Origin of the sequence: Emticicia agri, from assembly GCF_004168285.1 — a bacterium.
Taxonomy (GTDB): domain Bacteria; phylum Bacteroidota; class Bacteroidia; order Cytophagales; family Spirosomataceae; genus Emticicia; species Emticicia agri.
Map to the genome: position 1 here is coordinate 115,344 of NZ_SEWF01000006.1, position 57,671 is coordinate 173,014.

The window sequence follows — 57,671 nt, forward strand, 5'->3', positions numbered from 1 at the left end:
ATGTAATCTTAGATTTATGGCAAAAAGATACCAAAGACCTGTTGTACACGTTACCAATTACACAAACAGTTGGTTCAGCTACTGCTCCTTCAGTAAACGTGGGTACAATGGTAAACAAAGGTATTGATATTCAGGTAATTACAAGAGGTAAATTCGGCGCTGAGGTAGGCTATGAATTTGATGTTACCGGTAGTTTCCTTGATAACAAAATTACTCAAATCGGTGGGGGTCTTACTTACCTCTTAGATGTGAACCCTGGTTTCAGAGGTGTAAACCCTATCCGTAACCAATTGGGTTATTCATTATCATCTTTCTATGGTTATCAGGTAGTAGGTTTATTCCAGACTCAGGAAGAAGTGAATGAGGCTTTGAAACCAACAGCTACCCCTGGTGCTGCTATCCCAACACAAACAGGCGCAGGACTTGGCCGTTTCCGTTATGCTGACTTAAATGGTGATGGTACTATCACAGCAGATGACCGCACTTACTTAGGTAGCCCGGTTGCTAAATTTACAGGTGGATTAAACTTCAGATTGACGTACAAGAATTTTGATTTACTTGCTTATTTCTATACTTCAATTGGTAATAAAATCTATAATATCTCAAAAAGATTTACAGATTTCTATCCATTATTTGCCGGTTCTGCTATCTCTGAGCGCGTAAAAGATTCTTGGACCCCTGAAAACAGAGATACTAACATTCCACGTTTCGAACAAAATGATGGTTTCAGTACTGGTTCTCAATCAAGCAGTTTCTATGTAGAAGATGGTTCATACCTGAGATTCCAGAACCTTTCGATTGGTTACAATTTCCCAACCACTCTTGCTAATAAAATGAAACTGAGCAGACTTCGCGTGCATGCAGCGGTTAATAACTTATTAACAGTTACTAAATATGGTGGTCTTGACCCTCAGGTAGCAGGTGCAGCTGATACCAACTTTGGTGTAGATTTGGGTAACTTCCCGATGACTCGTCAGGTAACGTTTGGTTTAAATGTTGGATTCTAATTTCAGTTAAATTACAATTAAGACAATGAAAAAAATTAAAATATTAATTTCCAGCGCCGTCCTGTTTGCAGGAATGTATGCTTGTAGTGATAGCTTTCTGGAAGTTCCCCCAACAGGGACACTTTCTAAAGACCAGTTAACCGGCCTTCCCGGTTTGGAAGGGTCGTTAATCGCAGCCTATGCACAGTTAAGTGCCTTGAGCCAAACACACTCTGGTCCATCAAACTGGCTTATCGGTAGTATCAGAGGTGGAGATGCTAATAAAGGAACTGACCCAGGTGATGGTACTGAAATGATTCCTATCCAAAGATACGAGTATGTATCTACTGACCAGGTGGCCGGAAACGTTTATGCCAGCTATTTTGATGGCGTTGCCAGAGCCAATTCGGTTCTGTCTTTATTAAAAGAAGCGCAAGCAAGCGTGAAAGACGCCGATAAGGCCAGAATAAGCGCTGAAGCTCGTTTCATCAGAGCACACTTTTATTTCCAGTTAAAGCGTAACTTTAACATGGTTCCTTATGTTGATGAAAACATTGGCGTAGGTAACGGAATTGAGAAAGTAAAGAATGATACTGATTTATGGCCAAAAATTGAGGCTGACTTTAAAGCGGCTTACGACGTTTTACCTGAAACATCATCTTCGGTAGGTCGTGCCAATAAATGGGCAGCAGCATCTTATTTAGCAAAAACATATTTATATCAAAAGAAATATGCAGAGGCTAAAGCACTTTTTGACCTGATTATTGCCAATGGTAAAACAACTGGCGGTCGGAAATATGCCTTGTTACCTAAATATTCTGACTTATACAGAGTGGCTAATGATAACAATTCAGAATCAATTTTTGCAGTTCAGGCAACTGTGAAATCAGGTAGCGGAAACAACGCCAATGGTGATTTGCAATTAAACTTTATTCAAGGAGTTGACCCGGGTACTTGCTGCGGATTCTTTCAACCATCGTTTGAGTTTGTAAATTCATTCCGTACTGATGCTAATGGTTTACCATTATTGGATAATTCGTATAATGCCCCTGCAAATGCTGTTAAGACTGATATGGGTATAAAATCTGATCAGCCTTTCACATTAGATGCCGGCCCGTTAGATCCAAGATTAGACCACTCAATTGGTCGTAGAGGAATTCCTTTCTTAGATTGGGGCCCACATACTGGTGCAAGTATGATTCGTAACCAACCAAATGGTGGTCCTTACTCTCCTAAAAAGTATATATTTACCAAAGCAGAAAAAGCTGCTGGTTTGACAGAAACTGGCGGTTGGGGACACCAGACTTACAATGCTTATAACGTAACAATTATCAGATTTGCAGACGTTTTATTAATGGCTGCAGAAGCTGAAATTGAAGTTGGTTCTTTAGCAAAAGCCCTTGAATATACAAACATGGTAAGAGGTAGAGCTACTAATGCATCAGATTTCGTAATGTTGAATGGCGCACCTGCGGCTAACTATAAAATCGGATTGTATAGCTCTTTCCCTACAAAAGAATATGCCAGAGCAGCCGTTCGTTTTGAAAGAAGAATTGAATTAGGTATGGAAGGCTACCGTTTCTACGACTTAGTTCGTTGGGGCGAAGATGTTGAAGCCATCAACCGTTACCTGAAATACGATCAGGTTTTATTACCGGGCGCTTTGGGTGGTGCTGTATATACAGCTAATAAAGCTTTGTTCCCTTTACCACAGTCGCAAATCGACCTTATAGGCAAAGATATATTAAAACAAAATCCTGGTTATTAATAGTCAGTTTGCCTGATATTTTACCAAAAGAGATGGCTACCAAGCCATCTCTTTTTTATATCCCATTTTCCAAGTATGAAACAGTCTTTTGTTTATTTATCCCTACTCATTACCACTTCAATTTTAGTCGCTTGTCAGGAAGAACAGGAAAAAGTTTTTACATCACTACCTGTTGCGCAGACAGGCATCAGTTTCTCTAACAGAATCAAAGAAAATGATTCTTTGAACATTCTCACATTTGAATACATTTATAATGGTGGGGGTGTTGCTTTAGGTGATTTTAACAACGATAAACTCACCGACGTTTATTTTACCGGTAACACTACACCCAACAAATTGTATCTCAATAAAGGAGATATGAAGTTTGAAGATGTTACCCAACAGGCAGGTGTAGATGGAGCAGGACGCTGGACTTCAGGGGTGGCAATGATAGACATCAATAATGATGGTCTGTTAGATATTTATGTATGTGCCACAGCAAAAAAAACAGGAAGCCAAAGGGCTAATTTATTATATGTAAATCAGGGAGTAGCACGGAATGGGATTCCGTCGTTTAAGGAAATGGCAGTCGACTATGGTATTGCCGATACAACACATACTACCAATGCCGCCTTTTTTGATTACGACAATGACGGTGATTTAGATTTATATGTGCTGGTAAACGAAATGGACGATACCCGTTTCCCGAATCAGTACCATGAAAAAGTAACTGATGGTTCTTCAAAACGTAATGACCGTTTATACCGGAACGATTTTGATAAAACAAAGAACCATCCGGTTTTTACTGATGTAACTACACAAGCAAAGATTTTTGACGAAGGCTTTGGCTTGGGTATTAATATTACAGACATAAATCAGGATGGCTGGAAAGATATTTATATTACGAATGATTTCCTTACAAATGATTTACTGTATATCAATAACCATGACGGCACATTTACCGAACAGGCAGGTAAATATTTCAAACATACTTCCTACTCAGCTATGGGTAACGATGTGGCTGATATTAATAATGATGGTTTGGTAGATATAGTTGCATTAGATATGATGCCCGCTACCAACAATCGCAAAAAAATGATGACTCCTGCCAATAGCTATATTACTTATCAGAACAATGAAAAATATAATTACACTTTTCAGTATGCACGTAATACGTTACAGGTGAATCAGGGGAAAAATCCGGTAACAGGTGAACCCATGTTTAGTGAAATAGGCCTGTTGTCGGGCATAGCACAAACTGACTGGAGCTGGGCACCAATGGTAACCGATTTTGATAATGATGGACTACGGGATATTATCATTACCAATGGTTTTCCAAGAGATATTAACGACCACGATTTTCTGGCCTATCGTGAGCAGGTGTACAGTTTAATGGCAAAATCTATGCTGTTAGAATATGTTCCTGTCATAAAACTCAAAAACTATGCTTACCAGAATAAAGGAAACTTTCAGTTTGAAGATGTTACCGATAAATGGGGCATTACTGAGCTTACGACAGCTAACGGAGCCGCTTATGCCGATTTAGATAATGACGGAGACCTTGACTATATAGTGAACAATATCAATGATTCTGCCTCGGTTTACCGAAATAACTCAATACAGATAAAACCACAGGAGAGCAATTACCTACGCCTGCAATTGCAAGGCATAGGCAATAACCTGATGGGTATGGGTGCATGGATTGAAATTGAGTATGGCAACGGACAGAAACAGGTATATGAGCATACCCCATACAGAGGATATTTGTCGTCAATAGAGCCGATAGCGCATTTTGGTCTGGGAAAAGTACAAAAGATTGACCAGTTGAAGATAATCTGGCAAAGCGGAAAATCACAGGTACTGAAAAATGTAAAAGCCAATCAGGTAATGACACTCAAAGAAGTAGATGCTACCCTGCAACCGTCTATTACTAATACTACCGCCCCAACTCTATTTACTGACATAAGCAATCAGTTGAATGTACCTTACAAGCATGAAGAAATAGATTTTATTGATTTTAATGTGCAAAAATTGCTACCGCATAAGCTTTCACAGTTTGGCCCTGCCATTGCTGTGGGCGATGTAGATGGTGATGGACTCGAAGATATGTTTGTAGGTGGGGCAAACCAGCATAAGGGTAAGTTTTTGATACAGAGTAAAGATGGGAAGTTTGCTGTAAGGGATTTATTATCAGGAGAAGACGGCCCTGCCAAAATAACCGAAGACATGGGAGTATTGTTGTTTGATGCTGAAAATGATGGAGACTTAGACCTATATATCGTAAGTGGTAGTTATGAGTTTAATCCTGACTCTCCTTCGTTACAGGACAGGTTATATGTAAATGATGGAAAAGGACATTTTGAGCTGAACCAGCAAGCCATTCCGCAATTCCTGAAAAGCGGCTCATGTGTAAAGGCAGCCGATTTTGACCATGACGGAGATTTAGATTTATTTATAGGAGGTAGGGTAGAGCCTAATAAATACCCTGCTCCGGTTTCAAGTTATATTCTAAGAAACGATTCATCGAAAGACCAGCCAAAATTCACAGACGTTACTGCTCAGGTAGCTCCTGGCCTGCACAATATCGGCCTGATATGTGATGCCTTGTGGAGTGATTATGATAACGATGGCTGGCTTGATTTGGTAGTAGTAGGCGAATGGATGCCCATTACAATTCTGAAAAACAGTAAAGGCAAGTTAGCACCTATTGCACAATCGGGCGCACTGAGCGGAAAAGTGGGTTGGTGGACAAGCATTGTGGCAGGCGATTTTGATAATGACGGAGACATGGATTATATAGCCGGAAACCTGGGACTCAATACTCTTATGCAAGCTAATGATGGCCAACCTGTAAGTATATATGCCAAAGATTTCAACAATGATGGCTTCTTTGATGCTATTCCTGCAGTATATTTCCCTGATAAAGATGGCAACAGAAAAGAATTCCCATTCAATACCCGTGACGATCTGGCAAAACAGTTTATTCAGACACGCCAGCGTTTTCAGAACTATACCAAGTTTTCGGAGGCAACCATCAACGAGATATTGAAACCAGAAGAACTGAACGATGCGTTGATACTAAAGGCAAACTGGATGAAAAGCAGTTACATCGAAAACAAAGGGAAGGGTGTATTTGATGTGAAAGAACTTCCGATACAGGCACAATTTGCGCCTATTTTTGGCATGGTAATCGAAGACTTTGATCAGGATGGCAATTTGGATGTACTAATGGCCGGAAACGATTTTGGAACAGAAATATCAGTCGGGCGTCATGATGCTCTTAATGGCTTATTTTTAAAAGGCGACGGTAAAGGCAATTTTGCTGTGGTCTTGCCCGAAAGTAGTGGTTATTGTGTAGGAGGCGATGCCAAAAGCTTGGTAAGACTAACAAATGCCAAAGGAGAAATGCTGCTGGTAGCTTCACAAAATAGAAACGACCTGAAGTTTTTCTCTTACAAAAATCCTGCTAAACCCATTGCGCTGAACGCTGATGAAACCACCGTTTTAGTAAAGCTGAAAAATGGCAAAACACGTAAAGAAGAGATAGGCTATGGTACATCCTTTTTATCTCAATCTTCTCGTAGTGTTCTCTTACCAGCCCATATAGAACAGGCAGAGATTATGACTGCCACAGGAAAGAAGCGACAGGTAAAGCCTTAATAAAATGAAAGAATTGGGCGTAAAAAAAAGAAGAAGTGTATTTTAAACACTTCTTCTTTTTTACGTATATAGGGTTTGTAATATGAATTTTGAACCTGTTTTTTAAAAAAAATTATAAATACTTCTATAATTGATTAGAAAAATTAAACGGAGATTAAAATTGATAAAAAAAAAAGAAAAATTTGGAAAAATTAAAGAATAACTCTAATTTGTGTCGAATATAGTTATAAAGACAAAATTTATTGACTTTATGCTATAAACGTACTAAACCTATGAAATATATCTGCATTTTGCTCTTTGAGCAATAGTAATATAAAGATATAATTCAGGCTATATATACCTATTTACTAACTAAATACTAAAAAAGCCGATGAGAGAAATTTCCTTATAATGTTCTACTGCGTCTTAACAAATCCCTACACATCTTATTTCGGAATACTTTAGCTATTCTGTTAATATATAACCTAATTTTATAAAAAGCGTATGAAAGTTATTTTTTCGTCATTACTACGTACACACACTTTGCTCTGAAATAATTCAGAACAATCAAACGTGTATGCCTTTTTTGCTGTTTATCATTTTTTTAAAAGCGTATGAAAGATTAATCTCTTTCTCTATCATAACTCTATCATAACACTATTTTCTTGTGCGCACAAGGGCAAGATGATTGCGTATATTTTATAATTTATTTTGCTGTTACCCGATTTTTAAAAGCGTATGAAAGATTAATTTTTTTCCTTTCAGTCATGTACTTTCCTGTTCTGGCAAGTATAGGCTGATTCTGTGTAATTCATTATTTTTTTAACTAAATAAAACAAAGCGTATGAAAGAAAACTACTTTGTACCTATAAGGGGTACTCTGATTTGTGGCATACTTTGGCTGATGTCCATAGTAGCATTTGCACAAAAATCTGTTAGTGGTAAAGTAAGTGACCCAAAAGGTGAGGCTATTCCGGGGGCAAGTATTACCCTCAAAGGAACTACAACCGGAACAATCTCAGACGCAGACGGAAATTACAAAATTAATGTCCCAAATTCGGGTGGTGTTTTGGTAGTGAGTTCTATTGGTTATAAAAACCAGGAAATTGCTGTAGGCAATCAGACTACGCTGAACATAATTTTAGAGTCAGATGAAGAAACACTTGATGAAGTGGTTGTAACCGGCTATGGTACTCAGTCAAAAAGAGATATTACAGGAGCTGTAACAACCGTAAATGCAAAAGATTTACAATCTGTACCTGCTACTACTTTTGCGCAACAATTACAGGGACGTGCCTCTGGTTTGAGCATTGTAAACGATGCAACACCGGGTGGTAATGCCACTGTTCGTATCCGTGGTTTTGGTACAATCGGTAACAACGACCCGCTCTTTATTATTGACGGTGTACCTACAGAAAACCAAGGAAACCTCAACCCGAATGATATTGAAACCATTCAGATTCTGAAAGATGCTTCTGCTTCCTCTATTTATGGTTCTCGTGCGGCTAATGGGGTGGTAATTATCACCACCAGAAAAGGAAAAATCGGCCCTGCAAAAATCAGCTTCTCGGCATACTATGGCACGCAGAAAGTTTCAGAGAATGTACAGTCATTGAATGCAAAAGAATTAGGTGAATATCTTTATCTGGCAGATAAATATGCCGACAAAGCCCCACAACATGGTCAGTATACTTTTGGCGCTAATGGTGAAGTAACAATCCCTGCCTATGTATATCCAAGTGCAGGGAAAGAAGGTGCCGCCAATACAAACCCTGCCTTGTATTCACTAACACCAAGTAATATTTATCCGATTACCAAATCGGCCGATACTTACTGGTGGGGCGAAGTTACCCAAACAGCACCTATTCAGAACTATCAGCTAACAGCCAGTGGTGGTTCAGAAAATAGCCGTTATGCTTTATCGGTGGGTTATTTCTCACAAGATGGGGTTGTGAAATTTATCGGTTACGACCGTTATACTTTGCGTTCAAATACAGAGTTTTCGGCTATTAACAAGAAACTAAGAATAGGCGAGAACTTTACCGTATCATTTGATAACCGTAAAGGTGGTTTCGGTAATAACGATGAACAGAATGCGGTTTCGGGTTCTTACAAACACCATCCTTTGTTACCAATCTTTGATATTAACGGATTCTTTGCGGGTTCACGCGGGGCTAATTTAGGTAACAACTCAAACCCTTATGCTACGCTTGCCCGTCAGGCAGACAACAGAAGATACCGTCTTAGAGGTTTTGGTAATATCTATGGTGAGTATGATATTCTCCCATTCCTGACATTTAAAACCAGTTTAGGTATTGACATCACTACCGAAAACGGTAAATACATTGGTCGTGCCAACCCTGAGTATATTGAGGGTAGCTTTGTAAATAGTTCAGAATCAAATACTAACTACGACTACCAATGGGTATGGCAAAATACTTTATCGTTCAGCAAAATTTTTAATACTGTTCATAAAATTGATGCCTATATAGGTACTGAAGCTATCAAGCAATTTGGCGAATATTTTGGTGCTACCCGTCAAGGTTATGCGTTTGAAACTTTACCAATTATCAGCTATCTCGATTTAGGAGACCCTACCAAAGTAGGTAATTATGGTAGAGTAGGAAATGACTATTCACTATGGTCGCAGTTTGGTAAATTCAACTATGCTTACAACGATAAATATTTGTTTCAGGCTATTATCAGAAACGACGCCTCTTCTCGCTTCTTGTCGGCTTCACGTAATGCACTTTTCCCTGCTTTTAGTTTAGGCTGGCGTTTATCTGAAGAGAAATTTATTTCTACCAATCTGCCATTTGTAAGCGATTTGAAACTTCGTTTTGGTTGGGGTAAAACAGGTAACCAGAAAATAGGTAATTATAACGCATTTACTACTTATCGTTCTGACATCTGGCACGCAGGTTATCCGATTGATGGTAACCAGACTACACCAACCATCGGTTATGATACACAGGCATTTGGCAACCCTGATGCTAAATGGGAAGCTACTACCTCAACAAACTTCGGGATAGACGCCTCATTGTTCAAAGGTAAGTTAAGCTTCGAACTTGATTTCTGGAAACGTGTAACATCTGATATGTTATTTACCATTCCATTAACCTTTACAGTGGGCGACGCTGCCGCACCAGCTTATAATGTTGGCCAAATGACCAATAAAGGATTAGATGCAGGTATTAACTACAAGAGTAATATCAATAACTTCCGTTATAGTATATCTGCTAACTTATCAACTTATAGAAATAATGTTGATAAATTGGATGAAAGCCCTAATACACGTTACCTGGGTTATACTTCCCGTGTTCCAGCTATTACCGTAACCCAAGCGGGTATCCCTATTTCATCATTTTATGGTTATACTGTTTTAGGTATATTCCAGTCGCAATCTGAAGCAGATGCCTGGCCAAAATATGAAAGTTATAACAAACCGGGTAAGTTTAAAATGGCTGATATCAATGGCGATGGAGTAATTGACCCTAAAGACCAGGGTGTTATTGGTAATCCTCATCCTGACTTTGTTTATGGTTTAAGCTTAAACTTGGGCTACAAAGCATTTGATTTAACCATCTTTGCTAACGGAACACAAGGCAACGATGTATTTAACTATACCCGTTATTTCTCCGATTTCAATACTTTTCAGGGTAACCGTTCAAAACGTGCTTTATATGATGCCTGGCAGCCTTCCAATCCTTCAGGTACTGTACCTATCATGGATGCCAACGACCAGATTAGTAGTCGACCATCAAGTTACTTTATCGAAGATGGCTCTTATTTCCGTATCAAAAACGTACAGTTAACCTATAATCTGCCATCGAAAATTACAGGTAAGACCGCTTTAGACAATGCACAGATTTATGTACAAATGCAAAACCTGGCTACGTTTACGAAGTACACAGGCCTTAATCCTGAAATTCAGACAGGTGCCGATACTACTTTAGGGTTTGATGGTGGATATATGCCTGTATCAAGGACATTTATTGTAGGCGTTAATTTTGGTTTTTAATATTCATATCTGAAAACCAACGACTCAATTACTAATAAAAAAGATTATTCAAATATGAAAAGTAACAATATTGTTAAAATATTTCTGGCTACAGGACTTACAGTTGGATTTGCCATTGGGTGTAGTGACGAATTCCTGACCCGTGAGCCACAAGCCCAGTATAGCCCAACTGCCTTGAAAACTGCCAAAGGTGTGGAAGGGGTATTGCTGGGAGCCTACGCCATGATTGATGGGACAGGTCTGGACGGACAAGACCCGTGGATGAATGATATTCATAACTGGGTTTTTGGTGGAGTACCGTCTGACGATGCCTATAAAGGAACTGATGCAGGTGACCAGCCCGAAGAAACCTTTATCGAAAGGTGGGACTTTCAGGCTACCAATAACCATATAAAAAATAAATGGCGAGGCCTTTTCAAGGGTGTAGCTCGTACTAACGACGTGATTAATACCCTGAAAGATGTGAAGGATATAACCGAAGCCAGAAGAGCACAGATTTTGGCAGAGGCTAAATTCCTGAGGGGATTATTTCATTTTGAAGCAAAAAAATGTGGAAGAATATTCCTTACATTGATGATGCTACTTTTAATTTAGATGATTTGCAAAGCACAAAAATCCCTGTTGACCCACAGGCTTGGGCAAAAATTGAGAAAGATTTTGCCGATGCCGCAGCCGTATTGCCTGTTACACAAGCACAAGTAGGCCGCCCAACCAAATGGGCTGCTAAAGGTCTTCAGGCTAAAGCATTGATGTTTCAGGGGTTTGATGTAAACACCGGAGCAGCTAATGCAGCTAAATTAACTGCCGCTAAAGCAATTCTGGAAGAAATCATGAATAGCGGTAAATACCGATTGGTTGACCTTTACAGAGACAACTTTGATGCCAGCACTCGTAACAATGCCGAATCAATCTTTGAAGTGCAATTTGCCTCATCAAGTGCTACCGGCGATGCTGCTAATCAAGGGGTAGGTCTGGCTCACCCTTATGCTTCTCCCTGGGGATGTTGCGGTTTCTACCAGCCTTCACAAAACCTGGTAAATGCGTTTAAAACAGGTGCAGATGGCTTGCCATTAATTGATACTTTCAATGATTCTGACGTTAAAAACGACCAGGGTTTAAAACTGGAAGACCCCTATACCCCCTATGAAGGTATGTTAGACCCTCGCTTAGACCATACAGTTGGTCGTCGTGGTATTTTGTTTATCGACTACAAAATTCATAATGTAGACTTTATCCGTGACCAGACTTATGCAGGGCCTTATTCTCCAAGAAAACATATACCTTCTAAAGCATTTACAGGGGTTAATGGTTGGGGTAACCTAACCAGCAATAACTATCGTTTGTTGCGTTATGACATGATTCTGCTTTGGTTGGCTGAGTGTGAGGTTGAAATAGGAAGCCTTGAAAGAGCCAGAGAGTTAGTGAATATGATTCGTACCCGTGCGGCAAATCCGGCAGGTTTTGTGCAAAAAGCTACACAAGGGGCTACCCGTGATGCCTATACTTTAGTAGTTGATGCTCAGGGTAATCCGGTGCCTGCGGCCAATTATAATATTAAAAACTATACCGCTCCGTGGACAAACAAAGATGATGCCCGTAAAGCTGTACGCTTTGAAACCCGTTTAGAGTTTGGTATGGAAGGCCATCGCTTCTTCGACCTTTCAAGATGGGGCATAGCCGCCGATGTATTGAATAAATACAATGAGGTAGAATCAAACAAACGTGTATATAAAAAAGGTGCAAGGTTTGTAAAAGGTAAAAACGAATTTTATCCGATACCTCAGGAAGCCATAGACCGCTCAGAAAAAGATGGTAAAGCCACTTTAGAGCAAGATCCGGCTTATAAATAGTTTTACAGTGATTGTTTTAGAAAAAAAAGTTAATTTTACAGAGATGGTAGGTTTACCATCTCTGTTTTTTTAAGCATACTACCTGTTTTTTTACAATGAAACCCGTTTTTATGTACAACCTCATCCGTAAACTCTCATGTATCTTACTAATTCCTGCACTTTACTCCTGTAATAAGAAAACAGATACTGTTTTTACCAGATTACCTTCAGACGAAACAGGTATCCGGTTTTCTAACCGAATTACTGAAAACGATACCATGAATATTGTTGCCTTTGAGTATGTATATAATGGTGGTGGCGTAGCTATGGGTGATTTTAATAACGATAATAAAGTTGATGCTTATTTCACCGGAAATCAGGTTTCCAATAAACTGTATATGAATCAGGGAGTCGATAAAAATAATGAACTGAAATTTATAGATGTTACTGCCGAGGCGCATGTGGGTGGTGAGGGCAGATGGTGTAATGGCGTAGCTGTGGTAGATATTAATAATGATAATCTTTTAGATATTTATATATCGGCGTCGGTTAAAAAAGTAGCCAGCCAGAGAGCTAACTTACTCTATGTAAATCAGGGCGTAGGACGGAATGGCATTCCGTCGTTCAAGGAGATGGCGGCAGACTATGGTATTGCCGATACCACACATACCACTAACTCAGCATTTTTTGATTATGACAATGATGGTGATTTAGACCTTTATGTGTTGGTTAATCAGATGGAAGACGTAAATATTCCGAATATGTACCGTCAGACTCTAAAAGACGGATCTTCTAAGCGTACACACAGACTTTACCGCAATGATTGGGAGGAGTCCAAAAAACATCCATACTTTACTAATGTATCAAAAGAAGAAGGAATCCTGATAGAAGGCTTTGGATTAGGTGTAAATATTACAGACATTAATCAAGATGGCTGGAAGGACATCTATGTAACCAACGATTTCCTGACCAATGACTTATTATATATCAATCAGCACGCCAATGGCAAACATATTGGTTTTGTAGAACAAGCCAAAGATTATTTCAAACACACCTCTTACTCGGCTATGGGGAACGATGTGGCTGATATAAATAATGACGGTCTGGCTGATGTGATAGCAGTAGATATGATGCCATATACGAACAAGCGGAAAAAGATGATGACGATGGCTAACAATTATCAGACTTTCCAGAACAACGACCGTTTTAATTATACCTATCAGTACCCACGCAATACACTGCAAATTAATCAGGGTAAAAACCCATTGACAGGTAAACCAATTTTCAGTGAAATAGGGTTAGCCGCAGGAGTAGCACAAACCGACTGGAGTTGGGCACCTATGGTAGTTGATTTTGACAATGATGGGTTGCGGGATATTATTATTACCAATGGTTTCCCGAAAGATATTACTGACCTCGATTTTATGGCTTATCGGGCGGAGGTAAATAACCTGGCAACTTCTACTTATTTGTCAGAGAATATTCCATCAGTCAGAATCAAAAACTTTGCTTTTCATAACAAAGGCAACTTCCAGTTTGAAGACGTAACCGAAAAATGGGGCATGGCCGAACCCTCGTTCTCTAACGGTGCTGCCTATGCTGACCTTGATAATGATGGCGATTTAGATTATATAGTCAACAACATCAACGATTCTGCTTCGGTCTATCGCAATAATTCAATGCAGTTAAAACCACAGGAAAGTAATTATCTGCGAGTTAAATTTCAAGGTAATCTGCCTAACATTATGGGTTTAGGAGCGTTGGTAGAGATTCAATATAACAACGGTCAGAAACAAGTCTATGAGCATACACCTTATCGGGGCTATATATCATCGATTGAGCCTGTGGCACATTTTGGGTTAGGCAAAATTCGGCAAATTGACAGATTAAAGGTTATCTGGCAGAGTGGTAAAATACAGATACTAAAAAATATCAAAAGCAATCAGGTATTAAGTTTAAAAGAAAGTGAAGCAAACGGTGATGATAATCCCGGAATTTCAGTTCCCTCACCATTATTTACCGATATAAGTGAGCAACTAAAAGTGCCTTACGTGCATGAAGAAGACGATTATATTGATTTCAATGTGCAGAAACTCTTACCCCACAAACTATCTCAATATGGCCCCGCCATAGCTGTTGGAGATGTGAATGGTGATGGTATAGAAGATATGTTTATAGGTGGAGCCAGATACCGGAAAGGTAAATTTTTAATACAGAATAAAGAGGGTAAGTTCATTGTACAGGATTTACTATCAGGAGAAGACGGCTTCAAGAAACCTTCGGAGGATATGGGTATTTTGCTTTTTGATGCCGATAACGATAAGGATTTAGACCTCTATATTGTAAGTGGTAGCTATGAATATAAAGCTGATTCCCCAGATTTGCAGGATAGATTTTATGTGAACGATGGCAAAGGACATTTTACCCTGAATCAGCAAGCTATTCCAGCTTTTCTGAAAAGTGGTTCTTGTATAAAAGCTACCGATTATGACCACGATGGCGATTTAGACTTGTTTATAGGTGGCCGTGTAGAACCAAATGCTTATCCGAAGCCTGTATCGAGCTATATTCTAAGAAATGATACGGCTAATGGACAGATAAAATTTACAAACGTAACAGCTCAGGTAGCTCCAAAACTACAAAATATTGGTCTGGTATGTGATGCTATCTGGAGCGATTATGATAACGATGGCTGGCAGGATTTAGTGATGATAGGCGAGTGGATGCCTGTAACGATTTTAAAGAATAACAAAGGTAAGTTAGAACCAATGCCACAAAGCGGAGCATTAGCCGGTAAATTTGGTTGGTGGACAAGTATTACCTCCGGCGATTTTGATAATGATGGCGATATAGATTATGTAGCAGGTAATCTGGGACTGAATACATTGATGCAGGCCAGCGATACGCAGCCTGTAAGTGTTTATGCCAAAGATTTCAATAATGATGGATTCTATGATGCCATTCCAACGGTATATTTTCCTGACGATGAAGGTACAATGAAAGAGTTTCCGTACAATACCCGTGATGATCTGGCAAAGCAGTTTATTCAGACCCGTCAGCGTTTTCAGAATTATGCCAAGTTCTCCGAAGCAACAATTGACCAGATATTAAAGCCGGAAGAGCTAAAAGATGCCCTGATTCTGAAAGCCAACTGGATGAAAAGCAGCTATATCGAAAATAAAGGAAACGGGCAGTTTGAAGTAAAAGAACTACCTATACAAGCCCAGTTTGCCCCGATTTATGGAATGGTAACTTATGATTACGACCAGGATGGAAACTTGGATGTATTGATAACAGGAAATGATTTTGGTACAGAACTATTAGTAGGCAGGCATGATGCGTTCAATGGCCTGTTATTGGCAGGAGACGGTAAAGGTAACTTTACACCAACGCTTCCAGAAGGAAGTGGCTATTATGTTGCGGGTGATGCCAAGAGTCTGGTGCGACTAAAAGACGCAAAAGGTAATCAGCTTTTTGTAACATCTCAGAATCGAGGTGATTTAAGATTCTTCTTATACGAAAATCCATTTGAGAGGGGGGTATTAAGAATGGAAGCATTTGGTCATGGTGATGCGAAATTATCTCACCGAATAACCCCAGTCAAAACAGTTGAAGTATTGCCCAACGAAACAACTGCTATACTGAAACTCAAAGGAGGTAAAAGCAGAAAAGAAGAACTGACTTATGGTTCGTCATTCTTATCACAATCCTCACGTAGTCTGGCCTTACCTGCCGACGTAGAAAGTGTTGAGTTAATAGATAATCTGGGTAAAAAAAGAGTGGTAAAGCCATAAACCACAGCCTCAGCTCTCTATTGAGGAAAAAACTTCTATCTCATACAAAAACAGCCAGTGAATCAAGGTTTACTGGCTGTTTTTGTATCAAAACAGTACAGATAAGGGGCTTTGTGGGCACCACCTGTAATTTTTTTGTCTAATCTTTTCAGCATATGTAAACCCAATATTTTTCGCTGAAAGTTAGAGCGGGCAATTTTCTCTCCTAAAATTGTTTCATACAAATTCTGAAACTCGTTCATCGTAAAGGTTTCAGGCAAGAGATTAGGGCCAATCAGTTTTTCATCCAAGTTTTTTCTGAGTGTATGTAAAGCTTTCTCCAGAATAGAATCATGGTCGAAAATAAGCGAGGGTACAAGGTTTAAGTCATGCCACGTGCAAGAGTCCGAAAACACATCAGGCATCGGAGTAGCTTTAGAAAAATTAATCAGGGCATAATAACCAATAGAGATAAAGCGGTTTAGCAAAAAATGGTCAGCTTTAAGAATAATTCCACTGCCATTCATGAGTTTATGATGCGTGGCATCAAAGCGTCTATCCTTGTCTCCGAACACATAAAATTGTTCGAGATAAATGTCTTTGAGCCCTGTTCGTTCATTTAAAACTCTTGCAGCTGCGTCTTCTAAATTTTCGTCCTGGTTAATAAAGCCTCCCGGTAAAGCATAGCAATCAGTGTTTTTATACTTTAAGAGTAATATTTTCAATTGATTGTCGTAATAGCCAAAAATAACACAATCAATCGAAACACTCGGAAGCATCAAAGGTCTTGCCTCCCAAAACTCTTTCAAGTCGGGATTATCAGTCATACAAAAGGTTAATAGTAAATGTATAAAATTAGGTTTGTACAAATATAAAGAAAAGTTTGTATTAATTAAAGAATGTTTGTATCATTGTTACAAATTGATACAATGACTTTGTTTGTTATAATCAATTATTGAAAAATTTATAAAATATCCGCCCTCTTCATCGTAAAACTCGAAAAATCGCTACAAAAAAGCGATTGAGGGGCTAATTTATCCCATAAGTCGATTCTTAGAAAAGTTAATCCTATTGCTGTTTAGATTTAGAAATCATTCGTGTGATTTTGTTAGTTGAGGTAGCTTTGTTTATTCTCCTTACTGCTTTCAACTGCGCAACATCCGCTGAATCACTCAATTACCAGGTCTTTCAACCTTCTTAACATATATTTAGTATGAAATCTAACAGACGAAATTTTATTCAGACACTGGGCCTTGGTGCAGCTGGTGTAGGTATGAGTAGTGCCGTGCCTTTAACAGCCGATGCACATGCTTTTGGTTATAAAGAAAAGGACGATGAGCAGATCTTGTTTGTAGGAGATAATATTGCCGTAGCCAACACAGGTTACGGAAAAGTTCGTGGGTATATTCTGAGAGGTATCCATACTTTTCTGGGTATTCCGTATGGAGCAGATACAGGAGGGGCTAATCGTTTCATGCCTCCGCAAAAACCACAGACCTGGGAAGGCGTAAAACCAACAGTCTGGTGGGGAAACAGCGCACCTCAGATTATGGAGAAACGCTATTCCGACCAATATTCTTCGTTTGTTGACCACTGGAATTATGATGATGTAAGTGAAGATTGTCTGAGAATTAATGTCTGGACTCCGGCATTAGATGGTAAAAAAAGACCCGTAATTGTGTGGTTGCATGGTGGTGGTTTTGTGAACGGTAACGGTATTGAGCAAGATGGTTATAATGGCGAAAATATCAGCCGTTTAGGCGATGTGGTCTATTGTTCATTGAATCACCGTTTAGGTACTTTAGGGTTTACCAATCTGGCAGGTGCAGGTGGTGAGAAATTTGCCGCTTCGGGCAATGTAGGTATGCTTGATATTGTAGCTGCTCTGGAATGGGTAAAAGAAAATATTGCCAATTTTGGCGGTGATGCATCTAATGTAACCATTATCGGTCAATCGGGTGGAGGAGCTAAAGTTACTACACTTATGGCTATGCCATCAGCCAAAGGATTATTCCACAAAGCAGTGGCTTTAAGTGGTTCGTCTTTGTCTGGTGTGCCTAAAGAGTACTCTGAAAAACTGGGGGCGGCTGTACTGAAAGAAGCAGGTTTAGGCCCGAATGAGATTGATAAATTACAACAGATACCTTGGAGACAGTACATTGATATTGCTAACAAAGCAGTAGCATCAATGGCAGAAGAAGCCAAAAGAATGAACCTGCAAAGAGGTGGCTATGCTCCGGTGGCAGATGGTAAATTCTTAAGCGATAAACCATTTTTCTCTGATGCTAACCATTTTTCTGCTGATGTTCCGTTGATTGTCAGTACTACTTTTAATGAGTTTTCGCCAAGCCGCACAGATGCGAATGTAGAAAAAGTGTCGTTGGCCGATGTAAAAGAAAAACTGAAACCAAGATTTGGCGATAAATCAGGTGAAATCGCAGATGCTTATGCCAAGGTTTTCCCAAATAAGAAGCCAATTGAAATCTGGTCGATGATTATCTCAAATCGTAAAAATGCCATTGCCACGGCTGATGCCAAAGCTAAACAAAAAGCTCCGGTATATGTAGCCTGGTTTGGCTGGCAACCACCATTATTTGATGGTAGAATGCGGGCTTTCCACTGCGATGATATTTGCTTCTGGTTCTACAATACTGACCTGATGCTGACTCATACAGGTGGTGGCGCAAGACCCCGCCGCTTGTCTGAAAAAATGGCTAAATCATTCGTCAATTTCGCACGCACAGGTAATCCGAATGGCGGAGGGCTTCCGAACTGGGCACCCTATACAACTGCCAACGGTGAAACCATGATTTTAGATGATGTATGCGTCATGAAAAATGACCCTGACCGTGAAGCACGGAAGGCAATTGTGTAATGTAAAATGGCCTCATTCCAAGCCGCTCTCCAAGTGGAGAGCGGCTTAAAAGTATCTAATCTGAAGTCTTTAAATTTGGATTTAAAGACTTTATGATTGTATATTTACTACTTATTCATCTTTAACCTTTACATCTGCAATGAAACGCATTTCGTATGTGCTGTTTTTATTGGTAACATTTACTACATTTGGTCAGCAAGGCATTGTAAAAGAAAGTCTTACCATCAAAAGTGCTCTGATGGGCAAAGAAATTAAATACAATATTTACCTTCCTGCCGACTATAACTCATCTAATCGTTCTTATCCAATTCTCTACTTATTGCATGGTTTTGGCGATGATGAAACCGGCTGGGTACAATTCGGAGAAGCCAACGTTATCACAGATAAATTATCTAATAGTGGCGAAATAGCCCCGATGATTATTGCCATGCCCGATGGTGGTGTAAGCGGCTATGTAAACAGCTACGACGGTAAGGTGCCTTACGAAGATTTCTTCATCAAAGAGTTTATCCCCTATATTGAAAAGACCTACAGAGTGCGGGCACAGAAACGTTACAGAGCCATTGCCGGGCTTTCGATGGGGGGGTATGGTACCTTAATCATGTCAACCAAACACCCGGAGTTATTTGCTGCTTCTGCTCCATTAAGCGCAGGTGTGCGTACAGACGAAGAAGTATTAGCTATGCCAGATGCACAATGGGCTACCTCTTATGCCCAACGCTATGGTAAAGACCTGGTAGGTAATGCCCGTCTGACCGACCACTACAACAAAAACTCTATCCTCAAAATTATTGAAACGGCGAATCCTGAGGATATTAAAAAGGTAAGATACTATATTGATTGCGGCGATGATGATTTTCTGATTAAAGGCAATATGGCCTTACATGCCCTGATGATAGACAAGAAAATTCCACATGAGTTTCGTGTGCGTCAGGGTGGACATACCTGGACTTACTGGCGTACAGCTTTGCCCGAAGTTCTGAAATTTGTAAGTGAAAGTTTCCATCAAAAATAATTCACCAAGTATAATGAAAAAGATAAGCCTGTTATTGCTGTTGTTGGTTTCAATGGCCGGTTTTGCCCAACAAGGTATTGTAAAAGAAAGTCTGAAACTCAAAAGTAGTACTTTAGGCAAGGATGTGAAGTATACTATTTATCTGCCTGCCGATTACGAGAAAAACAATCGTTTGTATCCGGTTTTGTATTTACTACATGGCTATACTGACGACGAAACAGGCTGGACACAGTTTGGACAGACACCTGAGATTGCGGATAAAACGATTAATAGTGGCGATGCTCCTCCGATGATTATTGTCATGCCTGATGCAGGGGTAACATGGTATATGAACACCTTTGACGGAAAAACAAAATTTGAAGATTTTTTCATAAAAGAGTTTATTCCTTATATCGAAACTACCTACCGCGTTCGTTCTAAGAAAGAATTCAGAGCTGTGGCAGGCTTATCAATGGGAGGACTCGGTACGCTACTCTACGCAACAAAACACCCGGATATGTTTACAGCAGCAGCGCCTTTGAGTGCGGCGGTGTGGACAGATGATGAAATCATTAACGGAAATCAGAATCAGGACCAATGGAATTATGTATTCGGAGATTTGTATGGAAAAAATCTTAAAGGGAAAGAACGCCTGAGCGAGCATTATTATAAAAATGCCCCCATTAAAATAGTAGAGACTGCCAATGCAGAAGAATTGAAAAAAGTAAAGTTTTATATTGATTGTGGTGATGATGATTTTCTGATTAAAGGCAATATGGCACTACATGCCATGATGATTGACAAGAAAATTCCTCACGAATTCAGAGTAAGAGATGGTGGCCATACCTGGTCATACTGGCGCACGGCTTTACCGGAGGTATTGAAATTTGTAGGAGATAGTTTTCATAGGTAGAAGAATTGAGTGATTGTATGAATGAGTGATTAATTGTTTTGAACTTTGATTTACCTGATTCGAGGATTTCGCTGATGCTTAATCACAAATAAATCAAAGTAATCAGGTTAATCAGCTAAATCAAAGTTCAAAACAGTCACCAACAAGCACTAAATATATTTTTAACAACATTATCCAATTTATTAACCTTATCAAGAATGAATCGTAGAGAAGCTGTTCAGAGACTTTTCCTGTTAGTAGGAGGGGTATTGTCTCCGCCGGTAATTGCCGGTGTAATGGGACAAGTACTGAATACAGGCGAAAGCGTAATGACTACTGCCGGACAAGAGGCATTAATTGCCGAGGTAGCCGACATCATCATTCCAACAACTGACACCCCGGGTGCTAAAGCCGCCGGAGCAGAGAAGTTTATCATCAGAGTCATGCGTGATTGTTATGTGAAAGACGACCAGGATAAATTCTATGCAGGTCTGGCTAAATTAGATGCCGACAGCAAAGCTAAATTTGGTAAAGGCTTCATGGATTTGAGCATACCTGAAAAGAACGAAATGGTAAAATTGTCGATGACAAATGATAAACCTTTCTTCCTAAGAATGAAAGAACTAACAACCGTAGGTTATTTTACTTCTGAAATAGGTGCTACACAAGCATTGGAATACTTGCCAATTCCGGGTAGATTTGATGGTTCTGCCCCATATAAACCGGGTCAAAAGGCTTGGGCTATTTAATTGTTAACCTATTCACAGATAAAATTTACAGACAAAAATGAACTTAAATATAGATGCTATTAAAGCCCAGACCTACGATGCTATTATCATTGGTTCGGGTGTAACCGGAGGTTGGGCTGCCAAAGAATTAACAGAAAAAGGGTTACGTGTAATCATGCTTGAAAAAGGAAAGCAATTAGAACACGTAACAGGATACGAAAATGCCATGAAAGACCCTTGGCAGATGCAATATAACGGAAGATTGACGATTGCTCAGAAAGAATCGCATCCGAAATTATCGCGCGATTATCCTTATAATGAAATGACAGAGAAATACTGGATGAACGATTCAGATTCGATGTATAAAGAAGATAAAAGATTCGACTGGTTCCGTCCGAATATTGTGGGTGGTAAATCAATTATGTGGGGACGTCAGTCATATCGTTTAAGTGATATAGATTTTGAAGCAAATCTAAAAGATGGTATCGCCATTGACTGGCCTATCCGTTATAAAGATATAGCTCCGTGGTATTCTTATGTAGAGAAATTTGTAGGTATCTCAGGAGAAAAATTGAACTTACCGCAGTTGCCTGACAGTGAGTTTCTACCTCCGATGGAAATGTATGCCGTTGAGAAAGAGGTGCGTAAACGCATTGAGAAAAATTTCCCGGGTCGTCATATGACTATTGGTCGTGTAGCTAACCTTTCAGAGGCGGCTAAGGCACAATTAGGTGTCGGTCGTGCTTCGTGTCAATATCGTAACAAATGCTCTTTGGGCTGTCCGTTTGGTGCTTATTTCAGTACACAATCGTGTACGCTTCCTCCGGCGGCTAAAACAGGTCGTTTGACCTTACGCCCTGATTCGGTAGTAACTGAAATTATGTACGATGAAAATAAAAAACGTGCAACAGGTGTGAAAGTAACCGATGCGGTAACCTTGCAACAAACTGAATATTTTGCCAAAGTGATTTTTGTTTGTGGTAGTGCCTTAGGTTCAACGGCTGTTTTATTGAACTCAAAATCAAACCGTTATCCAAATGGATTAGGTAATGATTCAGGGGAGTTAGGTCATAACCTGATGGATCACCATTTCAAGATAGGTGCTTCGGGTGTTTGGGATGGTGATTTGGATAAATATTCGTATGGCCGTCGTGCCAATGGTATTTATGTACCTCGCTATCGTAACATCGGTAACGATAAACGTGATTATATCCGTGGTTTTGGTTATCAGGGTGGGGCAGGCGCAGGTCGTCAGGGTTGGCAGCGTAACGTGGCTGAATTGAGCTTCGGTGCTGACTACAAAAACGAAGTAACCAAACCGGGTTTATGGACAATGGGGCTAAGTGGTTTTGGAGAAACTTTGCCTTACCACGAAAACCGCATGTATTTACACCCAACCGAAAAAGATAAATGGGGGATGCCATTGGTAGTTTTCGATGCTGAGTTGAAAGAAAACGAGAAGAAGATGCGTATTGATATGCAGAACGATGCCAAAGAAATGTTGGAAAGTGCAGGTGTGAAAAACGTACGTAGCTACGACAACGGCTCTTACTTGGGTATGGCCATTCACGAAATGGGTACAGCCCGTATGGGTCGTGATCCTAAAACATCTGTATTGAATAGCAACAACCAGGTGTGGGGTGTGCCAAACGTATTTGTAACCGATGGAGCAGCAATGGTTTCGGCTTCTTGCGTAAACCCATCATTGACCTATATGGCACTAACCGCTCGTGCAGCAAGCTTTGCCGTTAACGAATTGAAGAAGAAGAGTATATAGTTTTTTGATTCCAATGCACGGTCGAAGGCACAAGCCAAAGGACTAAAAAACTCAAATAATGCAATAACACAAATTCTCCTAACCTCTCCGGCATCACATCGGAGAGGTTAATTTTATCAATAAACTCAACCTGTACTAATGAAATTCTTTCGGATAATAAGCTCTTTTACTTTCCTAAGTTTATTATTCATTATTAGTTGCCAGTATAAAAAAGAGGCTTCTCAACAAAGTGGTGAAGAATTAGCCAAAGTGCATTGTGCCTCCTGCCACCTTTTTCCTGAACCTGAATTATTAGATAAAGATACATGGGAGAAAAATGTATTGCCTGAAATGGCTGTACAATCAGGCTTTCAGATAGTTGGTGGAGCAGTGTACCCTGACATTCAACAGGAAAAGCAAGGAGACTCAAGCTATCTGGTTAGCAAGGCAGTCATGAGTGTTGAAGATTGGGGAAAGATTGTTGCCTACTATGCCGAAAAAGCACCGCAGAAAATCGCCCCACAGAACCGTCCCTCAGTTACTGAAATCAGTGCCTTGTTTGATGTTTCGGCCAGGCAAGTGCAGAAAAATGGTTTCCCTGCTACCTCTTATCTAAAGATTGATGAGGGGAATCAACAACTTTATGAAGCCAGTTATTTTGATAGTTCACTCAATGTATTTGATAAAAACCTGAAACCTGTTTCATCAAGAAAGCTGAAGGCAACTATTGTGGACATAGATTTTAGAGAAGATCTGAAAAAGCCGGGTACTCGCAGTGGTTTTTTAACAAGCATAGGACTAATGCACCCCAATGACTTAAAGAAGGGAAAACTATTGGATTTTAATGCTACAGCCCAAAGCAAAGCCCTGATAGACAGCCTGCAACGACCTGTACAAAGCATAGCAGTCGATTTAGACAATGATGGCTATAAAGACCAGTTAATTTGTAGTTTCGGAAATACAAAAGGGGTATTGGCCTGGTATAAAAATATGCAGGGTAAGGGATATACAAAGAAGGTAATCAGAGAGTTGCCGGGGGCTATCAAAGCCTATATCACCGACGAAAATAAAGATGGTTTACCTGATATATGGGTGCTGTTTGCCCAGGCTCAGGAGGGCATCTTTCTCTTGATGAATAAAGGTAACGGAGAATTTGATACAAAAGAGATTTTGCGTTTTCCTTCAGTCTATGGCTCAAGTTATTTTGAATTAATCGATTTAAATAAAGATGGCTACAAAGATATTTTGTATGTAAACGGAGATAACGCAGATTTGACAAGGCATCTGATGAAAAATTATCATGGGGTGTATGCTTATCTCAACAACGGTAAAAATCAGTTCAGGCAAGCATTCTTCTTCCCGATTAATGGCTGTTATAAAGCTATTGCCAGAGATTTTGATAAAGATGGCGATATCGATATTGCGACTATTTCGTATTTCCCGGATAAGAAAAACCAGCCGCAAGAAGGCTTTGTCTATCTGGAAAGTCAGGGAAAGTTTAACTTCAAACCCTATACTATTAAAGAAGTAAATGCGGGTAAGTGGCTGACAATGGATGCCGGAGATATTGACGGCGATGGCGATGATGACCTGATTATCGGAAATCTTGATTGGAACAAGCAGTATAACCCGGAGCTTGCCCGAAAGGATACGGCATTTTTACTGCTGAAAAATCGTACAATCAAACCTTAATATAACCTATGAAGAAAATTCTATTTCTGTGCCTGATTACCTTTTTGGCGAAGGCGCAATCAAAAGCCCCTTTTGAAACCGTGCGTACGCAGAACGGTATGATATCGGGTATATATAGCAATGAAGTAAATGTTTTTAAAGGAATTCCGTTTGCGGCACCCCCTGTGGGCGAATTGCGCTGGCGGGCTCCACAACCTGTTGCCAACTGGCAGGGCGTACGCAAATGTGATACGTTTTCGGCCAGTGCTATGCAGCCTAAACCCGCTCCTTTTATGATGTATACAACTGAGTTTCTGGCACCACCGGAGCCACTGAGCGAAGATTGTTTATACCTGAATGTGTGGACAGCGGCGAAATCGGCCAACGAGAAAAGACCTGTAATTGTATGGATTCATGGCGGAGGATTTTCGAGCGGTTCAGGGTCTGTGCCTTTGTATGATGGAGAAGAGTTAGCTAAAAAAGGAGTAGTATTCGTAACCATTAATTATCGTGTAGGAGTATTTGGTTTTTTAGCTCACCCTGACTTAACCAAAGAAAACTATGGCAGAGGTGTAGGAAACTATGCTTTTCTTGACCAGATTGCCGCTTTTGATTGGGTAAAGAAAAACATAGCGGCCTTTGGTGGAGACCCCAATAATGTAACCTTATCAGGACAATCAGCAGGGGCATTTAGTGTAAATGTACTGATGGCGTCGCCTTTAGCGCAAGGCTTATTTCATAGAGCTATTGCCGAGAGTGGGGGTATGTTTGGTATTTCTCTTCGAATGAAATCGATAACTGATGCCGAGCAAACAGGCGTGGCTTTTGCGCAAAAATTACAGGCTAATTCAATAGCTGATTTAAGAGCTAAATCAGCAGAAGAAATCCTGAAAGCAGGGGGTGGTATTACCAGTCCGGTATTGGATAATTATGTGATTGTAGGCGATATGTACAGTATTTTTGCCAATCGCAAGCAAAATGATGTACCCTTACTAACAGGCTGGAATGCAGGAGACAGATTTCCGTCGCCTAAAACTTTGACAGCAGCAGAGTTTAAAGCCGATGCCGAAAAGAAATACGGTATTTTTGCCAATGATTTCCTGAAAGTATATCCTGCTAATACCGAGGCAGAGGCTAAAGAATCACAATTGGATGTAGGAGGACACCTGCTTTTTGCCTGGCAGAATTATACATGGGCTAAACTACAATCTTCTTACGAAAAGAATAAATCTTATTTGTATTTCTTCAAACACGTACCGCCACAGCATTCTGATAAACCTGATTTTGGCGCATTCCATTCGGCAGAGTTTGGTTATGCCTTACACACTTTAAGAAACTGGGACAGACCTTTTACAGAAGTTGACAGAAAATTAGAAGACCAGATGTCATCTTATTGGGTAAATTTTGCCAAAACAGGTAATCCCAACGGCAAAGGTTTACCGGAATGGAAAGCATTTGATGCCAAAAATCCGCAAGCAATGATATTTGGCGACACACCCAAAACAGAAGCCTTGCCTTTCAAACCTCAATTTGAATTCTGGGATAAATATCGGGCGAGCCAGAAGTAATATCAAGCGTGCCACGGCTATACCCGTTCGAGGAAGGCCGTGGCACGCTTAGGTTTTGAACCGAAAAATGTAAAATTTTAAATGCGGCAGCCGTTGCTGTAAAACCGAAAAAGGGATAAGATACAATATAAACAACCTTTTACATTGTACATTTCTCGGTTTTACCGGGCGGCGTTCCGCATTTTCTGTTAACATTCCTCCTTGTTCCTTTTACCATTTTCCAATCTTTTTAATTACATTCCGAATGATAAACCCATAAATGCTCATCGAATTTTGACCAGCGGTGGTTGTCTTTTAATTTTGTGAGCATAGTTGGGCAATCTTTGTACAGGGCCGCATAGGCCTCGTTATAATCTCTTTTATTCAGTTTTACTGCGGTAGCATCACCCACTTTGATAAAATACGATTTACTTTCATCATGAGTAATAGTTACGCCTTTTACTTCAGTACTCATGGTTACGACAGAGAGCGGGAAATGATAAACCTTTATTTTTGCGCTGAAAGAAGGATTGAGTAACTGTAATAATAGTTCTTCTACCTTGTCTTTTTTCACTACCTGAGCTTTTTCAAAATAGAGATAGCCTTCGCCAATAATATCAGCATTGACATCCTTATTTAATACATGCTTATTAAATGCCTCATTAATAGAGTTGTCGAGTTTGGCGAAATCACTTAAAGGCACATAGATATTCGCAATAGCATCAGCTTTTAAGAGTATCTTTTTTCCTGCTCCTTTAGGAGTAATGTTGATTGAGGAAATAAGCCCGTTTTTCATCGTAACAGTACTGATAGTACCTTCTATTTTTGTGCCGTCTGCCATAGTAAGGTAAGCTGGTTTTTTGCCTGAAACGTTTGAAGGAAAATCAAAAGCAGGTGCGAATAACTGGGCTGAAGCCGAAATAGTTGTGTAAGCAAAGAGACACAAAAGTAATGCGGTTTTTTTCATAATTGTATAAATTTAAAATGGTGGTTTCATGCAGAAACGAAATATTCAGAACTGAATTGTCAGAAACGAATCTCGTATGCTGTTAATATTTGTTAAAGTCTTTATTGGACTTTACTAATGACAATTCTAATGATTAACACCCCTATATAGCAAGCGTGCCGTGGTTCTAAACCACGGCACGCTTGTTAAACGAAAAAGGAACAAAGAAAAAGACTTTTTACTGGTTCCTTTACCCATTCTCCAATCTTTTAATTACACTCAGTAGTATAAGCCCACAAATGTTCGTCGAATTTTACCCAACGATGGTCGTCTTTAATTTTTTTCAATAAAGCAGGGCAATCTTTGTATAAACCCAGGTATGCCTGGTCATAGTCACTTTTTTTGATTTTTACAGCGGCTGCGTCTCCTACTTTTACATAATAGGATTTATCGTCGCCTCCGGCCATAGTAATGCCTGCTACACCAAACCGCATAGATTCCTGTGCACGAGGGTCATGGTAAACTTTAATTTTCTGGCTGAACGACGGATTTACTACCTGCATCAATAAGGTTTCAACATCTTTCTTGATGCCTACAGTTGACTTCTCGAAATAGGCATATCCTTTGTTAATGATTTCCATATTTACGTTGTTGTCTTTCCATTTCTGGGCATTGAAAGTCTGCTCAGAAGAGTTAACAAATTTGTTGTAACCACTTGCAGGCAGATACATGGTTTTGATGTCTTCGGCTTTAATCTTACGCTTTTTCTTTTCACCCGTAGGTAAAATTACAATTTCTTCAATCAACCCTTTTTTACGGTCAATATCATCAATGGTTCCTTCAACTTTGGTACCATCTTCTAAATTGATGTAGGCAACTTCTTTGCCCGAGAAACGGTCAAAAGCAGGAATAAAAGATTGGGCAAAAGCAGTAGTACTGCCAAATAAACAGCAAAACAGAACAATTTTTTTCATAAGAAGCATTTAGGTTTATAATTAATATTAAATAAAAGGTAGTTTTTTGTTCTGGTAAAAGGAGAATGGTTTTTTAAACAGAAAAATGCGGAACGCCGCCCGGTAAAACCGAGAAATGTAAAATGTAAAAGGATTGAAGAAGAAAAATAATCTAATCAATCGATATTCACATTAGAGTCCCTTTTACATTTTTCTGTTTTTCATTTTACATTTTTCGGTTTCCCTGTTCCTTTCTCCATATAATTAAAGATTCCCTCTTTTCAATTCAGCTACAGCATAATCAGCAGCACGGGCTGAAAGAGCCATATAAGTCAAGGATGGATTCTGACAGGGTGAAGAGGTCATGCACGCTCCATCGGTACAAAAAACGTTCTTCACTATATGGTGCTGGTTGTATTGATTAAATACAGAGTTTTTGACATCTGTACCCATACGGGCCGTTCCCATTTCGTGGATACTCAGACCGGGGTGTGCTTGTTGGTCAAAGGCTTCAATATTAGAGAAACCTGCTTTTTCCATCATGGCAACAGCCTGTTCCTTGGCATCTTTGCGCATCAGGGCCTCATTTTCTCTATAATGCACATCCATTTTCAACACAGGTTGTCCCCATTTGTCTTTTTTCTCAGTAGTAAGCGTTACTTTATTGTCATAATAAGGCATACACTCACCAAAGGCATCCAGTATCATTTTCCAGTCGCCAAAGGTAGCTACTTTTTCTTTAAATTCAGCTCCCATTCCGTCCATATCCATTGAGTGTTGCCAGCCATCACGCCAGGTATATACTTCAAAACCATACCCTCTGTTAAAAGGCTGTTTCTCTGCACCGGGCAGATTACGGAATCTGGGTACATACAAGCCCGCAGGATGGCGACCATAGTATATCTTATCTAAATCTTTCTGATAATCAGCCGTGGCTCCTACATGAAAATGATGGTCCATCAGGTTATGACCCAATTGTCCGCTATCATCCATTCCATTCGGAAAACGGTTAGAGGTAGAATTCATCAGAATAAAAGTAGAGCCTAAAGCAGAAGCATTCAGGAAAATGATTTTTGCCGAAAACTCCAGCCATTCATTGGTTTGCTCGTCGATAACTCTTACCCCTGTAGCCTTACCCGATTTTTCATTATAAATAATTGAATTGACAATGGAATGAGGCCTAAGTGTAAGATTACCTGTGCGTCGGGCAGCAGGTAAAGTAGCCGATTGCGTGCTAAAATAAGCCCCAAACGGACAACCTCGCATACAACGATTCCGATACTGGCAACTGGCACGCCCTAAAGCTGTTTGTTCTTCGGTGGGTGCAGTCAAGTGTGCCGCACGTGCCGATATTACTCTCCGGTCTTGGAAGTTGCTATTGACACTATTTCTGAAATGTGATTCAATACAGTTATCTGGCATAGCCGGCTGAAAATGCCCGTCGGGTAAGTGTGGGAGTCCGTCACGGTTTCCGGCAATGCCTGCAAATTTCTCTACGTAATCGTACCACGGAGCTATATCTTTATACCGGATAGGCCAGTCGGTTGCAATTCCTTCTTTGGCATTGGCCTCAAAATCAAGGTCTGAAAAGCGGAACGAATAACGCCCCCACATCAATGAGCGTCCCCCAACATGATAGCCACGTATCCAGTCGAAAGGTTTTTCTTCTATATAAGGATTCTCTAAATCATTTACGAAATGATGATGGGTTGACTCCATGATGGCAAAGCCTGTCCGGTTTTGTACCGGATAGTTTTTCAGCAAATCATTAGGCATCTGTAAATCGTGGTGCGGAAAATCCCAGGGGTCTTTATTGGCAGTAATATAATCAGTTATGTGTTCTATCATACGCCCACGCTCTAATAGCAGCACTTTTAATCCTTTTTCGCAGAGTTCTTTAGCCGACCAGCCGCCCGAAATACCCGAGCCTACCACAATCGCATCGTATTGGATATTTTCCTTTGTTTTTCCTTGAAAATTCATTGTATAGGTTAAAATAGAATAGAACTTAAAGGTATAGAAAATAAAGATAGCTGCCAATTAAATCTGCGTGGCACGGCTAACCTCGACCGAACATGGCCGTGACACGCATGGGCACTTGGCAGACTATCTTATGTATATTGGGAGTTTTTATGAGTTTAGGGAGTAAAATGAGTAAGCAAGCCATCCAATTTTATAGCTGAGTATAGAGATGCCACACTCGATAGGTTATTTCAACTTATTATACTTCTTACTCAACTCCAAAACCTTATCTACAGGTAAAGCCTGAATGATACCATTGGCTCCCTTGGTGGTCTGGGCAGCAAACATCGAATTGATGATGGCTTCTTCGGTAGCTTCTATGGCTGCCAGAAATAGCGGAGAAACATCGTCGTTGCGAAGTTCGGTTGCTTCATAAAACTTGGTAGGATTGCTGTGAGGTACACGTAATTGTTTAGCCGTCGAAAATGCAATTACATAATCACCACTACCATTAGAAGCTATTCCTCCGGTTTTAGCCAAACCGAAAATAGCTCTTTTGGCTAATCTTTCTAAGTTACGAGAGGTTAAGGGCGCATCTGTTGCCACTACTATCATACAAGAGCCATCAGCAGGGTCGTTCAACTGGTCGTTCATAAAATACTGTTTCAGTTCTTCGCCCACAGGCACTCCATTGATTTGTAATACCCCACCGAAATTGGTTTGTACTAATACACCTACGGTATAGCCTCCTGACTTGGAGGGCAATACCCTTGAAGCCGTTCCGATACCACCTTTCCACGCAAAACAGATAGTACCTGTACCTGCGCCTACATTCCCTTCTTCTACTTTGCCGGGCATAGCTATTTCTATGGCTCTCAATACATCTTCTTTTTTTACGTGTCGGCCTGTAATATCGTTTAGAAAACTATCGTTTGTTTCGCCCACTACCGGATTTACAGACCTAACCCTTTCATTACCTTTCTGTGCTAAAGTATAATCAATGACAGCATCGGCCGCAGTAGGTACTGAAAGCGTATTGGTCAGAATAATGGGTGTTTCAATATTGCCCAATTCCTGCACCTGACTGATACCGGCTAATTTACCAAAACCATTGGCAATAAAAATAGCCGCAGGCACTTTCTCCTGAAACAGATTGCCTTCATGCGGAATAATAGCCGTAACACCTGTACGGATTTTTTCTCCTTCAATCAGGCTCATTTGTCCAACCTTTACGCCTCCTACATCGGTAATCGCATTATTAGTGCCGGGTTTCATAACACCTATTTTAATGCCTAATTCACGAGGACGTTTTTGTTGTGCCTGTGCCATGATACTGAGGGAGATGAAAGAAAAAAGAAGAAATTTCATGTGTGAGGTTTATTGATGAAAGTGATTTTTAATGCGTATAATTCATGTTTCAGCGAATAAACTCGCTGAAGTGCTAAAAAATATTAGACTACTTACCTCTCAAACCTATCTTCAAATGCCACTTTTCCATCACCTTTAGATAGTTTTACATGATCTACCAGCCCTGTCCCTTGAAAACGGTAAGTAATACCCATAATTTTGCTGATAGGGCTTTGGTACGGAAACTCATAAGCCAACAGGTTATCGACAAATATTTTTACTTTTCCATTGACAGATTCGCACCGGACTTTTACAAAATCCTTGAAATCGGCACCAAATTTAGAAAGGTCGTGTTCTTTGCCTGAGATATTGTGGTCGATAAAATAGATATTGTTGTCAGAAATACAACCTTTGGCAGACAGGCGTATCATGATAGCAGTGCCCTCGCAAAGTAAGCCAATGTCAGTAAACTGGCAAACAGAGGCACCTTCCTGATAAGTATTTTTGATAGATGTTTCAAAAACAAAATTATCCGTTTTTATATCACCAAAGTCTCTGAGGTTAGCATATTCTGCCATCGGTGCCGTTGGTTTCATTGAAATACTCTGTGCCTGTATTTGCGCTACCGATAAGCCTAATTTGCCATCATTCAAGGCCTCTTGCTGTTTGAAATATACCGGAACAGGCTTTAGGTTAATCAAAGGCAACCAGCCATCTGTCTGAATAAATAGATTATGCTCTTGTACCACCTGATTCCCTATGACCAGTTTTGCCTGAAACGAACCCGGGTAGTAGTAAACAGAAGTATGCTGACGCTGATTTTTAGAAACCTTTACCCGTTTAGATGGGTCCCAGTCTTGTTGAATAAATACAGAGTCATAGGGGGCTTTAGAAGCGTCATAATCAAAAACAACCGAGTTAGGCACACCAACCGCTACTATTTTTTTACTGCTGAATGTATAATAAGCAGGGTCAATGAGAGAGCGGGTAGGTTGGTCTTTCGAGAGAAAATACCAGCTTACAACACCTAATACTAATAGAAGCGGCAGTATAAAAGAAAAAAGATAAGGCCTATTGGCTTTTTTAGTTGTTTTGCCATTTGCGTGAGCTTGAACTGTTACAGGTTCAGTGTTGCCGTTTTTCGGAAAATGACTCTGACGGAAAGCCCGCCAATGTTCAAAACCTATAAACTGGGCAAGTGTATTAAGCGTAGTAATGGTAGGAGCAGAGTCATATTTTACTTTTCCCCAGATTCTTTTCAGAGTTGTAGGGCTTAGGGTAATAGCAGTTACCTCAAAAATGCGTTGAGAGAGTTCTTCAAAATCCTGATTTGCCCATTTTTCGCTATTCCCCCAACCTGTTTTTTCCTCAATCAGCTTTTTACAATGTGCTAATAATATGTCTTCTGATTCAATAATCACTTGTTAATCAATTGTTTATAAAGATGAATGAATTTGCATGAACTTGGAAAGACCATGACCAGATTTGAACAGGACACCGCTTATATCTTTGTTCCATCAATTCGATAATCCTTATTTTTTAATCTAAAAATGTCTAACAAAGCTATGCAAAAGAACACAAAAAAAATGGGTCTGGCAGCGATTTTTTTCGCTTTATCTCTCTTATCTTTTACTATTTCAGCGCAGGAAGATAAATCAAAACGGCCATCGCCTCCGGCTACCACAAGTGGTGAAATCAATGGAAAGAGTGTAACCATCAGTTATGGACAACCATCTATCAAAGGGCGTGAAGTATGGGGCAAATTGGTGCCTTATGGTCAGGTATGGCGTGCAGGTGCTAACGAGGCTACCACTATTGAATTTTCAAAAGATGTCAGCATTGAAGGCAAAACACTTCCTGCAGGAAAGTATGGCCTTTTTACGATTCCTAATGCCAACGAATGGACGATAATCTTTAATAAAGTACCCAATCAATGGGGCGCATTTAAATATGATGCAGCACAGGATGCCTTGCGTGTAAACGTGAAACCTAAGAGAGCGAAGGCCTTTAATGAAAAACTGATGTATGCTATCAACAAAAACTCGGTGAGTCTGGCGTGGGAAAATGCGGAAGTAGCATTTGCTGTAAAATAGTTCGAATGAAAAAGCTATTAACATTCACATTTTGCCTGAGCTATACAGTGGTTATGGCTCAGGCAATGGTCTTTTTTATTTTTATAGAAAATGTAAGTGATACAAAAATTTTAGAATACAATCATCATAGGTCAGATAAATACCTGCCAGTGGCGGGTATTTATTTTATACCCCTAACCCCTAAAGAGGAACATTTATTTGGTAATTATTTTTCTTTTCTCAATTTATGCTATCGCATAATTGAAGGCCACAGCATTGCTCCATGCCCTCTTCCCCACTCCCCCTGCCCAAAAACCCCCTTTTTCACATGGACAAAATATGGACAATTGCGTTTTGAGCGACGTATAGTGTTGGCGTTATCTGTTTGAGGTGTATAATTTTACTGCCATAAGTGAATCATCTACCACAAAAAAACAGATAGTAAGCCTTCTTATGAAACAGTTTTTTACTCGTAAACACAGCCTTTTTTTAGCTTTATTTTTATGTCTGGCAAAGCTCAGTTCTGCACAATTGCCCTATATAGTTAAATACTTAAATGTGCAAGGCTCAGCAACTCCGGATAACCTAATCAATGTAAATGGAATTTTATACTTCACGGCTTATGATGCAGATTATACCTATGGTAATGAATTATGGCGGAGCGATGGTACCACAGCAGGAACCTATATGGTGAAAGATATTAATCCGGGAGGGGGTAGTGCTGAGATAGGCAATTTAACTAATGTAAACGGAATGCTTTATTTTAGAACCAGTGGTTCAAATGGCACCAGATTGTGGAAAAGTGATGGTACGCCGGAAGGGACAGTCGAGGTATCAACCAATGTAAGGTTGGGAGGCAGTATTGCCGATGTAAACGGAACTTTATTTTTTAAAGGAACAACTACCGCTTATGGTACTGAGTTATGGAAAACTGATGGTACTGCCAGTGGTACTGTCTTGGTAAAAGATGTTAATCCCGGAATATATGATTCGTTTATTTTGTATATGACTAATGTAAACGGAACACTCTATTTCAGAGCTTCTTATAATGGTTTCATGGAGTTATGGAAAAGCGATGGTACTACAGGCGGCACAACCCTATTAAAGCAGTTTTCCGGCACTGCTGATTTATCCAATCTTACTGATATCAATGGTACTTTACTTTTTACGGTAGATGATGGATTAAATGGTAAAGAGTTATGGAAGAGTGATGGCACACCCGCCGGAACACATTTATTAAAAGATATTTATTCTGGTGCTACCGGTTCAGCTATTACTCAGATAATCAGCGTAGGAAGTACGGCCTACTTTACGGCTACCCACCCGACTTATGGAAGAGAACTATGGAAAAGTGATGGTACTGAACAGGGAACAATACAAGTAAAAGACATTGTAGCCGGTGGTTCATGGACTAATCCGCAAAGCCTTATTAATGTAAGCGGTACTGTATTTTTTACGGCTGATGATGGCACTAATGGCCGGGAATTGTGGAAAAGTGATGGTACTCCAACAGGAACAGCATTGGTAAAAGATATTTATCCGGGTACGGGTGGGTCGTTTATTGTGAATTTGATTAACTTAAATGGAACGCTGTATTTTTGGGCAAATAACTCATCTAATGGGTCGGAATTGTGGAAAAGTGATGGCACTACTGCCGGAACAACACTGGTAAAAGACATTTATGAGGGCTATATGGGTTCATCGACTTTGTATGCTCCGGCTAATGTAAATGGGAAACTGTATTTTCTGGCAAATAGTAAAGTAGATGAGGTTGAATATAATTCAGAATTATGGACTTTAGGAACCTGTACTTCTGCCAATACTATTGTAACTGACCGTAGCAAGGCAGTTGTCTATAATAGTCAACTGCAAAACTCACCTGCTACCACCACCTGTCATTGCGATGTATTTAATAATCTGATTGCAATGGTTGAGTCTACGGGCGAGAACCCTGTTAGTGGCAATATCAGCAATAAAGTATGGATAGAAACTGCCAACGATAGCTATGTCAAGCGTCATTATGAAATTTATCCGGTCTCCGCTCCCTATAATGCTACTGGTAAAGTAACTTTATATTTTACACAAGCCGATTTCGATGAGTATAATAATGCAGTTGGAAGTAGCAGACTGAAATTACCTGACAATAGCACAGATGTTGCAGGTATCAGTAATGTAATGATAGAACAAATGGAAGGCTCGAGCGAAACGGGCTTACCCGATACTTATACAGAAGGCACAAGTACAATTAATCCTGACGATACGGATATTTTCTGGAATAGTACGGCCAGCCGATGGGAGGTCAGTTTCGCAACCACAGGTTTTGGCGGTTTCTTTTTAAAAACGCCTACATTAATTGCTCCTACTGATGTATCAGCGAGCGAAACGGCTATTTGTAGCGGTACTGAGATTTGGCTTTCAGCCACTTGTGCAGAAGGGAACTTAAATTGGTATACAAGTGCCACCGGAGGTAGTAGTATCGGTACAAGTTCACCTTTGGTGCTTTCTCCTACAAGTACGCATACTTATTATGCTGCCTGTGAATATGGAATGAACAGCACCAACAGAATAGCTACTGACGAAGTGGTGGTTACCACAGTGCCATCTACTCCAACAGAAGTATCAATTGATAAAGCCAGTATCTGTACTGGCACAAGCATTGAGTTAACTGCTACCTGCCCGATTGGCACAGTCAAATGGTACACACAATTAAGCGGAGGAAGTGCTGTTGGTTTAGGAGCTAAGCTGCAACTATCCCCTTTAGAATCTGCCTTTTACTATGCGGCCTGTGAAAATGGCGATTGTCAAAGTGATAGAGTATTAGCAGGGTCAGTAGAAGTAACTCAACAACCCACCAACCCCACAGGAATTTCGCTTAGTGCCACTAAGGTTTGCTCCTTTGAATTCATCAGTTTACGGGCTACCTGTGATATTGGCAGCATTGTGTGGTATAAGGGTGAATTTGAGACAACAAGCGTTGGTATGGGTGATAACTGGGGAGAAGTTCCGGGCATGACTACATCGTATTATGTGGCTTGCGAAAATATAGACTGCAAAAGTGAAAGAGTATTTGCGGGTACGGTAACTGTAATAGAGCAACCCGTTAAGCCAGCCGATGTTTCGGCAAGCCTGACCGCTATTTGCAGCGGTATGACTATTACCTTATCGGCTTACTGTTCAATAGGAGAGGTTGCCTGGTGTAGAGTAGGTGGAGAAGAGGATGTGTTTCTTGAGATGGGGTCAATTATTACCCAGACTCCATCAACTACTTCAAGGTATTATGCCATGTGTATAAATGGAATTTGTGAAAGTACCAGAATACTTACCGATGAAGTAGTTGTAACTACTATGCCATCTTTACCAACTGGTGTTTCAGTAAATAAAACGGATATTTGTACTGGTGCAAGCATTACGCTGACGGCTACCTGTGCTATTGGTACCCTTACATGGTATAACGATTCGGCAGGGGATACCAGCATTGGCACAGGCAATAACCTTATGCTTACGCCAACAGATACCCATACTTATTATGCGAGTTGTTTTAATGGAGATTGTGAAACGAATCTGGTAGCTACCAGTATAGTAACTGTTACCACTCAGCCCATTAATCCAACTAATGTGGCTGTCGATAAATCCATTATCTGTGCCGGAGAACCTGTTACTTTAACGGCCAGTTGTAGCATAGGAGAACCCAGCTGGTATAGTTCAGCTACTGGCGGTACAGCTTTGGGTACAGGCAGTAATTTTGACCATAACCCAACTTCTGCCATAACCTACTATGCCGCTTGTGTAAATATTAATTGTGTAAGCGAAATAATAGCCACAACAGAGGTAACCGTAAGACCAACACCTGTTAAACCGACCAATCTTTCACAATGGTCAACAACGGTTTGTAGTGGAATATCTAATAGTCTAAGTGGCTCTTGTACTACCGGAACACTTAAATGGTACGAGGCTGCAACGGCTACTACACCTGCATACGAGGGAGAGACCGTTTATATTTCTATAAATAAAACTACTACTTTTTATGCCGCTTGCGAAACCGCCTATTGTAGTAGTGAAAGAGTAGCCATGCAGGAAATCGTATTTTATACAAGACCTGTAAATCCTACTGGATTATCTGTGAATAAAACAGCTATCTGTTCGGGTGATAGTGTTACTTTAACAGGTTCATGTTCTATAGGGAACATACAATGGATACGAGCTTACACAGCAGGAGGAGTAGAGCAATACGACCTTGTTCCAACTTATACACCCGCTGAAACAAGTATCTATTATGCCTATTGTATGAATGGTACATGTATAAGTGACTACCTGCCAACCGATACAGTAACAGTAACCGGGCAACCGGGTATCCCGACTGGTTTATATCAGGGTGGTACGCAGATTTGTGTAGGTACTGGCATTTATATGACCGCCTCTTGTGCTACAGGTATTCAAACCTGGTATAACTCATCTACCGGAGGAACAGTGTTAGGAACTGGAGATTACTTTGCTCCTCAACCTGCCACTACAACAACCTACTATGTTTCCTGCGAAAATGGTAATTGCAAGAGCGCAAGAGTAGCCATGAACAAGATAGTGGTTTATCCACAACCAGTCAAGCCAACAGGCGTTTCAGTCAGCAAAACAGCTATCTGTAATGGAGAGACTATCACCTTATCAGGTACCTGTTCAATCGGAACTTTAAGATGGTACAAAACCAGTATGGGCTCAGATACTGCCTTTACCTATAAGCCTAAGATGAACACTACTTACCATGCCTTATGCTCAAACGATGCTTGTTCCAGTGAAAGTGTGGCTACTGCTGAGGTAGTAGTAACTCAACAACCGGGTACACCAACCAACGTATCAGTCAATAAAACAACCACTTGTAGTGGCGAAACCGTGAGCCTGACAGCCAGTTGCTCTTTGGGTACAATCACCTGGTATAATTCATCAACAGGCACTACCATTGTAGGCACAGGTAACAACCTCAGCCAGAGCCCAACAGCAAATATTACCTATTATGCCGCTTGTGTGAACGGAATATGTAATAGTAGCAGAGTGGCTACTCATGCAGTAACCGTAAAGCCAAAGCCGGTAGTACCTGTAATTGCAGGCAGAAATGCAATTTGTGCCGGAGAAAATATAACCTTAGTAATTGCTGCATCTACCAATAATCCCTTATCTACTTTCCATTGGTCGGGTGGATACACAGGTTTATCTCGTACTGTTGCTCCAACCACCACGGCGCATTATAAGGTGTTAGCCTCTTATGATGGTTGTAATAGCGATTCCTCTGCTGTATTTACAGTTACTGTCAATCCAATACCTGAACAACCGGGTATTAAAGCCGATAACGCCACTATCTGCAAAGGTAATACGGTTGTATTAAATGCCCAGTGTCCGAATATAACTGATAGCTTCTACTGGAATAATTCGACAGCCTCTAACAGTAATGCGCTGACAGGCTATTATAAAAGCACAAGAACTGTAACCGAACCGGGTACTTACAAAGGTTGGTGTGAGTCTAATACAGGTTGCAAAGGCCCTGAAAAAAGTATTACTATTACCGCAGGAAACAATTGTGGTGGTAAAAACTTTATTACAATTACTCCCGAAAAACCTGTTATCTGTCCTGATAAATCGGTTACGCTTACAGCTACAGGTTGTAGCGGAATTATTACTTGGTCAGGTGGGTCAGGTAGCCCGACAGGCACCGTAATTACTGTTAAACCAGTAACCAGTATTACTTATCTGGCGCAATGTAGTACCGGAGGTTTTGCATCGGTTGATGTAACCGTAGCTACTTCGGCCGTAGTGGTAAGTACAAATATCAGCACAGGTACCGAGCAGGTAAAAGCCGTCAATAGCATAGAATCGAATAAGAAAATCGGTGATCCTGATTTTTCACCTGCTCCGATAGTTACGTTTGAGGCAGGGAAATCAATTTTACTGAAACCAGGCTTTGTAGCCGATTCCCGAAGTGTATTTAAGGCGGAGATAAAAGGGTGTAATTAGCAAAGAATTGTGGCGCGAACTTCCAGTTCGTCGCACTGCGAACTGGAAGTTTGCCCCACAATTTCATTTGCCATGCAAAAAAATACTTAAGGAATTGTTAATGTTTTTGACTCAATCAGTTTTCTTCTTTACTTTGTTTTTTTAATGAATCATTCTATGAAGAAAACATATTTATTATTTTTCTGTGTCTTATTCACTCACTTTACTTTTGCTCAGGGAATTATCTGGGAAACAGATATTGAGACTGCCTTTAAAAAAGCAAAGGCTGCTAACAAGCTCGTTTATGTAGAGTGTTACCTGCCTACCTGTCCGGTATGTATGAGCTTTGAGCCTATCTTAAAGTCGGCAAAGGTAGGAGAGTTTTATAACAAGAATTTTATCAATTATAAACTCAATGGAGAGAAAGCAGAGCAGGTAAAATTTCTGAACAGTAAGAACATACACCTCCCTAATTTTCCGTTGTTTCTGTTCTTCGACCCTAATACCAATCTGGTACATCAGGCAGAAGCAGGTGAGCCCAAAGAAGATGGTGTGATTGCCATAGGAAAAACAGCACTTGACCCCGACAAAAGGTCGTCAAGTTATAAAAGACGCTATGAAGCCGGAGAAAGAGACCTGAATTTCTTAATCAGTTATGCCTATTATAGCCGTGTTACCAAAGATACTGCTACCAATTTACCTGTAGCCCGTGCGGTATATGAGGCTTTCCCGAAAGAAGATTTAAACAGCCCTATCAGTTGGGCTATTACCAAAAAGGTAGTAGAAGATATTGACAATGGCTTTGCCAAGTATTGGCTCGAACATGTAGAAGAAGCCAAAAATTATGAAACTGCCGGAGGACACCCGGGAGGAGAACAGAATGTCTATGGAGTGATTATACAGAACTCACTATACAGTCTGAGAGGACAAACGTATTCTTCTGCCAAAATCAACAAGATTAAAGAGTATATGAATAAGGTGGGCTTTGGGCAATATGCCGAAGGCGCTACCTGGCAACTGGAAGCAAAAGCGTTGGTAAGAGAGGGAAATACAGGACAGGCAATGGGAGTAATAGATAATTTTGCCAGAAAATTAGCCACCAATGGTGCCGCCCTCACGTTTATTGCATCTTTTGTATTAGATATTACAACCGACAATACCTATGTGCCTCAGGCAGAAAAATACCTGAAACAAGGCAGACCTCTGCTAAAAGACAATAACCAGATTACTGAATACTATTACCAATCTACCAGACTACAACAAAGAAAAGGCGATATAGCTGCCGCTAAAAAAGAATTAGCCGAAGCAAAAAAATATGCTACGCTGGGCAAATTAGATATGAAGAAAATTAATGATTTGGAAGCAGGGCTGAAATGATGTTTTTACGTTTTTTGCGAAGGTACTATGCGCAAATCAATAAACGGGTTTAATTTATTGGCTATTTAGGTAGTGCTCTCTGAAACAACAATAATTATCATTCCAAAAATATGATTCTGAAAGATATTTCAAAATTAAAGTCGCTTTTTGCGTAAATTTTCCTACATGCAATGAATGCCAGACGCCTGAAATATACTGCATTGCTTACGCTGTTGTATGTAAATGTAACATTTGCCCAATATGCTTATCAAGATGAATGGTACCAAAATCCATTGGGCTTTCGTCCGCTCAATCTCCATACTTCTATGGCATTTTTTGTGCCCGCAGTAGTGGTAGGAGCTTCTGTTTTGCTTACCAAAAAAAAAAACTGATCTTAAAGACAGATTTAGTATTTATAATGAATCGGGATTTTCATGGGGATATAAATATCCACAGACCTTCATACCACAAAACAATACAGGTATTAATTTTATGTTGCGTAAATGGCTTTCTATTGGAGCAGATTTTGAGCTGGTATTTCCGAGAGATAAATTTAATAACAGCACAGGATTAGCTATTAAACCATTTGCTCGGTTCTATGCGCTCAACCGACCTGAATGGCGACTTTATTTTGAATCGGGTGGTGGATTGGTTTATTTCTTTGATGAGTTTCCGACCTCAAATGATCGGGATTCACGCCTGGGTACAAGGCTAAATGGCATTACTAAATATGGATTAGGGTCAGAAGTGAATATAACTTCTAAAACTTATTTGTTAGCAGGTGTCCGCCACCTGCATATTTCAAATGGCAATACAAGTGGTGTTGAACGAAATCCTTCGCATGATAGTAATGGTTTTTTTATTGGTTTTTCATACAATTTGTAATAGCATTCTATGCAAAAAACAATAGGTTGATGTTCTTGCACTTAGTAAGTTTTGGAAACATTATTCCTATCCTATCGGTGGTGGGGCATTCCGACTTTGCGAGAAAAAAATCAAAACCTCCTCAACCCACTCAGATACGCAGGCCCGCCCAAAGCACGCATCTGTCGGGAGATTTGCCCGGTGCGGCGCACTACATAAGGCCCCGGTTTAGAGATAGACCATTTTCTGGGGCTTGGCAATACGGCCGCTATACGGGCTGCCTGGTCACGGGTCAGGTTAATGGCAGATTTTCCATAATAGCGTTTAGAGGCTTCTTCCACACCAAAGGTCATATCTCCCATTTCGGCCACATTAAGATATACCTCTAAAATTCGTTGTTTCCCCCATATCAATTCTATCAGCACTGTAAAATAAACCTCAATGGCTTTTCTGATATAACTACGGGTTTGCCACAAAAAAACATTTTTGGCTACCTGTTGAGAAATGGTACTGGCACCCCTGATTTTCTTGCCTTTCAGGTTACGTTTATAAGCCAGATTCATCGACTTAAAATCAAATCCATAGTGTTCCGGGAAAAGCTGGTCTTCAGCAGCTACTACAGCTAAAGGTGCTTCTTTTGATATTTTGTCATAAGATGTCCAGTCGTAATAAATCTCACTGTCTTTCTTTTCATAGATGGCCTCAATTTTTCTTGAGAGCATGGTAACTGTAAATGGTATGGGTACAAATTTGAAGAGAATAACAGCCCCGATGGAGGAGGTAAAGAAAAATATAACGAACCTGATAAATGTACGCCTGAGCCTGACCCAAATAGACGCTAATCGGGATTTGGCAGGGTTATGCGATACTTTTGCAGGAGGTGGGGTTTTGCTTCTGAATGTGTTTTTAGCCATAAGGCGTAGGTTAAATGGTTAAGCGTGCTTAGGTAATACAAAAATCGTAAAATTTTACATCTACACAAACCATTTTCCTTGTGCTACCAATTGTACTTTGCCACCTACCTGAAGTGTATAGTTACCTTCCTGATTTAATTCGCCTTTGATATTAATCAGCGAAGGGCGTTTCATTTCATAACCCTGTTCTACCAGTTTATGAATCATCGGTAGTTCATGTTTAAGCAGATAGGCCAGTAAACAGGCATTGGCACTTCCGGTGGCGGCATCTTCTACTATTTTATCGTTTTCCAGGCAAAACATACGGGCATGTAAATGATTTACTTGGGCATGTGTTTCGTCGGTGAAAACAAAGAAGGCAACGGTCAGTCCATCAGATGAATTGGTTTTATACAATTTGTTTTCTGTCAACCATTCTTTTACCGCCACATCTTCTAAATAGACTTCCTGTACTGCTCTTAAAGTTTTTACCGGAACAATCAGATAAGGCAGTCCGGTTGAAACCAATTGTATAGGCCATGTTTCGTCTATATCTTCCGGTTGAATACCTAATAACCGTGCTAGGTCAGTACCAAAGGTTTCACCAAAAGTCGGATTGTTGATTTCGAGCCAAAGTGTTTCGTTTGCTACATTTACAGGTACTTTTCCTATTTTCAGATTCAGCGTTATGGCTGTATCTGACTCTTTCATTAAAACAAAGGCTGTTCCCAGCGTTGGATGTCCGGCAAAAGGTACTTCGTATTCGGGCGTAAATATTCTGACATCATAAGCTCCCTCAACGGTTTTATCAGACATGATAAAGGTTGATTCCTGAAAACCGATTTCACGGGCAATGCGCAACATCTGTTCATCAGTCAAGCCATTGGCATGATGAAAAACAGCTAATTGATTCCCCTGATATTTCTGTTCAGCGAATACATCGACAATCGAAAAGTCTACTACCATAACTATATCGTTTAAGATTGGCAAAAATAAAGTTTTTATGTAGAAATTAAGGCCGAAAGGTGAATTTGAAGTGTAAAAAAGGTGTATTTGCTTATTATCAACGAAATATCCCCAAAAATGGGTGAGCGTCCACATATTTTTTTTTAGTTAATTGCCGTCCTTGTTCAAATCCTGAATAACTTCAATACAAAACTGTATCATAACTATTATTTAATCAACAATCTCAAAATCATGAAAAAGACTGTTTTAATGACTTTTGCCATGCTATTGGCAGGCTTGATAACCTACGCCCAGGGCGACCTGACTGCTGCGCCTGATGGAGGAAACAAAAAAGCGACAGTATCAGAACAAATTGGTATAGCTAATATAACCATTACCTATGGACGTCCGGGAGTTAAAGGACGTGAAGGCAAAATATGGGGTACTCCCGTAGCACACTATGGCCTGGTTGATTTAGGCTTTGGTACAAGCAAGGCTTCTCCGTGGCGTGCAGGTGCTAACGAAAACACTACTATCCGTTTCTCAAACGATGTAAAAATAGAAGGTCAGCATTTAGCGGCAGGTACTTATGGTTTCCATATCATTTTAGGCGAAACTGATAATACCCTGATTTTCTCAAAGGCCAATAATTCGTGGGGAAGTTTTTATTATGACCCTGCGCAAGATGCCCTGCGTGTAAATGTAAAAAGCCAGCCTTTAGATAAAAGTGTAGAATGGTTGAGATATGAGTTTATGAACCAGACAGAAAATTCGGCTATTATTGCCTTACTATGGGAAAAACGCATGATACCCTTTAAAGTAGAAGCCGATATACACAAAATTCAACTGGCTTCTTTCAGAAACGAATTGCACACCAAGCCAGGTTTTAAATGGCAGTCTTTTGTGCAGGCGGCTAATTATTGTCTGCAAAATAACATAGAATTAGAACAGGCACTTCTCTGGGCCGATGAAGCCATTACGGCTCGTTTTGTAGGAGAAAAGAATTTTCAGACCCTGAGTACGAAAGCAGCCGTATTGGCTAAACTGAATAAATCAGCAGAAGCCAAAGCAGTAATGGATGAGGCAGTGCCGATGGGAAACATGATAGAGCTACACCAGTATGGCCGTCGGTTACTGGGTATGAAACAGCCACAGGAGGCACTGAAGGTTTTTAAAACCAATTATCATAAAAACCCGAATCAATTTACTACCAATGTTGGTTTAGGTAGAGGATACTCGGCCGCAGGAGATTACAAAAAAGCACTGGAACACATGAAAGCAGCCCTGACACAAGCCCCTGATGATTTGAATAAAAACAGTGTAGAAGCTATGATTAAGAAATTAGAAGAGGGGAAGGATGTTAATTGATGTTAAAAAAGGGCCTCTCCAGATAGACAGCGAATAGAATTCACTGTCTAAGATAACAAAGGTTTGTTTTACATGTATAAGCAGACTTAAGTCTGCTTTAAATACAAAAATTGTTCATTTGTTTCTTTAGGCGGCGAATTCTATTCGCTGTCGTTATCGATGAAGATAGTCCTTTAATACCTTTTGTTCCTTCGGTCTATTTCATAGTCTCATACGAATTGGTAACTTTGCACGTTTTTATGAACCAAGTGAGTTTTATTTTAACAAACTATAATCAAATATTTATGAAAAAAATAGCGTATATGCTTCTGACTATGGCCGTAATGACGGCTTGTACCAGAAAAGCATCTGTGAGTACATCTTCCACGCAAAAAGATAATCTCTATCAATTCTCTGTTGATTTAACTAAGGTTGAAAACGATAAATTAGAGGTTACGCTGATTGCCCCGAAAATCAGTACTGAAGAAATAACCTATTTCCTGCCTAAAATCGTACCGGGTACCTATGCCAATTACGATTTTGGTCGTTATGTATCAGACTTCAAAGCTTACAATGCTAAAGGCGAATTATTATCGGTCGATAAGGCCGATGTGAATAGCTGGACTATTAAAAATGCCCAGAGCCTTAACAAAATCACTTATAAAGTAGATGATACCTGGGATTCGCCTGAAATTAAAGGAGAGAAAATCTTTGAACCTGCCGGAAGTGATATTGATGTCAACAAGAAATATGCAGTAAATACTTTCTGTTTCTTTGGATATTTTGATGGTATGAAAAAAGTGCCTTATCAGGTGTCATTTACCAAGCCTTCTGGTTTTTATGGAGCTACCTCAATGAACTTTGCTTCTACCTCAGCTACAAAAGATGTATTTCAGGCAGATAATTACATGGATTTATCTGATGCGCCAATCCTTTATACGCAACCAGACACAACGGTTTTGAAAATCGGTGGTGCCGATATTTTAGTGTCGGTATTCTCACCAAACAAAGAGGCTAACTCTAAAGAAATTGCTGCTAATATTAATTCTCTGCTGAATGCACAGAAAGAGTATTTAGGGGGTAAATTACCTATTCAGAAATATGCCTTCTTGATTGTCTTGTCTGATAATCCGAATCTGATGAGTTATGGGGCTTTAGAACATTCTTATTCATCGTTCTACTATCTGCCTGAGGCTACCTCTAAAGAGCTTTCGCAAACGGTGAAAGATGTAGCTTCGCACGAGTTTTTCCATATCCTTACGCCTTTGAGCATTCACTCTGAAGAAATCGGTGATTTTGATTATAATAAACCTAAGATGTCGAAACACTTATGGTTGTATGAAGGACTTACAGAATATGCTGCCGGACATATGCAGATAAAATATGGTCTGATAGAAATGCCGCAGTATCTGGATATGTTGCGCCAGAAAATGACAACCATGAAAATGATGAACGATAAGTTGCCATTTACTGAAATGAGTCTGGGCGTATTGGATAAATACAAAAACCAGTATATGAATGTATATAATAAAGGTGCCTTGATTGGCCTGTGTCTGGACATCAAACTGCGTCAGTTATCAGGAGGTAAGTATGGTACACAAAACCTGATGCGTGATCTGGCTAAGACTTACGGTAAATCACAATCATTCAAAGACAACGAATTGTTCGATAAAATTACATCTTTGACATACCCTGAAATCGGTGATTTCTTTGCAAAATATGTAGATGGACCAGAGCCATTGCCTTTGAGCGAAACGCTGCAATTGGTTGGTGTTGAGTACTTGCCTGAGGCTACTATCAAGAAAATCAGCCTCGGAGGTATCAGCTTAGGATTTAATGCCACAACCAAACGTATCAAAATTGGTAACGTGAGCAAAATCAATGAGTTTGGTAAGAAAATGGGGTATCAGTTGAATGACGAAATTGTATCATTGAATGGTCAGCCATTTGATATTCAGAAAGCTCAACATATTCTGGACGAATATAACAACAATACCAAAGAGGGGGATATGGTAACTATGGAAGTAGCCCGTAAAAACAGCGAAGGTAAAGAAGAAATTATTAAATTGTCTTCTCCTGCTATGGTAGTAGATGTAACCGAGAAAAATGTATTGAAATTGGTTGATACCCCAACAGAGACACAGTTAAAAGTAAGAAAAGACTGGTTGAGTACAGAAAAATAATTCAGGTAGTCCAACCTTTTTATTAGAGTAACAGTCAAGGGTGTAAAAGCGATTTTTACACCCTTGTTTATTTTATAAGAATCCGGTTGAACTATTGGACTATATGAAGAAAATAATTGGGCTGTGAAATTAAACTCGTGAGAGGTCGTTAACCATTTTTGTTTGGCCTTTATACCCCTAAAAAAGATTGTGAGTAAAGTAATCAAGAAAAGCCTTATTTATTCCCTCGTCGGGATAGCTGCTGTTGCCTGTACCAATGTTGTTCCTGCTCCTGCCGTTTTTGAGTATGCAAGCGAGCAACAAGCCGCCAGAGTTGCTGATAAACCAACTATCAAACCGCCTGTCAGAAACAATGATGAACTGGCAGTTCCGATAGATACCCTGACAACGGCTGTAATACATAATGATTCAGGGCAGCATATTTTTAATTTTTATGCGGTTACGCCACCTGATATTAATTTCGATTTTCCCTCGCACAGTGTGGTTATGATGCCCGTTACCTATGTAGGGGTCGATAAAGGCGTAGCTAACAGTTATTGCGAATACTGGCTTTATACCAAATCAGGAGAACTGGTGTGTTATTGTAAAAATACTATCAGTGGTTTGCATCCGGTCTATGGCAATAGCTTTAATACAAACAACCACCTACCTGAGTTTACCAAAAAGATCGGTTACGGAGAGTATCGATTGGTGTACAAGAATATCTCTAAAGTACCTGTAAAACAGGATTTAATCTTTGGACTGATTGCCAACAACGGAAAAGACCAGGTTGATACCAAAGTACTGAGCGGAGAAACAAAGGAGTTCTGGATTACTATCTATCCATCTACCAGTGAGTTTAAGATGAATAATAATAATAAGGAGCCGATGTGATTTAGGAATATTAAAACGTAGAGACGTGTGGCTTACCATGCAATTGCAAACCACACGTCTCTATTATTTCAATAAAATTAATACCCTTTCAAAGCCTCTACCAACGTGCTATTCTCGGCATCAGTGCCGATAGAGATACGGATACAACCCTCGCATAGCTGAACATTAGAGCGGTCTCTGGTAATGATTTTTCTATCAATCAGGTATTTGAAAATTGCTTTGGCATCGTCAAATTTTACCAGTAGCTGATTTGAGTCTGTTGGATAGATATGTTTCACTATAGATAAATCACCTAAAAGATTAATCAGATTTGCCCGTGCTTTCAGAATTTCTTTCACATAATTATTCTTCTTTTCTTCATTATCCAATGCCTCTAAAATCAAGGCTTGTGTAACCGCATTGAGGTTATAAGGATACTTGATTTTATTAAGAATCTTAATGAGGTCTTCCGAAGCAAAAGCCATTCCGAAACGGAGTGCAGCCAATCCCCATGCTTTAGAAAATGTCTGTAATACTACCAGATTAGGATAATTATCTAATAATTTGGTAAAAGATTCTTGTTCGGTAAAGTCGATATAAGCTTCATCTACAATCACCAGACCCGTTTTGAAATTTTCTAATAACTGAATCACCGATTCACGTTTTGCTAAATTTCCCGAGGGGTTATTAGGCGAACAAACCCATATCAGTTTGGTATGCACATTCACAGCCGCCAATACTTTATCTACCTGTATCTGAAAATCGGGTGTAAGCGATACCTGCACCACGGGGGTATTCTGAATATCGGCACATACCTTATACATACCATAAGTAGGAGGCATTGTAATGATATTGTCCTCCTTTGGCTCGCAGGTAGCACGAATCAGTAAGTCAATCGCTTCATCTGACCCGTTCCCTAAGAAAATCTGACTTGGGCGTACCCCTTTAATAACCGCCAGTTTTTCTTTGATTTCTGCCTGATAAGGGTCTGGATAACGGTTATAATTGCCCGTAATAACAGCCCCGAAAGGGTTTTCGTTGGCATCTAAAAAAATACCCTCTTTTCCGGTATATTCATCACGGGCAGAGGCATAAGGGGTTAAAGTCAGGATATGCGGACGAATAATATTTTGTAGTGAGAACATATTTATTGAGTGATTTTTAATTGTGAATAGTGAATTGCGAATTAGCGAATAATTGGATTAAAAGATATGTCATTATTCCTAAAAGGCAAATTAGATTCGCTAATTCGCCATTCGTTATTCACCATTAAAGGGTGATTACTTCGGAGCCATCCTGATTGCGCCATCAAGACGGATTACTTCGCCATTCAGCATAGCATTTTCTACAATGCTTTGTGCCAGTTGTGCATATTCATCAGGACGACCTAACCGTGAAGGAAAAGGTACTTGTTGTCCTAAAGATAATTGCGCTTCTTCGGGTAATGAGGCCATCAATGGAGTTTTAAAAATACCCGGGGCAATGGTCATGACTCTGATGCCGTTTCTTGATAAATCACGAGCTATCGGCAAAGTCATAGCTACAATTCCACCTTTAGAGGCCGAATAGGCCGCCTGCCCGATTTGCCCATCATAAGCAGCAACCGAAGCAGTATTGATTATTACACCTCTTTCTCCATCTTCGTTAGGCGTATTGTTCGACATCTCGAAAGCTGCCAAACGAATCATATTGAAAGACCCCACCAGATTGATATTAATAATTTTCTGAAAATGTGCTAATGAATGAGGCCCTTCTTTGCCAACGGTACGGGCAGGTGGGGCAATTCCGGCACAATTGACCAGTATATGAATAGCCTTGAAACGAGCAATAGCCTGGCTCATCACCTTTTGCGCATCTTTTTCCGACGATACATCACATTTTACAAATTTTGCCTTGCGGCCGAGTTCGCCTGCCAGTGCCTTGCCTTTCTCCTCATTCAGATCCACAATAATGGCGTTTGCTCCGGCTTTGACAAATCTTCTTACTACTGCCTCTCCTAAGCCTGATGCGCCTCCTGTAACTACGGCTGTTAGTCCTTTTAACTGCATAGAATAATTTAGTGATTTAGTGATTGAGCGATTTAATGATTAAAATATCACTCAATGTATTCTTAGCTTATTTAGATAAAAACGAAAATTATTATTGGTAGCTCTGCATAGAGAGCTAAATTTGCCACAAAATTTGAAAAGAATCTTATGTTATCCAAAGAAAATATTGCAGAATACTTCCAGACTCTGCAAAAGACTATTTGCCAGGCTATAGAAAATACAGATGGTAAAGGGAAATTTCGTGAAGACCTCTGGCAACATCATAGCGGTGGGGGCGGACGTACACGTGTGCTAACCGACGGAAATATAATTGCCAAAGGCGGTGTAAATTTCTCGGCTGTTTCAGGAGAGGCATCAGAAGCTTTGCAAAAGCAATTGAACCTGACCGAAAAAGCAGATTATTTTGCTACAGGTGTTTCTATTGTACAACATCCTGTGAACCCTATGGTGCCAATCATTCACATGAATGTACGATATTTTGAATTATCGAATGGTATTTGCTGGTTTGGTGGGGGCATAGACTTAACTCCGCATTATGTGGTAGAAGAAGATGCCCGCTGGTTTCATCAACAATTAAAAGCGGCTTGCGATAAACATTCAGCAGAGTATTATCCGAAATATAAAGAGTGGGCAGATAATTACTTTTTTATTCCGCATAGAAACGAAACCCGTGGGGTAGGAGGCATATTCTTCGATTATCTAAAACCGAAAGACGAAACTCCCAAAGAAGATTTATTTGCTTTTGTACAATCGGTAGGAGAGAGCTTTGCACCTGTTTATACCCACCTGATGGTAAAGAACAACCAATTACCTTACGGAGCGCATGAAATCAACTGGCAGATGCTCCGTCGTGGGCGTTATGTAGAATTTAACCTCGTGTGGGACAGAGGTACAAAGTTTGGCCTGGAAACCAACGGACGTACAGAATCTATTTTAATGAGCTTGCCTCCGGTGGCTAATTGGGTATATGATTTTCAACCTGAAGCAGGAAGTGAAGAGGAAAAGACTTTAAGTTTATTGAAGAAAGGAGTTGATTGGGTATAAGACAACCGTGTCAGGGTGACATAAACAATTTTTTAGGCATGAAGTATAAGTTTATCAGGAAAAATCTGAATACCATTAAACGCGTAAAGCGTATAGCAGAGCCTATAAAAGAGTACTTGAAAAATAGATTTGACTCTATTTCTAATGCCAAATTGAAACAAAATCTGCTTAATGCCATACCCTTTTGGATAGGAGCTTTAATTACAGGTGTTGTGGCAGTTATTTATGCCAAACTATTTCTGATAGCTGAAGAAGGTACGCTATATCTATTACATCTGAATAAATGGTTGTTTTTTGCTGTAACTCCTCTATGTTTTATTGTGTCTTGGTGGTTAGTTAACAAATATGCGCCTTATTCAAGGGGGAGTGGTATCCCTCAGGTAAGTGCCGCTATCGAATTGGCAAATCCGAAAAAATATTATCTGGTAAGTAAACTATTAAGTATCAGGGTATTATTGATTAAAATAATATCAAGCCTGATAATGGTTTTTGGTGGCGGAGTGGTCGGTAGGGAAGGCCCTACGATACAAATAGCTGGCTCAATCTTTAAAAAGATTAATGATTGGTTACCTGAATGGTACCCGAAAATATCTAAAAAAAACATGCTGATTACAGGGGCTGCATCAGGGCTGGCGGCAGCTTTTAATACGCCTTTAGGCGGAATTGTATTTGCTATTGAAGAATTAACCAAAACGCACTTCAGCTTTTTTAAATCGGCTTTATTGACAGGAGTAATTATAGCCGGTCTCACCGCACTGAATATTTTAGGCCCATATTTGTATTTAGGGTATCCGAAAGTCAATCATCTTTCCTGGTGGATTATCTTTCCGGTTATTATCTGTAGTGGTCTTTCAGGGTATCTGGGTTGTACTATGACCCGCATTATTCTGTTTGTATTAAAGAAAAAAAGTGTTCTGAACACCAACGTCAAAAAAATGGGCTACTGTGTAGTAGCAGGTTTAATTATTGCCACACTCGGCGTTTTGATAAATGAAGAGACTTTTGGTACAGGCAAGGAATTGATGCAAACCACGCTGCTTACCGATAATAAATATGTAGAGTGGTATGTGCCACTTTTAAGATTCTTTGGCCCGATTATCTCTTTTACAAATGGTGGTGCAGGTGGAGTTTTTGCTCCTGCTTTAAGTGCCGGAGCGAGTATCGGCTCTGCTGTAGCTGAGTGGTTCAGCCTGATAGATTCAAATGCAAATCTGATTATTTTGTGTGGTATGGTGAGCTTTCTTACGGGTGTTACCCGCAGCCCTTTTACTTCTGCTATTCTAGTCTTAGAAATGACTACAGCCGAAAGCATTATATTTTATCTGATGATGGCCGGATTGACAGCCAATCTTGTTTCTTCACTGGTAAGTAAACATTCTTTTTACGACCAGATGAAAGACCAGTATCTGAAAGAACTGGAAAGTGAATAACCCTCTGGGCCCAATGATATGTCTATGCTCGTCAGTAAACGTGCATGGCACGGTTACTTTAGCCAGACATCAATAAATATCATAAGGATGAAAATTGAATTAAACAGAAAATATTTATCTAGTTTGAAAGCAGATACTGACTTACATTCAGGTGGTTTGTTTTTTTGTATTATCTATCAGAACTGCTTAGAGTTTTTTGAAAATGGTAAGGTAGAATACACAAAAAAGTTAGTTGATGCTTTTAAACCGATGGACGATATTGATATAAAACATTTAGAAAACTATAAAATTATTGGTGAGTATTCATATAATCAAAGAGGATATTTAAAATGTGAATTTGAAGATATATTTTTATCACTTACGGGACTGCCAACAGAAAAAGACCCAACTATTATACCATTTCATGTTTATAACGAGAGATTTTCACGCTCGTCGGGTGATGTATATCACTTAGAAAGTTCAAATCTATAAACTCCACCTTTTAAATATTTTCTCCTTATTTCATGACTCAGTATTTAAACTTATTCAAAAAATGATAGTTTGTCTGGGCGTCTAAGCCTGCCATCGTGCGACGACCGCGGTCGTTCTCGGATGAGTATAACCGTGACACACTGGGTTTATTCCTTCGGCTTCTTATTCAGTTCCTCCTCAATGTACTTGTCAACCATTTTCTCTAAAATAGACATGGTAACTGTTCCTTGCGATAATACTAAATCATGAAATGCCCTTACATCAAATTTATCTTTTAAGAGTGTTTCGGCTTTTTTGCGTTGGGTTTTAATCGTTATTTCTCCGATTTTATACGCTAAAGCTTGTCCGGGCCAGGAGATATAGCGGTTAATTTCTGTATTCACTTCATGCAGTGAAAGGGCAGTATTATCTGCTAAAAAACTCACAGCCTGGTCTCTTGTCCAGTCTTTGTCGTGGATGCCCACATCAATCACTAACCTACAGGCACGCCACATTTCGTAGGTAAGGCGACCAAACAGGCTGTAAGGGTCTTTATAAAGTCCTAATTCATAGCCTAAAAATTCGCCATATAAGCCCCAGCCTTCGCCATAGGCATTTACATATAAATTTCTTCTGAACTCTGGCAGGTTATCTAATTCCTGTGTAAGAGCAATTTGTAAATGATGTCCCGGTACTGCTTCATGTAAGGTCAATGCTTCGAGTGTATAAAGCGTACGGCTTGGCAGGTTATACAGGTTTACCCAATAGTTTCCGGCATTTTTTGATTTAATGTTGGCACCACTATACCGCCCTGCGGTATAAGTAGGTGCAAGATAGTCGGGTACCTGTACTACTCCATAAGGTTGGCGAGGTAATTTCCCGAACAGAAGCGGGAGCTTACCATCAATTTTTTTGGCAATAAAAGAAGCCTCTTTCAATAATTGTTCGCCTGTGGTTGGGTAAAACTTCGGGTCGTTTCTGAGGTAATTGATAAAGTCTTTGATAGAGCCCTTAAACTTAACCTCATCAAGCACCTGTTGCATTTCTTTTTTGATGCGCTCCACTTCTTTCAGTCCAATAGTATATACTTCATCAGGAGTCATATTGGTAGTGGTATAATGCTTTACTTTTTCGGCATAGAATTTTTTGCCATTCGGGAAATGCGATGCCCCTAAAGTAGTCCGGGTTTTTGGATGGTATTCTTTCTCAAAGAAATCGCTGATTTTCTGATAGCTTGGAATCACGCTTTGCTCAATCTGCTTTTTACCTTCGGCCTGTAATTGTTTCCATTCTGTATCAGTAATAGCAGCCGGTTTTTGTATAAAAGGCTTCCAGAAAGCAGATTTCTCATAACTATCTACAATCTGGCTATTATAAGTAGCTTCATAGCCTTTGAGGGCAACACTGGGTTGCGAAATACCTGAAGCCAGACCTTTCCGCATTAATACGAGATTCTCATCTACAAACAGTGGGATGCCTTTCAATGAGTTAAGGTAACGTTCGAACTCTTTTTTGGTTGAATAATTGCCTGACCCCATACCCGGTAAGCCAGTATGAAAACCTGCATCAGCCAGAATGGGGTTCAGATACTCTTTGTATTCGTAAGAGATAATTTCATCATTCAAACTATATTTCAAGAGGGCTACATTAATCTGGTCGTCAAAGGTCAGACTGTTTACATCAAGACTATTCAGTTTATCGTATTCTTTTTTATGGAACTGGTATCTGCGCAGAAAATCTTCTTCACGGTTTTTGCCAAACGGATAAGGCGAGTTAGCAGGGTCGGAATCAGATTCCTGTTTATTAAATGCCTTCATTTCTTCAAGCACAGTTTTGATAACCGTATTTTGTACAGCCTGCGAGAAAGCCGATGAAGCATAAAGGCATAGCCAGCTCAGGAAAAAATATTTTTTCATGGAGTAGTTTGTTGGGGTAGTTTTCAGAATCCGAAGATAAGGAAAAATTGAGAGAAGGTAGAATTTGTTGGAATATTTTGGCTCAAAAGTTATTTCCGTAAAATAACAATATCACCGCAAAATAAGGAAAACCTCAAAGTACAAATAGAGGAATGGATAGAAGATTTTACATTTGTTTTCTGTCAGAAATTTCGTTGTGACCATGAAAAAACTATTTTTATTCCTTAGCATATTCTTCATTCTCTGGAGTTGCCATAACAAAAAACAGGAGGTATCGCCTTTACCCGATGCTACATTCACCGTAAGCGTAAATAATAATAACGTTGCTACCTTTAGTTTTACTGCTAATAAGAATGATATCTATACTTTTGATTTTGGCGATGGAGAAAGGCTAACAGGTATTTTAGACTATATAGGCGCTAATGAATTAATGGAACATAAGCATATATACCGAAAAAATGGAAATTTTACTATCAAATTGACGCTCTATAATAAGTATGGTTCTGACCAGAAACAAAAAATTGTTGATGCAAGGAATGCAAGCGTAGCAGATTTCAGCTATGAGGTATTAGCAAACGGAAAGTTAAAGTTGAAAAATTTATCTCAAAATCCGAGATATGGTCACAAATGGTTAATTGGAGATACTTCTTATAACGGGAGTTACTGGTTTTACACCTCTACAGAGCAAGACCCTATTGTTAATATTGATTTGAATGGAAAATATCAGATAAGACTTGAGGTGCCGGGGGAATATTCTGCCAGTATGAAAGAGGATACAGTATATATAAAAAATGCCAAACGTCAAATGACATTTTCAGGACTTTATAAGGGGAAAACCGCAGAATTATCGATAGACGGAACGCTTTTTCATTATAAGGGGATTACTACCGGAGGAATAATGTCTCCATATGGTTTGTCTCAGCAATTGTGGGAAAGTACCAGTTCACACATAGTATATTCTAAATTTTATAATTTTCCTAATGATAACTTGTTGCAACCTCTTTCGAAAGAGGGGCAATATTAATTTATTAGACAAAATCTGTCGAAAGAAAAAGACCCTGACATTATTGAAGTGAAGGAAGAATATTTGAATCGTGATTTTTATAACAATACGCAACTTTTTTTTCCGATAGCTTTTTGGGTTAAGTATAAAATCAAAAACGAACAATTGGATGGAGAATTAAAAGTCAGGATAATGGTTTATGGTGTAAGATAGTTTGTCTGGAGATAAAGCATGGTGTTTTCAATCCCTTTTCCTAAAAGCGGTGGGTGTGCTGCCTGTAAATTTCTTAAACTGTTTGCAGAAGTGGCTTTCATCGGTATAGCCAAATTCATCGGCGATTTCTGAAATAGTTAACTGGCTGAAAAGCAAGCGTGCTTCAATCAACTTCATTTTATGTTTGGTAATATACTGTTTAAGCGATTCTCCGGTATGTTTTTTAAAAAAGATACTGATGTAATCGGGCGCATAATTAAATACATCGGCTAGATGTTCAATAGTCAGTTCTGACGGATTGTAGATATGTTGTTTAATATACAGCAGTATAGCCTCTACTGAATCTTTTAGTACAGGACTGGTGGGCGACTGGCCAAACAGATTGCGGGCCAGAATAATCATCATGCTTCGCATAATGCTGTTGCGGATAGTTTCAAAATATTGAGATTGCTGATTTTCACTCTCTTCTTCTAACACCCATAATAGATGGTGTAGCTTCTTTCGCTCATTTTTATCATGTACTATCGTTCCACGGCTCTGAGAAGAGGTATATAACAAGGTTTTCATAATCTGTTGCCAGTTATGGTCTTTTTCCTCAATCTGATTGGTATAAATCGACTCATTGAAACGAATAAAACAAAACTCAGTTATTTCATCAATCTCAAAATGATGGTAGTCTTCAGGCCCTAAAAGAAAAATATCTCCCTCTGCATATCTGAATTTATTGCCATTGATATTATGGGTACCATTGCCTTTAAGTATAAAAATAATCTCAAAATAGGTATGCTTATGTACCGAATGTACCCATTGGGTAGCCTCAAAATGATAGATGCTAAAGGGTGTATGCAGAATATATCGTTTCATGCTTGATTATTACTAAAAAAGCACCAATATATATTGGATTTTTACAACAAACAAGAAGCCTCCGTAAATTAGTTTTGCAGTGTTAACCTGATTCTTTTATTAAATACACTTGCATATGAAACACCTGTATCTGCCATTTATGATAGTAATTTCTGTTATTTTGCTTCCTTCAATCTCTAAATCGGACGAGTGGACGCCTCTTTTAGATAAGAATTTAAGTCAATGGGAAAACTACTTGAGTTATGCACATAAGAATAATTATAATGGAAAAATACCGACAGATTTAACAGGTAAGCCTATTGAGCCTGTTGGTTATAATAATGATAAAACAGGTGTATTTTCAGTTTTAAATGAGAAAGATGGCCCGGTTTTACGGGTAAGCGGCGAAATATACGGTTGCCTGTTTACCCGTCAGTCATACGAAAATTATCATCTGAAATTGCAGGTCAAATGGGGAAAACAGAAGTATGAACCAAGAATAGATAAATTGCGCGATTCAGGTATTCTCTATCATTCCATCGGAGAAGCAGGCGTAGAATATTTTCG

The 57,671-nt window shown here is 39.7% G+C and carries 38 protein-coding genes and 1 pseudogene (2 of these 39 cut by a window edge); 27 read left to right on the forward strand and 12 right to left on the reverse strand.

Annotated features, from left to right (window positions below; translation table 11 throughout):
* The 6 genes and pseudogenes from EWM59_RS05785 to EWM59_RS05810 form a co-directional block, all read left to right on the forward strand.
* Positions 1-1,007 carry the end of a SusC/RagA family TonB-linked outer membrane protein gene (locus EWM59_RS05785; protein WP_130019996.1) on the forward strand. The gene continues 2,254 nt to the left of window position 1, outside the view, so 1,007 of the gene's 3,261 nt are visible here — the last part of the coding sequence; the start codon falls outside the window, past its left edge; its stop codon occupies positions 1,005-1,007.
* 25 nt (positions 1,008-1,032) lie between these two features.
* Positions 1,033-2,754 (forward strand): RagB/SusD family nutrient uptake outer membrane protein, encoded by a 1,722-nt coding sequence (locus EWM59_RS05790; protein ID WP_130019997.1) that lies wholly within the window; start codon positions 1,033-1,035, stop codon positions 2,752-2,754.
* A 75-nt stretch (positions 2,755-2,829) separates the two neighbouring features.
* Positions 2,830-6,393 carry a VCBS repeat-containing protein gene (locus tag EWM59_RS05795; RefSeq protein WP_130019998.1) on the forward strand — a complete coding sequence of 1,188 codons (3,564 nt, stop codon included), beginning with the start codon at positions 2,830-2,832 and terminating at the stop codon, positions 6,391-6,393.
* Between the two features lie 823 nt (positions 6,394-7,216).
* Entirely contained in the window at positions 7,217-10,393 is a 3,177-nt protein-coding gene (locus EWM59_RS05800) for a SusC/RagA family TonB-linked outer membrane protein (RefSeq protein ID WP_130019999.1), read from the forward strand.
* 54 nt (positions 10,394-10,447) lie between these two features.
* A pseudogene (locus EWM59_RS05805) lies at positions 10,448-12,243 on the forward strand (RagB/SusD family nutrient uptake outer membrane protein).
* Positions 12,244-12,338: 95 nt separating this feature from the next.
* Positions 12,339-16,016: a VCBS repeat-containing protein gene (locus tag EWM59_RS05810; RefSeq protein ID WP_229239285.1), complete on the forward strand. Its 3,678-nt coding sequence runs from the start codon at positions 12,339-12,341 to the stop codon at positions 16,014-16,016.
* A gap of 62 nt (positions 16,017-16,078) precedes the next feature.
* Here EWM59_RS05810 and EWM59_RS05815 read toward each other — a convergent pair whose 3' ends face one another.
* On the reverse strand, positions 16,079-16,822 hold the full coding sequence (locus EWM59_RS05815) for an NUDIX hydrolase (protein WP_130020000.1): 744 nt from the start codon (positions 16,820-16,822) through the stop codon (positions 16,079-16,081).
* 386 nt (positions 16,823-17,208) lie between these two features.
* Between EWM59_RS05815 and EWM59_RS05820 the strand changes: the two genes are divergently transcribed.
* The 7 genes from EWM59_RS05820 (at position 17,209) to EWM59_RS05850 (ending at position 26,479) form a co-directional block, all read left to right on the forward strand.
* Positions 17,209-18,870, forward strand: a complete 1,662-nt coding sequence (locus EWM59_RS05820) for a carboxylesterase/lipase family protein (RefSeq protein WP_130020001.1) — start codon at positions 17,209-17,211, stop codon at positions 18,868-18,870.
* Between the two features lie 139 nt (positions 18,871-19,009).
* Entirely contained in the window at positions 19,010-19,885 is an 876-nt protein-coding gene (locus EWM59_RS05825; protein ID WP_130020002.1) for an alpha/beta hydrolase, read from the forward strand.
* A 13-nt stretch (positions 19,886-19,898) separates the two neighbouring features.
* On the forward strand, positions 19,899-20,777 hold the full coding sequence (locus tag EWM59_RS05830; RefSeq protein ID WP_130020003.1) for an alpha/beta hydrolase: 879 nt from the start codon (positions 19,899-19,901) through the stop codon (positions 20,775-20,777).
* Between the two features lie 197 nt (positions 20,778-20,974).
* A complete protein-coding gene (locus EWM59_RS05835) occupies positions 20,975-21,505 on the forward strand; it encodes a gluconate 2-dehydrogenase subunit 3 family protein (protein ID WP_130020004.1) in 531 nt (176 codons plus the stop codon).
* Positions 21,506-21,542: 37 nt separating this feature from the next.
* Entirely contained in the window at positions 21,543-23,261 is a 1,719-nt protein-coding gene (locus EWM59_RS05840) for a GMC oxidoreductase (RefSeq protein ID WP_130020005.1), read from the forward strand.
* A gap of 138 nt (positions 23,262-23,399) precedes the next feature.
* A complete protein-coding gene (locus EWM59_RS05845) occupies positions 23,400-24,932 on the forward strand; it encodes an FG-GAP repeat domain-containing protein (RefSeq protein ID WP_130020006.1) in 1,533 nt (510 codons plus the stop codon).
* Positions 24,933-24,940: 8 nt separating this feature from the next.
* Positions 24,941-26,479 carry a carboxylesterase/lipase family protein gene (locus EWM59_RS05850; protein WP_130020007.1) on the forward strand — a complete coding sequence of 513 codons (1,539 nt, stop codon included), beginning with the start codon at positions 24,941-24,943 and terminating at the stop codon, positions 26,477-26,479.
* A 229-nt stretch (positions 26,480-26,708) separates the two neighbouring features.
* Here the strand turns inward: EWM59_RS05850 and EWM59_RS05855 are convergent, their stop codons facing one another.
* The 5 genes from EWM59_RS05855 to EWM59_RS05875 form a co-directional block, all read right to left on the reverse strand.
* Entirely contained in the window at positions 26,709-27,425 is a 717-nt protein-coding gene (locus tag EWM59_RS05855; RefSeq protein WP_130020008.1) for a hypothetical protein, read from the reverse strand.
* A 248-nt stretch (positions 27,426-27,673) separates the two neighbouring features.
* On the reverse strand, positions 27,674-28,378 hold the full coding sequence (locus tag EWM59_RS05860; RefSeq protein ID WP_130020009.1) for a hypothetical protein: 705 nt from the start codon (positions 28,376-28,378) through the stop codon (positions 27,674-27,676).
* A 243-nt stretch (positions 28,379-28,621) separates the two neighbouring features.
* Positions 28,622-30,340, reverse strand: coding sequence for a GMC oxidoreductase (locus tag EWM59_RS05865; RefSeq protein ID WP_130020010.1), 1,719 nt, complete (start codon positions 30,338-30,340; stop codon positions 28,622-28,624).
* Positions 30,341-30,565: 225 nt separating this feature from the next.
* On the reverse strand, positions 30,566-31,687 hold the full coding sequence (locus EWM59_RS05870) for a P1 family peptidase (protein WP_130020011.1): 1,122 nt from the start codon (positions 31,685-31,687) through the stop codon (positions 30,566-30,568).
* Between the two features lie 92 nt (positions 31,688-31,779).
* Complete coding sequence (locus EWM59_RS05875) at positions 31,780-33,087, reverse strand: hypothetical protein (protein ID WP_130020012.1); 1,308 nt, start codon at positions 33,085-33,087, stop codon at positions 31,780-31,782.
* 144 nt (positions 33,088-33,231) lie between these two features.
* On the opposite strand from EWM59_RS05875, the gene EWM59_RS05880 reads away from it, so the two are divergent.
* From EWM59_RS05880 to EWM59_RS05905, 6 genes are all read left to right on the forward strand, one after another.
* On the forward strand, positions 33,232-33,759 hold the full coding sequence (locus EWM59_RS05880) for a DUF2911 domain-containing protein (RefSeq protein ID WP_229239286.1): 528 nt from the start codon (positions 33,232-33,234) through the stop codon (positions 33,757-33,759).
* Positions 33,760-33,764: 5 nt separating this feature from the next.
* Positions 33,765-34,127 (forward strand): hypothetical protein, encoded by a 363-nt coding sequence (locus EWM59_RS05885; protein ID WP_130020013.1) that lies wholly within the window; start codon positions 33,765-33,767, stop codon positions 34,125-34,127.
* A 64-nt stretch (positions 34,128-34,191) separates the two neighbouring features.
* The gene (locus EWM59_RS05890) at positions 34,192-39,738 is read left to right on the forward strand and encodes an ELWxxDGT repeat protein (RefSeq protein ID WP_130020014.1); all 5,547 of its coding nucleotides are present in this window, start codon (positions 34,192-34,194) and stop codon (positions 39,736-39,738) included.
* Between the two features lie 156 nt (positions 39,739-39,894).
* Positions 39,895-41,094, forward strand: a complete 1,200-nt coding sequence (locus tag EWM59_RS05895) for a TlpA family protein disulfide reductase (RefSeq protein ID WP_130020015.1) — start codon at positions 39,895-39,897, stop codon at positions 41,092-41,094.
* 170 nt (positions 41,095-41,264) lie between these two features.
* Complete coding sequence (locus tag EWM59_RS05900; protein WP_130020016.1) at positions 41,265-41,465, forward strand: hypothetical protein; 201 nt, start codon at positions 41,265-41,267, stop codon at positions 41,463-41,465.
* A 100-nt stretch (positions 41,466-41,565) separates the two neighbouring features.
* On the forward strand, positions 41,566-41,958 hold the full coding sequence (locus EWM59_RS05905) for an acyloxyacyl hydrolase (protein ID WP_130020017.1): 393 nt from the start codon (positions 41,566-41,568) through the stop codon (positions 41,956-41,958).
* 110 nt (positions 41,959-42,068) lie between these two features.
* On the opposite strand, the gene mtgA is transcribed toward EWM59_RS05905, so the two are convergent.
* Both mtgA and EWM59_RS05915 read right to left on the reverse strand, forming a co-directional pair.
* Positions 42,069-42,851: a monofunctional biosynthetic peptidoglycan transglycosylase gene (mtgA, locus tag EWM59_RS05910; RefSeq protein ID WP_130020018.1), complete on the reverse strand. Its 783-nt coding sequence runs from the start codon at positions 42,849-42,851 to the stop codon at positions 42,069-42,071.
* A 60-nt stretch (positions 42,852-42,911) separates the two neighbouring features.
* Positions 42,912-43,796, reverse strand: a complete 885-nt coding sequence (locus EWM59_RS05915; protein ID WP_165372112.1) for a PhzF family protein — start codon at positions 43,794-43,796, stop codon at positions 42,912-42,914.
* 231 nt (positions 43,797-44,027) lie between these two features.
* Here EWM59_RS05915 and EWM59_RS05920 point away from each other — a divergent pair, with 231 nt between their 5' ends.
* The 3 genes from EWM59_RS05920 to EWM59_RS05930 all read left to right on the forward strand — a co-directional run bounded on the left by EWM59_RS05920 (position 44,028) and on the right by EWM59_RS05930 (position 48,178).
* Positions 44,028-45,143 carry a DUF2911 domain-containing protein gene (locus tag EWM59_RS05920; protein WP_130020020.1) on the forward strand — a complete coding sequence of 372 codons (1,116 nt, stop codon included), beginning with the start codon at positions 44,028-44,030 and terminating at the stop codon, positions 45,141-45,143.
* Between the two features lie 284 nt (positions 45,144-45,427).
* Entirely contained in the window at positions 45,428-47,305 is a 1,878-nt protein-coding gene (locus tag EWM59_RS05925; RefSeq protein ID WP_130020021.1) for a M61 family metallopeptidase, read from the forward strand.
* A gap of 189 nt (positions 47,306-47,494) precedes the next feature.
* Positions 47,495-48,178: a hypothetical protein gene (locus EWM59_RS05930; protein WP_130020022.1), complete on the forward strand. Its 684-nt coding sequence runs from the start codon at positions 47,495-47,497 to the stop codon at positions 48,176-48,178.
* Between the two features lie 77 nt (positions 48,179-48,255).
* Here the strand turns inward: EWM59_RS05930 and hisC are convergent, their stop codons facing one another.
* Positions 48,256-49,302: a histidinol-phosphate transaminase gene (gene hisC, locus EWM59_RS05935; RefSeq protein WP_130020023.1), complete on the reverse strand. Its 1,047-nt coding sequence runs from the start codon at positions 49,300-49,302 to the stop codon at positions 48,256-48,258.
* Between the two features lie 135 nt (positions 49,303-49,437).
* Positions 49,438-50,205, reverse strand: a complete 768-nt coding sequence (locus EWM59_RS05940; RefSeq protein WP_130020024.1) for a 3-hydroxyacyl-CoA dehydrogenase — start codon at positions 50,203-50,205, stop codon at positions 49,438-49,440.
* A 147-nt stretch (positions 50,206-50,352) separates the two neighbouring features.
* Between EWM59_RS05940 and hemF the strand changes: the two genes are divergently transcribed.
* The 3 genes from hemF (at position 50,353) to EWM59_RS05955 (ending at position 53,150) form a co-directional block, all read left to right on the forward strand.
* The gene (hemF, locus tag EWM59_RS05945; RefSeq protein WP_130020025.1) at positions 50,353-51,249 is read left to right on the forward strand and encodes an oxygen-dependent coproporphyrinogen oxidase; all 897 of its coding nucleotides are present in this window, start codon (positions 50,353-50,355) and stop codon (positions 51,247-51,249) included.
* A gap of 38 nt (positions 51,250-51,287) precedes the next feature.
* A complete protein-coding gene (locus EWM59_RS05950; RefSeq protein WP_130020026.1) occupies positions 51,288-52,679 on the forward strand; it encodes a chloride channel protein in 1,392 nt (463 codons plus the stop codon).
* Between the two features lie 87 nt (positions 52,680-52,766).
* Positions 52,767-53,150 carry a hypothetical protein gene (locus EWM59_RS05955; RefSeq protein ID WP_130020027.1) on the forward strand — a complete coding sequence of 128 codons (384 nt, stop codon included), beginning with the start codon at positions 52,767-52,769 and terminating at the stop codon, positions 53,148-53,150.
* Positions 53,151-53,296: 146 nt separating this feature from the next.
* Here EWM59_RS05955 and EWM59_RS05960 read toward each other — a convergent pair whose 3' ends face one another.
* On the reverse strand, positions 53,297-55,045 hold the full coding sequence (locus tag EWM59_RS05960) for a DUF885 domain-containing protein (protein WP_130020028.1): 1,749 nt from the start codon (positions 55,043-55,045) through the stop codon (positions 53,297-53,299).
* 202 nt (positions 55,046-55,247) lie between these two features.
* Here EWM59_RS05960 and EWM59_RS05965 point away from each other — a divergent pair, with 202 nt between their 5' ends.
* Complete coding sequence (locus EWM59_RS05965; RefSeq protein WP_130020029.1) at positions 55,248-56,069, forward strand: PKD domain-containing protein; 822 nt, start codon at positions 55,248-55,250, stop codon at positions 56,067-56,069.
* 219 nt (positions 56,070-56,288) lie between these two features.
* On the opposite strand, the gene EWM59_RS05970 is transcribed toward EWM59_RS05965, so the two are convergent.
* Entirely contained in the window at positions 56,289-57,125 is an 837-nt protein-coding gene (locus EWM59_RS05970) for an AraC family transcriptional regulator (protein ID WP_130020030.1), read from the reverse strand.
* A 115-nt stretch (positions 57,126-57,240) separates the two neighbouring features.
* Between EWM59_RS05970 and EWM59_RS05975 the strand changes: the two genes are divergently transcribed.
* Positions 57,241-57,671, forward strand: the beginning of a protein-coding gene (locus tag EWM59_RS05975) for a 3-keto-disaccharide hydrolase (protein WP_130020031.1). 442 nt of this gene lie beyond the right edge of the window; 431 of the gene's 873 nt are visible here — the first part of the coding sequence; the start codon lies at positions 57,241-57,243; its stop codon lies off the right edge, out of view.

What these genes read in the sequence shown, in the direction of transcription:
- EWM59_RS05790 (WP_130019997.1), top strand. Translation starts at nt 1,033, where the DNA reads ATGAAAAAAATTAAAATATTAATTTCCAGCGCCGTCCTGTTTGCAGGA.
- EWM59_RS05795 (WP_130019998.1), top strand. Translation starts at nt 2,830, where the DNA reads ATGAAACAGTCTTTTGTTTATTTATCCCTACTCATTACCACTTCAATT.
- EWM59_RS05800 (WP_130019999.1), top strand. Translation starts at nt 7,217, where the DNA reads ATGAAAGAAAACTACTTTGTACCTATAAGGGGTACTCTGATTTGTGGC.
- EWM59_RS05810 (WP_229239285.1), top strand. Translation starts at nt 12,339, where the DNA reads ATGAAACCCGTTTTTATGTACAACCTCATCCGTAAACTCTCATGTATC.
- EWM59_RS05815 (WP_130020000.1), bottom strand. Translation starts at nt 16,822, where the DNA reads ATGACTGATAATCCCGACTTGAAAGAGTTTTGGGAGGCAAGACCTTTG.
- EWM59_RS05820 (WP_130020001.1), top strand. Translation starts at nt 17,209, where the DNA reads ATGAAATCTAACAGACGAAATTTTATTCAGACACTGGGCCTTGGTGCA.
- EWM59_RS05825 (WP_130020002.1), top strand. Translation starts at nt 19,010, where the DNA reads ATGAAACGCATTTCGTATGTGCTGTTTTTATTGGTAACATTTACTACA.
- EWM59_RS05830 (WP_130020003.1), top strand. Translation starts at nt 19,899, where the DNA reads ATGAAAAAGATAAGCCTGTTATTGCTGTTGTTGGTTTCAATGGCCGGT.
- EWM59_RS05835 (WP_130020004.1), top strand. Translation starts at nt 20,975, where the DNA reads ATGAATCGTAGAGAAGCTGTTCAGAGACTTTTCCTGTTAGTAGGAGGG.
- EWM59_RS05840 (WP_130020005.1), top strand. Translation starts at nt 21,543, where the DNA reads ATGAACTTAAATATAGATGCTATTAAAGCCCAGACCTACGATGCTATT.
- EWM59_RS05845 (WP_130020006.1), top strand. Translation starts at nt 23,400, where the DNA reads ATGAAATTCTTTCGGATAATAAGCTCTTTTACTTTCCTAAGTTTATTA.
- EWM59_RS05850 (WP_130020007.1), top strand. Translation starts at nt 24,941, where the DNA reads ATGAAGAAAATTCTATTTCTGTGCCTGATTACCTTTTTGGCGAAGGCG.
- EWM59_RS05855 (WP_130020008.1), bottom strand. Translation starts at nt 27,425, where the DNA reads ATGAAAAAAACCGCATTACTTTTGTGTCTCTTTGCTTACACAACTATT.
- EWM59_RS05860 (WP_130020009.1), bottom strand. Translation starts at nt 28,378, where the DNA reads ATGAAAAAAATTGTTCTGTTTTGCTGTTTATTTGGCAGTACTACTGCT.
- EWM59_RS05865 (WP_130020010.1), bottom strand. Translation starts at nt 30,340, where the DNA reads ATGAATTTTCAAGGAAAAACAAAGGAAAATATCCAATACGATGCGATT.
- EWM59_RS05870 (WP_130020011.1), bottom strand. Translation starts at nt 31,687, where the DNA reads ATGAAATTTCTTCTTTTTTCTTTCATCTCCCTCAGTATCATGGCACAG.
- EWM59_RS05880 (WP_229239286.1), top strand. Translation starts at nt 33,232, where the DNA reads ATGCAAAAGAACACAAAAAAAATGGGTCTGGCAGCGATTTTTTTCGCT.
- EWM59_RS05885 (WP_130020013.1), top strand. Translation starts at nt 33,765, where the DNA reads ATGAAAAAGCTATTAACATTCACATTTTGCCTGAGCTATACAGTGGTT.
- EWM59_RS05890 (WP_130020014.1), top strand. Translation starts at nt 34,192, where the DNA reads ATGAAACAGTTTTTTACTCGTAAACACAGCCTTTTTTTAGCTTTATTT.
- EWM59_RS05895 (WP_130020015.1), top strand. Translation starts at nt 39,895, where the DNA reads ATGAAGAAAACATATTTATTATTTTTCTGTGTCTTATTCACTCACTTT.
- EWM59_RS05900 (WP_130020016.1), top strand. Translation starts at nt 41,265, where the DNA reads ATGAATGCCAGACGCCTGAAATATACTGCATTGCTTACGCTGTTGTAT.
- EWM59_RS05905 (WP_130020017.1), top strand. Translation starts at nt 41,566, where the DNA reads ATGTTGCGTAAATGGCTTTCTATTGGAGCAGATTTTGAGCTGGTATTT.
- mtgA (WP_130020018.1), bottom strand. Translation starts at nt 42,851, where the DNA reads ATGGCTAAAAACACATTCAGAAGCAAAACCCCACCTCCTGCAAAAGTA.
- EWM59_RS05915 (WP_165372112.1), bottom strand. Translation starts at nt 43,796, where the DNA reads ATGGTAGTAGACTTTTCGATTGTCGATGTATTCGCTGAACAGAAATAT.
- EWM59_RS05920 (WP_130020020.1), top strand. Translation starts at nt 44,028, where the DNA reads ATGAAAAAGACTGTTTTAATGACTTTTGCCATGCTATTGGCAGGCTTG.
- EWM59_RS05925 (WP_130020021.1), top strand. Translation starts at nt 45,428, where the DNA reads ATGAAAAAAATAGCGTATATGCTTCTGACTATGGCCGTAATGACGGCT.
- hisC (WP_130020023.1), bottom strand. Translation starts at nt 49,302, where the DNA reads ATGTTCTCACTACAAAATATTATTCGTCCGCATATCCTGACTTTAACC.
- EWM59_RS05940 (WP_130020024.1), bottom strand. Translation starts at nt 50,205, where the DNA reads ATGCAGTTAAAAGGACTAACAGCCGTAGTTACAGGAGGCGCATCAGGC.
- hemF (WP_130020025.1), top strand. Translation starts at nt 50,353, where the DNA reads ATGTTATCCAAAGAAAATATTGCAGAATACTTCCAGACTCTGCAAAAG.
- EWM59_RS05950 (WP_130020026.1), top strand. Translation starts at nt 51,288, where the DNA reads ATGAAGTATAAGTTTATCAGGAAAAATCTGAATACCATTAAACGCGTA.
- EWM59_RS05955 (WP_130020027.1), top strand. Translation starts at nt 52,767, where the DNA reads ATGAAAATTGAATTAAACAGAAAATATTTATCTAGTTTGAAAGCAGAT.
- EWM59_RS05960 (WP_130020028.1), bottom strand. Translation starts at nt 55,045, where the DNA reads ATGAAAAAATATTTTTTCCTGAGCTGGCTATGCCTTTATGCTTCATCG.
- EWM59_RS05965 (WP_130020029.1), top strand. Translation starts at nt 55,248, where the DNA reads ATGAAAAAACTATTTTTATTCCTTAGCATATTCTTCATTCTCTGGAGT.
- EWM59_RS05970 (WP_130020030.1), bottom strand. Translation starts at nt 57,125, where the DNA reads ATGAAACGATATATTCTGCATACACCCTTTAGCATCTATCATTTTGAG.